Source organism: Christiangramia forsetii KT0803 (assembly GCF_000060345.1).
In the GTDB taxonomy this organism is placed as follows: domain Bacteria; phylum Bacteroidota; class Bacteroidia; order Flavobacteriales; family Flavobacteriaceae; genus Christiangramia; species Christiangramia forsetii.
This window is the reverse complement of sequence record NC_008571.1, coordinates 576,716-634,386: the sequence shown is the minus strand read 5'-3', so window position 1 is coordinate 634,386 and position 57,671 is coordinate 576,716. Positions and strand designations below refer to the sequence as shown.

59 protein-coding genes (2 of these 59 running past the window's edge) are annotated in these 57,671 nt (G+C 35.0%); 14 read left to right on the top strand and 45 right to left on the bottom strand.

Annotation, left to right across the window (positions count from 1 at the left end; all coding sequences use genetic code 11):
- The 4 genes in view from GFO_RS02695 to GFO_RS02680 are tightly spaced (at most 8 nt apart) and all read right to left on the bottom strand, a layout consistent with a single transcriptional unit that may run on beyond the window.
- Positions 1 to 149: the 5' portion of a hypothetical protein gene (locus GFO_RS02695; protein WP_011708488.1), read on the bottom strand. The gene continues 727 nt to the left of window position 1, outside the view; the window shows 149 of its 876 coding nt (coding positions 1-149); the start codon lies at positions 147 to 149; its stop codon lies beyond the left edge, outside the window.
- An 8-nt stretch (positions 150 to 157) separates the two neighbouring features.
- Positions 158 to 1,237 carry a glycosyltransferase family 2 protein gene (locus GFO_RS02690; RefSeq protein ID WP_011708487.1) on the bottom strand — a complete coding sequence of 360 codons (1,080 nt, stop codon included), beginning with the start codon at positions 1,235 to 1,237 and terminating at the stop codon, positions 158 to 160.
- Between the two features lie 2 nt (positions 1,238 to 1,239).
- The gene (locus tag GFO_RS02685; RefSeq protein WP_011708486.1) at positions 1,240 to 2,406 is read right to left on the bottom strand and encodes a hypothetical protein; all 1,167 of its coding nucleotides are present in this window, start codon (positions 2,404 to 2,406) and stop codon (positions 1,240 to 1,242) included.
- Position 2,407: 1 nt separating this feature from the next.
- Positions 2,408 to 3,559, bottom strand: coding sequence for a glycosyltransferase (locus GFO_RS02680; protein WP_011708485.1), 1,152 nt, complete (start codon positions 3,557 to 3,559; stop codon positions 2,408 to 2,410).
- A 395-nt stretch (positions 3,560 to 3,954) separates the two neighbouring features.
- Here GFO_RS02680 and GFO_RS02675 point away from each other — a divergent pair, with 395 nt between their 5' ends.
- On the top strand, positions 3,955 to 4,650 hold the full coding sequence (locus GFO_RS02675; protein WP_158308613.1) for a glycosyltransferase family 10 domain-containing protein: 696 nt from the start codon (positions 3,955 to 3,957) through the stop codon (positions 4,648 to 4,650).
- A 23-nt stretch (positions 4,651 to 4,673) separates the two neighbouring features.
- Here GFO_RS02675 and GFO_RS02670 read toward each other — a convergent pair whose 3' ends face one another.
- The 5 genes from GFO_RS02670 to GFO_RS02650 all read right to left on the bottom strand — a co-directional run bounded on the left by GFO_RS02670 (position 4,674) and on the right by GFO_RS02650 (position 9,703).
- Positions 4,674 to 5,885 carry a glycosyltransferase family protein gene (locus GFO_RS02670; RefSeq protein ID WP_011708483.1) on the bottom strand — a complete coding sequence of 404 codons (1,212 nt, stop codon included), beginning with the start codon at positions 5,883 to 5,885 and terminating at the stop codon, positions 4,674 to 4,676.
- Between the two features lie 36 nt (positions 5,886 to 5,921).
- Complete coding sequence (locus GFO_RS02665; RefSeq protein ID WP_011708482.1) at positions 5,922 to 6,818, bottom strand: glycosyltransferase family 2 protein; 897 nt, start codon at positions 6,816 to 6,818, stop codon at positions 5,922 to 5,924.
- Between the two features lie 9 nt (positions 6,819 to 6,827).
- A complete protein-coding gene (locus tag GFO_RS02660; protein ID WP_011708481.1) occupies positions 6,828 to 7,688 on the bottom strand; it encodes a glycosyltransferase family 2 protein in 861 nt (286 codons plus the stop codon).
- A gap of 44 nt (positions 7,689 to 7,732) precedes the next feature.
- A complete protein-coding gene (locus GFO_RS02655) occupies positions 7,733 to 8,572 on the bottom strand; it encodes a glycosyltransferase family 2 protein (protein WP_011708480.1) in 840 nt (279 codons plus the stop codon).
- 228 nt (positions 8,573 to 8,800) lie between these two features.
- Positions 8,801 to 9,703 carry an alpha-1,2-fucosyltransferase gene (locus tag GFO_RS02650; protein ID WP_011708479.1) on the bottom strand — a complete coding sequence of 301 codons (903 nt, stop codon included), beginning with the start codon at positions 9,701 to 9,703 and terminating at the stop codon, positions 8,801 to 8,803.
- Between the two features lie 32 nt (positions 9,704 to 9,735).
- On the opposite strand from GFO_RS02650, the gene GFO_RS18100 reads away from it, so the two are divergent.
- Entirely contained in the window at positions 9,736 to 9,861 is a 126-nt protein-coding gene (locus tag GFO_RS18100) for a hypothetical protein (protein ID WP_148264644.1), read from the top strand.
- A gap of 115 nt (positions 9,862 to 9,976) precedes the next feature.
- Here GFO_RS18100 and GFO_RS02645 read toward each other — a convergent pair whose 3' ends face one another.
- From GFO_RS02645 to GFO_RS02550, 20 genes are all read right to left on the bottom strand, one after another.
- The gene (locus GFO_RS02645; RefSeq protein WP_011708478.1) at positions 9,977 to 11,098 is read right to left on the bottom strand and encodes a glycosyltransferase; all 1,122 of its coding nucleotides are present in this window, start codon (positions 11,096 to 11,098) and stop codon (positions 9,977 to 9,979) included.
- A gap of 102 nt (positions 11,099 to 11,200) precedes the next feature.
- Positions 11,201 to 11,989, bottom strand: a complete 789-nt coding sequence (locus GFO_RS02640; protein ID WP_011708477.1) for a glycosyltransferase family 2 protein — start codon at positions 11,987 to 11,989, stop codon at positions 11,201 to 11,203.
- Entirely contained in the window at positions 11,990 to 12,928 is a 939-nt protein-coding gene (locus tag GFO_RS02635; protein ID WP_011708476.1) for a GDP-L-fucose synthase family protein, read from the bottom strand. It abuts the gene before it with no gap.
- 55 nt (positions 12,929 to 12,983) lie between these two features.
- Positions 12,984 to 13,307, bottom strand: a complete 324-nt coding sequence (locus tag GFO_RS02630; protein ID WP_011708475.1) for a type II toxin-antitoxin system RelE/ParE family toxin — start codon at positions 13,305 to 13,307, stop codon at positions 12,984 to 12,986.
- Entirely contained in the window at positions 13,304 to 13,504 is a 201-nt protein-coding gene (locus tag GFO_RS02625) for a hypothetical protein (RefSeq protein WP_011708474.1), read from the bottom strand. Before GFO_RS02625 ends, GFO_RS02630 begins: the two co-directional genes overlap by 4 nt.
- Positions 13,505 to 13,894: 390 nt before the next feature.
- Positions 13,895 to 15,025: a GDP-mannose 4,6-dehydratase gene (gmd, locus tag GFO_RS02620; protein ID WP_011708473.1), complete on the bottom strand. Its 1,131-nt coding sequence runs from the start codon at positions 15,023 to 15,025 to the stop codon at positions 13,895 to 13,897.
- 2 nt (positions 15,026 to 15,027) lie between these two features.
- The gene (locus GFO_RS02615) at positions 15,028 to 16,212 is read right to left on the bottom strand and encodes a glycosyltransferase family 4 protein (RefSeq protein WP_011708472.1); all 1,185 of its coding nucleotides are present in this window, start codon (positions 16,210 to 16,212) and stop codon (positions 15,028 to 15,030) included.
- Positions 16,213 to 16,300: 88 nt separating this feature from the next.
- Positions 16,301 to 17,032 carry a formyltransferase family protein gene (locus GFO_RS02610; RefSeq protein ID WP_041250218.1) on the bottom strand — a complete coding sequence of 244 codons (732 nt, stop codon included), beginning with the start codon at positions 17,030 to 17,032 and terminating at the stop codon, positions 16,301 to 16,303.
- A gap of 1 nt (position 17,033) precedes the next feature.
- Positions 17,034 to 18,128: a DegT/DnrJ/EryC1/StrS family aminotransferase gene (locus GFO_RS02605; RefSeq protein WP_011708470.1), complete on the bottom strand. Its 1,095-nt coding sequence runs from the start codon at positions 18,126 to 18,128 to the stop codon at positions 17,034 to 17,036.
- Positions 18,128 to 19,060 (bottom strand): hypothetical protein, encoded by a 933-nt coding sequence (locus GFO_RS02600; protein WP_011708469.1) that lies wholly within the window; start codon positions 19,058 to 19,060, stop codon positions 18,128 to 18,130. The genes GFO_RS02605 and GFO_RS02600 overlap by 1 nt, the downstream gene beginning before the upstream one ends.
- Positions 19,061 to 19,082: 22 nt before the next feature.
- Positions 19,083 to 20,024 carry a hypothetical protein gene (locus tag GFO_RS02595; RefSeq protein WP_011708468.1) on the bottom strand — a complete coding sequence of 314 codons (942 nt, stop codon included), beginning with the start codon at positions 20,022 to 20,024 and terminating at the stop codon, positions 19,083 to 19,085.
- Positions 20,017 to 20,853, bottom strand: a complete 837-nt coding sequence (locus tag GFO_RS02590) for an FkbM family methyltransferase (RefSeq protein WP_011708467.1) — start codon at positions 20,851 to 20,853, stop codon at positions 20,017 to 20,019. The genes GFO_RS02595 and GFO_RS02590 overlap by 8 nt, the downstream gene beginning before the upstream one ends.
- Before the next feature lie 4 nt (positions 20,854 to 20,857).
- Positions 20,858 to 22,144 (bottom strand): ABC transporter ATP-binding protein, encoded by a 1,287-nt coding sequence (locus tag GFO_RS02585; protein ID WP_011708466.1) that lies wholly within the window; start codon positions 22,142 to 22,144, stop codon positions 20,858 to 20,860.
- Between the two features lie 179 nt (positions 22,145 to 22,323).
- Positions 22,324 to 23,115, bottom strand: coding sequence for an FkbM family methyltransferase (locus tag GFO_RS02580; protein WP_011708465.1), 792 nt, complete (start codon positions 23,113 to 23,115; stop codon positions 22,324 to 22,326).
- 32 nt (positions 23,116 to 23,147) lie between these two features.
- Positions 23,148 to 24,035 (bottom strand): class I SAM-dependent methyltransferase, encoded by an 888-nt coding sequence (locus tag GFO_RS02575; RefSeq protein ID WP_011708464.1) that lies wholly within the window; start codon positions 24,033 to 24,035, stop codon positions 23,148 to 23,150.
- Entirely contained in the window at positions 24,005 to 24,838 is an 834-nt protein-coding gene (locus GFO_RS02570; protein WP_041249982.1) for a polysaccharide pyruvyl transferase family protein, read from the bottom strand. The genes GFO_RS02575 and GFO_RS02570 overlap by 31 nt, the downstream gene beginning before the upstream one ends.
- A gap of 147 nt (positions 24,839 to 24,985) precedes the next feature.
- A complete protein-coding gene (locus GFO_RS02565) occupies positions 24,986 to 25,849 on the bottom strand; it encodes an ABC transporter permease (RefSeq protein ID WP_011708462.1) in 864 nt (287 codons plus the stop codon).
- Between the two features lie 58 nt (positions 25,850 to 25,907).
- Positions 25,908 to 26,255: a four helix bundle protein gene (locus GFO_RS02560; protein ID WP_011708461.1), complete on the bottom strand. Its 348-nt coding sequence runs from the start codon at positions 26,253 to 26,255 to the stop codon at positions 25,908 to 25,910.
- Between the two features lie 87 nt (positions 26,256 to 26,342).
- Positions 26,343 to 28,811 carry a polysaccharide biosynthesis tyrosine autokinase gene (locus tag GFO_RS02555; protein ID WP_011708460.1) on the bottom strand — a complete coding sequence of 823 codons (2,469 nt, stop codon included), beginning with the start codon at positions 28,809 to 28,811 and terminating at the stop codon, positions 26,343 to 26,345.
- Entirely contained in the window at positions 28,811 to 29,599 is a 789-nt protein-coding gene (locus tag GFO_RS02550) for a polysaccharide biosynthesis/export family protein (protein WP_011708459.1), read from the bottom strand. The genes GFO_RS02555 and GFO_RS02550 overlap by 1 nt, the downstream gene beginning before the upstream one ends.
- 592 nt (positions 29,600 to 30,191) lie before the next feature.
- Here GFO_RS02550 and GFO_RS02545 point away from each other — a divergent pair.
- The 3 genes from GFO_RS02545 (at position 30,192) to GFO_RS02535 (ending at position 34,278) form a co-directional block, all read left to right on the top strand.
- Positions 30,192 to 32,066 carry an ABC-F family ATP-binding cassette domain-containing protein gene (locus tag GFO_RS02545; RefSeq protein ID WP_011708458.1) on the top strand — a complete coding sequence of 625 codons (1,875 nt, stop codon included), beginning with the start codon at positions 30,192 to 30,194 and terminating at the stop codon, positions 32,064 to 32,066.
- A gap of 311 nt (positions 32,067 to 32,377) precedes the next feature.
- On the top strand, positions 32,378 to 33,220 hold the full coding sequence (locus GFO_RS02540; protein WP_011708457.1) for an O-methyltransferase: 843 nt from the start codon (positions 32,378 to 32,380) through the stop codon (positions 33,218 to 33,220).
- A 356-nt stretch (positions 33,221 to 33,576) separates the two neighbouring features.
- Positions 33,577 to 34,278, top strand: a complete 702-nt coding sequence (locus GFO_RS02535; RefSeq protein WP_011708456.1) for an ABC transporter ATP-binding protein — start codon at positions 33,577 to 33,579, stop codon at positions 34,276 to 34,278.
- 1,131 nt (positions 34,279 to 35,409) lie between these two features.
- On the opposite strand, the gene GFO_RS02530 is transcribed toward GFO_RS02535, so the two are convergent.
- Positions 35,410 to 35,655 carry a hypothetical protein gene (locus tag GFO_RS02530; protein ID WP_041249981.1) on the bottom strand — a complete coding sequence of 82 codons (246 nt, stop codon included), beginning with the start codon at positions 35,653 to 35,655 and terminating at the stop codon, positions 35,410 to 35,412.
- Between GFO_RS02530 and GFO_RS02525 the strand changes: the two genes are divergently transcribed.
- From GFO_RS02525 to secA, 3 genes are all read left to right on the top strand, one after another.
- Positions 35,654 to 36,226 (top strand): cob(I)yrinic acid a,c-diamide adenosyltransferase, encoded by a 573-nt coding sequence (locus tag GFO_RS02525; RefSeq protein WP_011708453.1) that lies wholly within the window; start codon positions 35,654 to 35,656, stop codon positions 36,224 to 36,226. The genes GFO_RS02530 and GFO_RS02525 overlap by 2 nt on opposite strands.
- A gap of 152 nt (positions 36,227 to 36,378) precedes the next feature.
- Positions 36,379 to 36,600, top strand: a complete 222-nt coding sequence (locus GFO_RS02520; protein WP_008272287.1) for a DUF2795 domain-containing protein — start codon at positions 36,379 to 36,381, stop codon at positions 36,598 to 36,600.
- A gap of 223 nt (positions 36,601 to 36,823) precedes the next feature.
- Positions 36,824 to 40,183, top strand: a complete 3,360-nt coding sequence (secA, locus tag GFO_RS02515; RefSeq protein ID WP_011708451.1) for a preprotein translocase subunit SecA — start codon at positions 36,824 to 36,826, stop codon at positions 40,181 to 40,183.
- 654 nt (positions 40,184 to 40,837) lie between these two features.
- Here secA and GFO_RS02510 read toward each other — a convergent pair.
- Together GFO_RS02510 and GFO_RS02505 are read right to left on the bottom strand one after the other, a co-directional pair.
- Complete coding sequence (locus tag GFO_RS02510) at positions 40,838 to 41,218, bottom strand: hypothetical protein (RefSeq protein WP_011708450.1); 381 nt, start codon at positions 41,216 to 41,218, stop codon at positions 40,838 to 40,840.
- Entirely contained in the window at positions 41,202 to 41,789 is a 588-nt protein-coding gene (locus GFO_RS02505) for an RNA polymerase sigma factor (RefSeq protein ID WP_011708449.1), read from the bottom strand. Before GFO_RS02505 ends, GFO_RS02510 begins: the two co-directional genes overlap by 17 nt.
- Before the next feature lie 138 nt (positions 41,790 to 41,927).
- Here GFO_RS02505 and GFO_RS02500 point away from each other — a divergent pair, with 138 nt between their 5' ends.
- From GFO_RS02500 to GFO_RS02490, 3 genes are all read left to right on the top strand, one after another.
- Entirely contained in the window at positions 41,928 to 42,278 is a 351-nt protein-coding gene (locus tag GFO_RS02500; RefSeq protein WP_011708447.1) for a DUF6249 domain-containing protein, read from the top strand.
- A gap of 119 nt (positions 42,279 to 42,397) precedes the next feature.
- Complete coding sequence (locus GFO_RS02495; RefSeq protein WP_011708446.1) at positions 42,398 to 42,874, top strand: DUF4199 domain-containing protein; 477 nt, start codon at positions 42,398 to 42,400, stop codon at positions 42,872 to 42,874.
- A 76-nt stretch (positions 42,875 to 42,950) separates the two neighbouring features.
- On the top strand, positions 42,951 to 43,307 hold the full coding sequence (locus tag GFO_RS02490) for a GIY-YIG nuclease family protein (protein ID WP_011708445.1): 357 nt from the start codon (positions 42,951 to 42,953) through the stop codon (positions 43,305 to 43,307).
- A gap of 243 nt (positions 43,308 to 43,550) precedes the next feature.
- On the opposite strand, the gene GFO_RS02485 is transcribed toward GFO_RS02490, so the two are convergent.
- The 4 genes from GFO_RS02485 to GFO_RS02470 are packed head-to-tail and all read right to left on the bottom strand — an operon-like array spanning position 43,551 to position 46,792.
- Entirely contained in the window at positions 43,551 to 44,228 is a 678-nt protein-coding gene (locus GFO_RS02485) for a peptidoglycan DD-metalloendopeptidase family protein (protein ID WP_011708444.1), read from the bottom strand.
- Between the two features lie 39 nt (positions 44,229 to 44,267).
- Positions 44,268 to 45,671 (bottom strand): hypothetical protein, encoded by a 1,404-nt coding sequence (locus GFO_RS02480; protein ID WP_011708443.1) that lies wholly within the window; start codon positions 45,669 to 45,671, stop codon positions 44,268 to 44,270.
- Complete coding sequence (locus GFO_RS02475) at positions 45,652 to 46,263, bottom strand: hypothetical protein (protein ID WP_011708442.1); 612 nt, start codon at positions 46,261 to 46,263, stop codon at positions 45,652 to 45,654. The genes GFO_RS02480 and GFO_RS02475 overlap by 20 nt, the downstream gene beginning before the upstream one ends.
- A complete protein-coding gene (locus GFO_RS02470; RefSeq protein ID WP_011708441.1) occupies positions 46,247 to 46,792 on the bottom strand; it encodes an RNA polymerase sigma factor in 546 nt (181 codons plus the stop codon). The genes GFO_RS02475 and GFO_RS02470 overlap by 17 nt, the downstream gene beginning before the upstream one ends.
- Positions 46,793 to 46,963: 171 nt before the next feature.
- On the opposite strand from GFO_RS02470, the gene GFO_RS02465 reads away from it, so the two are divergent.
- Positions 46,964 to 47,551 carry a DUF2911 domain-containing protein gene (locus GFO_RS02465; RefSeq protein WP_011708440.1) on the top strand — a complete coding sequence of 196 codons (588 nt, stop codon included), beginning with the start codon at positions 46,964 to 46,966 and terminating at the stop codon, positions 47,549 to 47,551.
- Positions 47,552 to 47,563: 12 nt separating this feature from the next.
- Here GFO_RS02465 and GFO_RS02460 read toward each other — a convergent pair whose 3' ends face one another.
- Positions 47,564 to 47,989: an organic hydroperoxide resistance protein gene (locus GFO_RS02460; RefSeq protein WP_041249979.1), complete on the bottom strand. Its 426-nt coding sequence runs from the start codon at positions 47,987 to 47,989 to the stop codon at positions 47,564 to 47,566.
- Between the two features lie 103 nt (positions 47,990 to 48,092).
- Between GFO_RS02460 and meaB the strand changes: the two genes are divergently transcribed.
- Positions 48,093 to 49,169: a methylmalonyl Co-A mutase-associated GTPase MeaB gene (meaB, locus tag GFO_RS02455; protein WP_011708438.1), complete on the top strand. Its 1,077-nt coding sequence runs from the start codon at positions 48,093 to 48,095 to the stop codon at positions 49,167 to 49,169.
- Positions 49,170 to 49,562: 393 nt separating this feature from the next.
- Here meaB and GFO_RS02450 read toward each other — a convergent pair whose 3' ends face one another.
- The 5 genes from GFO_RS02450 to GFO_RS02430 all read right to left on the bottom strand — a co-directional run bounded on the left by GFO_RS02450 (position 49,563) and on the right by GFO_RS02430 (position 54,180).
- Positions 49,563 to 50,129 carry a phosphatase PAP2 family protein gene (locus tag GFO_RS02450; protein ID WP_011708437.1) on the bottom strand — a complete coding sequence of 189 codons (567 nt, stop codon included), beginning with the start codon at positions 50,127 to 50,129 and terminating at the stop codon, positions 49,563 to 49,565.
- Complete coding sequence (locus tag GFO_RS02445) at positions 50,130 to 50,360, bottom strand: hypothetical protein (RefSeq protein ID WP_011708436.1); 231 nt, start codon at positions 50,358 to 50,360, stop codon at positions 50,130 to 50,132.
- Positions 50,361 to 50,370: 10 nt separating this feature from the next.
- Entirely contained in the window at positions 50,371 to 51,732 is a 1,362-nt protein-coding gene (locus tag GFO_RS02440) for an MATE family efflux transporter (protein WP_011708435.1), read from the bottom strand.
- 84 nt (positions 51,733 to 51,816) lie between these two features.
- The gene (locus GFO_RS02435) at positions 51,817 to 53,238 is read right to left on the bottom strand and encodes a M20/M25/M40 family metallo-hydrolase (RefSeq protein ID WP_011708434.1); all 1,422 of its coding nucleotides are present in this window, start codon (positions 53,236 to 53,238) and stop codon (positions 51,817 to 51,819) included.
- Positions 53,239 to 53,295: 57 nt separating this feature from the next.
- The gene (locus GFO_RS02430) at positions 53,296 to 54,180 is read right to left on the bottom strand and encodes a PPK2 family polyphosphate kinase (protein ID WP_011708433.1); all 885 of its coding nucleotides are present in this window, start codon (positions 54,178 to 54,180) and stop codon (positions 53,296 to 53,298) included.
- Between the two features lie 80 nt (positions 54,181 to 54,260).
- Here GFO_RS02430 and GFO_RS02425 point away from each other — a divergent pair, with 80 nt between their 5' ends.
- Entirely contained in the window at positions 54,261 to 54,866 is a 606-nt protein-coding gene (locus GFO_RS02425) for a hypothetical protein (RefSeq protein ID WP_011708432.1), read from the top strand.
- On the opposite strand, the gene GFO_RS02420 is transcribed toward GFO_RS02425, so the two are convergent.
- The 3 genes in view from GFO_RS02420 to GFO_RS02410 are tightly spaced (each overlapping or abutting the next) and all read right to left on the bottom strand, a layout consistent with a single transcriptional unit that may run on beyond the window.
- Positions 54,863 to 56,029 (bottom strand): sigma-54-dependent transcriptional regulator, encoded by a 1,167-nt coding sequence (locus tag GFO_RS02420; protein WP_011708431.1) that lies wholly within the window; start codon positions 56,027 to 56,029, stop codon positions 54,863 to 54,865. The two genes, GFO_RS02425 and GFO_RS02420, sit on opposite strands and share 4 nt — an antisense overlap.
- Positions 56,029 to 56,922, bottom strand: a complete 894-nt coding sequence (locus GFO_RS02415; RefSeq protein ID WP_041249978.1) for a DUF6268 family outer membrane beta-barrel protein — start codon at positions 56,920 to 56,922, stop codon at positions 56,029 to 56,031. The genes GFO_RS02420 and GFO_RS02415 overlap by 1 nt, the downstream gene beginning before the upstream one ends.
- Positions 56,915 to 57,671 carry the 3' portion of a mechanosensitive ion channel family protein gene (locus GFO_RS02410; protein WP_011708429.1) on the bottom strand. The gene runs 170 nt beyond the window's last position, so only the last 757 of its 927 coding nucleotides appear in the window; its start codon lies off the right edge, out of view; its stop codon occupies positions 56,915 to 56,917. Before GFO_RS02410 ends, GFO_RS02415 begins: the two co-directional genes overlap by 8 nt.

Genomic DNA, 57,671 nt, shown 5'->3' with positions numbered 1-57,671 from the left:
AACGTATTATGGGCAGACCTAATTTTAAAACCCAGATCCTCATTACTGAGTAACCTCTGTACCCGGTGATAGACCTGATCTCCCTGTTTTTTAGGCAGCACCTCTAAAAACCGAAAAAGAAAACTCTTAAATTTTAGTTTTAGGGACATATTTTTGACTAAGAAAATTTTAAAGCGATCTCTATTTGGAAATCTTCTTTATTAATCTTTATAGAATAAGGTATAGTTCGATAAAATGAAATAAGATGCAATAATACCTTATCGTTCACCTCCTTTAATGTATAGTAATCGGGTACTTTTTTACCTAAAAGTCTTTTCATCTTAAACTTTAAAGTATTTTCATAAGGATCTATAATAAACCTTATTTTAATGATTCCCTGCTTAAAACAGGGTAATTGTCCGAATAAAACATCTTCTACCTGTCTCTTTTCATTCGAGACCTTCATAAATAATTCAGCCTCTTCCAGTTGATCAAAATCTTCTTTGTTTAGTATCCAACCCCAATTCTCGTTATTGACCTTCGTTACTCGATTATCCAGAGCATATTTGAGATGTTGATGATTTATTGGAAGTATTCCTGTTATCTGAAGTTCAGAAGTTAACCTCACCTGCTCCCTACTTTGATACGAAGAGTGCCATTGATGTAATAATAGCAGTTCGTCCTCAAAAAATTTAACCACATACCCCGCATTTTTTAATCTTACATGCATATCGGTATCTTCAGCTCCCCAAAAATGGTAGAATTCATCAAAACCTTGAAGCTGCTGTAAGAGTTTAACTGGAAACATACTTAAACCTGTCGCTTCATCATTGCTTAAACGATACTGTTTGAATTCTTGAAACTGCAAATCTTTCTTACTTTCTTTAGGATTCAAATAGCCTACCTGAAAATAAATTGTTCTTTGAGTTTTCATAAGACTTGATGCAGTTTCAACAAACCGGGAATGAAAAATAACATCCACATCTGCAACAAAACAAAAGTCGGTTTTTAAACTTTTGATCACTGAATTTAGAGCTCTACTCTTATTCCAGGGCTGGAATTGAGTATGGTAGTATCGGTAGGTGATAAAAGAATAATTAAGGCATAAAGTTTTTATCTCTGCCGCCAGATTGGGAGTTGAACCATAATCTATAAAGTAAACTTCAAAGTGTTTATTTGTCTGGTTTAAAAGAGAATCGAATGATCGTTCTAACCTTTTTGAATCTCTGTTACGATATGGGAATAATATTGAAAGCATTATCAGTTAAAAATCTTTTTTAATTTTAATTTTTGACGATATAACATATTCTTAATCATATAAAAATAGATTTCTGAATCTATTTGTTTCATTTCTTTTATAACTCTAATTAACTCTCGGTCCAGCGTCAACTTTTTCTTTTTTGACAATAGCCATCCAATATATTCCTTCTTGTTTTTTCTAAATTTATCAAGATCGAAAACTTTTGCATAACATTCCAATTTCCCTAGTATTTCTAATGTCAGCATTGTTCTTTGACATTTATAGCACTCAGAACAGTTTATTTCATCTCTCCCTTCTATATAAGGATGAGTGCATACATCAAGATGTTCGTAAGTTTGAGTGAATTCTGAAATTAGTTTGGTTCTGTCTATTCTCGAGTATTTAAGTGCGCTTACGAAAAAAGTGGTTGATTCTGTAGATAGGTTCGGAATTATTAGCATATCTAAATCTGCTATTTCCTTGTTATTAAAAGCAAAATGATCGAAACGAGTACCAGAGGAATAATAATAATTCTTAAATAATTTCTGCAAAAGAAGTGCACAGGAAATTGTTCTAAGATTATAGGTTTCCTGAAATTTCATCTGTAAAATCTCACTAAGATTAGAATCTACTGTAATAACTTCCCGGTTAACCTTCTCGGCAAACTGAGATACATTAATAAATCTTTCGCTGAAAATTTTCCTTGCTTTATCTCCTCCCTTGTCACCGTGGGAGCCAACATTAAAAAAGGTGAAATATTCAATCAGGTATGGACTTACTTCATCATTATGATCAAAATAGGTGGCAAAAGAATCGATTCCGCAGGACAAGCCGGTGCCTGCCGTATTAGCTACATTAAAATCTGAAGTACTTAAGGAAGAAGGGATAACTTTTATCCTTTTATAATTAGGATTAACTAAACAGAACGCATCGATCAAATAATGGTTCAAACTATAAAAAAGCCTGGCTGATATAGGACCTTCTAATTTGAGATCATGACCTGTTTTGAGACCTAAAAATAATAATCCAACAACAAAGGCATCAACTTGTTCAACGACTAGATATTCTTTATAATTACTTGAAAAAGAATACCATAATTTTTTCTTACCACCTTCAATTTCAAAGTCAACTGATAATATGACCTTATCATCTTTTTCTTCCAATTTGGGTTTACTAATGATTATCATTTTATCTTATCAGCTGTTTTTCTATGGATCTATACTGCTTTAGCACCTGATTCTTGATATAATCCCTATCTAAGAAGGGTTTAATTCGCTCGGTATTATGTCTTATAGCCTTTTTCATGAACGCTGGATCATTAATTGCTCTTGATATTAAATCTCCAATTTCCTTATAATCTTCAGGATCATCAATTAAAAATCCATTTTTCTCATGAGCTATTAATTCGGAGGTGGCCCCACCCGGATCTGATTGAATAGGAAACGAATTCATGATGATCGCCTCAAGTAGAGTATTAGGCAGACCATCTGAAATACTATTTCCAACTGAGATTCTTGAATTGCCCATCAATTTTAAAACCGCCGTCTGAGTAAGGTTATACTTAACTTCAAAATTATCCCACTCCAGCAATCCACTTTTTTTGGCAAATTCAAAAACTTCTTTATTTGCACCATATACTGTGATTCTGTATTCCTTTAATTCAGATTTAATACTCATTAAGCCTTCGAGCACCCTATTACATCGACCCAATTTACCTTGATATCCTTTTATTATTATTCCCTTGCGCTCTTCAAAAGTAGAAATGAAATTTTCATATTCCTCTAATTTATAGCCACCGCCCGTAGGATTAGTTCCTAAATACCTACCCTTAAATCCAAAATCCTTGGCTAATAAATAATCTCGAGAACAGTCAGCAAACATATAATCAATTTCAGGTAGGGTTTCTTTTATATTCTTCAAATCTTCATCGAAATTTTGCCTGTAGAACAAATCATTTCCCCATGCAGAATATACCCATTTAATCTCTGGGAAATTTCGCATTACTGGCAAAATAGAGAAAGTAGCAGACTGTAGAACAAAAGAATGAACAATTTCTGGCTTAATTTCCTTAATTTTTTCTTCCAGAATAGATTTCAGATCCCTTTGGTTAAACTTATTCAGAAATTTATTTAGACCAGGAGCCTTAGATTTCAATAAATACCTTCCGGGGTAATTCCATCTATTACGCCACCCAACCGTCTGTTCTATAAAATCTATACTTTTCACATAGGTATTCGAATCAAATACATCTATCCAATATACTTCATGATTGGTATCCCTCAATTGTTCTGCCCATCTGAAAAAATGAATTGAAAACATAGATACCATTAGTATTTTCATAAAGTAAATTCAAAATTAGGTTATCACTAGGTCTTTTACATCCAAAAAAACCATAGTTAAAGTATTAAAAGCTAAAATAAATTAAAATGTTAGCTTTGGTTAAAATAAGAAAATAAATGATCAACATATTTAAAATCGGCCATTTACCCTATACGCCCTTTGATCAAAATTTTTCTAAGGACGACCTTTTTTATTTGAATAAAAAAAGAATAAAAATAACTAGGAATAAGGATAATGCAGATATTTTTATTGCTGGAAATCACAAAAGTCTTAAAAGGTTTATTTTAAAAAATCCCAGTCGAAAAAATTATCTTATCTGGGCTCAGGAACCCAGGTTTTCAACCACCAGTTCCTCTACTTATTACCCTTTTTTTATTTTTCCTAAAGTACATGTAATGAATATCTATACCGGCGATGTTTTTGTAAACAATGTGACTTATCAGGAAAAGAGGTTTAAAAATAATTCTAAACTTGATCTGCTAAATAGGGACTTTGAAATTTCAAATAAAAAAGTAGCAGCTTTAATGTCTTATTATAATGGGGGGAAAACAAGTAAAGTAATTGTGGACGGAAATAATATTGATCTTATTAGAAAAAGGTCAGATATAGCTCAATACCTCTTATCTGAAAATATGATAGATATTTATGGTCAGGGCTGGCCTAAAAGTATATCTATTGAAGATTCAAGGTTTACTGATAGGCATAGTAGAAAGAAAGATATTTTAAAGAACTTTAACTTTAATCTTTGCTTTGAAAACACGGTTTATCCTAAATATATAACCGAAAAAATTTGGGAAAGCATTGAAAATTATTGTCTCCCCATCTATTACGGCGGGTCAAAAAGCTCGATCTATGAGGTTTTTCCTAAAAGAAGTTTTATAGATTATTCAGAAATTGAAAGTCCTAGAAAGCTTATGGAACTTATTAAAAACATATCAAAGGAAGAATTCATTGAACGATTGAATATTTGTCTGTTAGTCTACAATTCATTCTGTGAAAAACCGGATGAATATTGGCAGTGTACTAGGGAAACTAAGCTTGACAATATAGTTAAAAGGTGTAATTTAATGACTAACACTCAATTTAAATGAAAGCCTTTTAGTGATAATCAAGACTAGTAGTGTTCCAATATTCTATTTAATCTTATACGAAAATTTTCTTCCGAAAAATAACTGTTAAATGGTAAATATTTTTGTCCTTTATTCATCAATCCTTCATCGATCAAACATTTTAATTTGACCTTGATTTCATCTTTACTGGTGCAACTTGCTATATACTTATCATCATCAATTATGAAACGTAATTCACTTCTAGGAGGAGATAATATTATCACTGCTTTCTCTAATGAAGCTAAAAACGGAGCTTTTCCAACTAAAATATTACTATGAGGACTACAGTTTTCCAGAATAACCTGAATATCTGATTCCATCTTTTGCTCATATGAAGACTCATTAAAATATATAGTTTCTAGAAAAACTATATTCTTACATTCAGCATATTTTAGTTTTAGCCTCTTAGAGTGTTTTCCTTTTATTCTAAGTATAAATTCAGTATCCTTTAAAAAAGAAGAGTGTTCTGTAATCAGCTGAGAATATGCATCTAGTAGTATATCTAAATTTCTTCCTAATTGAACGACGCCATGATAACTAATAACAAGGTTTTTTTTCCTTTTTCTAGCAGCCTGACTTTTTATTTCTTCGAAAACCTCATTGTCAAACTGATGAGGCAATGTGAAAAATTTTTTATTTGAACCATATAAATGTTCCATATCTTCTGACAGAAGTTTTGCCGGACTTATACATATTCTAGCATCTTGTACAATTTTCCACATTTGTTTAAGCCTGTATAATTCTAAGTTTGATAAAGTCTTATCAGATCCAGTATCCCAAAAAATAGGATATGGGTCATGAAAATTGACAATGGCTTTTTTGAGAATAGGCAAATCATAACAAGCTAAAACTGTTTCGTAGCCTTGTCCTGAACTCCGAATAAAAACATAATCGTATTTTTCATGCTTTATTTTTTTTATATATTTCCTATACTTGTTAACTAAGCTTTTTTCAACTAATGAGATTTTAAAAACTCTCCAAAAAATCCAGTTAATCCATATTATAAGTGGATTTATTCTTCTATTAATTATATATTCATTAATAGAATCTACAGGTAATAATTGTAACAAATCATTACTTTCATAATTCTTAAAATACTCTAGGTCAATTTTTGCGTTTGGGTAGGCCTTTTTTAAGTAAGAAATAAATGATCTAGAGACTATACCTTCACTGGTACCTGAAATCCTAAGATCCTGAACAACTATTAAAAAATTCATACTTTATTTGGAATTAAAAATTCAATTGCCTTTTATTTATCTAAAGAATTTTTTAAAAAAAATTATATATCCCATAAACCTATGATGGATACAATTCACTTTGGTAAACTCCCAAAAAAAGAACAGCCTTTTTTTATCATTTAAATAAGTCTTTTCCAGTTTTTGAAATAATATCCTCCGTTCTTTAATATTGAAATTATCTGCTCTAACTTTGAGTAAATATAGATAGAATCTAAAGGAAGCTTCATTTTTATCAATTAAATTCGAATTCAAACTGGTAATATTAGAACCACTGTTTCTAAAGTACACTACTGCATCATTTATAGAATATATACTTCCAAATTTTGAGCATTCTAAAATAGCAAGATCATCTGCATGCCACCCCAAAGGAAAATTTTTAAATTGAACTGCCTCAATAGTATTTCTTTTAAATATATATTCACTCAAAGAGCTTCTGGTATCTCCCCTAAACTTTCTAAAGAGAAATTCAATACTATTTTCAATACGATGATGTGTAAAAATATGCGAAGTGGCATTACCATTTCTATCTATTTTTTGAGAAGCAAACCTCATAACATCAAAAACCTCATATTCTAATTCTTTGAAAGAATTATAGAAAGAGTCAACACAACCAGATGAGATTTTATCATCATCCCCAAGGATCATAATCCAGGTTTCCTGATTTATAAGCTCAATACATCGTCTCCACTGATTTACTAATGAGATTTTCCCGAGATTATTTTCAAATTTTTTATAAGTTATGTTCAACTTACCTTCAAACTCATCAATAAGAGCATGAGGATCCTCAGGACTATTATCGTTTCCTATGTATAAATTAAAATTCTGGTTGGTTTGATTGTATAAGGACTTAAGACATTCTTCAAAAAATTGAATTTTAAAATAAGGTATTACTATTGCCAGTTTTTTATTCATTTAGCTTTCTTAAAACCCCATCTTAATCCAAACTTTCCGGAAGAAATTCTCAATTTTATATGATTTTGAATTCTTCATTGCTCGAATTTGATTTTGGGAATAAAGACTTTTTTTATAATATCTCTGAACGAACTTTTTTAATAATTTCTCATATTCTTCTACACTAAGATTATTTTTAAGAATTTCAAGTGCGCTCATATGATCCTCAAACATATTCAGCGAATGCGTCATACTCCCATTATGTACTCTATAAATAACAAGGGGCTTATCCACAAAAAATACCTGTGGCTCTTTTTTAAATAAATTAACCCACATTACCCAATCTTCCTTTGACCTTAATTTTTCTGAAAATCGAAAATCATTGAAAAGATTACGTTCAAATAATCCACAATGAATTGGAATAGAGAAATTTTCATCCCATTTATAAAGAATCTGGTCAAATTTAAAATCAATTGTTTTAAAATCAACGTAAGCCGGTAGAAACCTTTGCTTTTTATCATTGAAAATCATGAAATCAGAGATTATAATACAACTCTCCTGATCCATATTACCAAGCTTTCTAAGAGAATAATCAATTTTTTCAGGTTTCAAAATATCGTCACTATCCAGAAACTGGATAAATTTCCCACTAGCTTTATCCAAACCCCTATTTCTAGCAGCACTAAGACCACAATTATTCTGTGTTATTAATATATCAATATTGGTTATTAGACTATTAATAATAGTTTTTGTTTCCTGGTCTGAACCATCATCCACTACTATTATTTCAATATTCTGATAAGTTTGATTTACTGCAGAATTTATAGCCTCAATTATATACTGAGTATTATTATAACATGGTATAATGATAGAGACTAAAGGATTGGTCATTCAACTAAAATATTCTTGAGTAATTAAGGTTACTTTCTATATATCTAATTTCTTAAAAGAATTGCGATACTTTTTAAAGGATATAATAAAAAATTACCTAGTCTATAAGTTCTTGTATTCTTAATTTTTAATTTTTCTTTTTCACATTTTTCCATTCTTGAAACTAACTGAACTATCATATTTTCATAATTGTCCTTAAAAACATCCCCATGCTTTAAATAGATATATTTTAATAATTCATATCTATAAATATCATCTGCCCGATTATTTCTTGAATTGGGTTTTAATCTATAATTGAATAGAAATTCCTCAATAATTGTTACTTCCCATCCTGCTTTAGTTACCGAAATATTAAAATCCCAATCCTCATAACCTTTCAACAAATTTTCATCGTAACCTGAAACTTCTTCCCAACATTCTTTCCTATACATTGAACTAGCCAAGGCATTATTTTCCTGCAAGAAATCTCCTGATTTTCCGCCAGCTGGTTTAATTTCTCCCTCAATACCATTTTCAGAAAAATAATAAGCATATGAGCTTACCAAACCTACTTTAGGCGATTTCCTGAGAACTTCTATAGACTTCCTAATAAATGTAGGTTGAAAAAAATCATCTGCATCTAAAGTGAGAATAAAATCTCCGTTTGCAATCGAGATACCCCTATTTCTAGCTGCACTGGGTCCTGAATTTTCCTGTGTTACAATCGCTAAATTATCATTTTTGAGCTCTTTCAGAACATTCTTTGTTTTATTATTTGAACCATCGTCAATGATAATTATCTCTATATTTTCATATGTCTGTTTAAATATCGAATCAACTGCCTCTTGAATATACAGATAATCATTATAACAAGGAATAACTACTGAAACTAACGGATCTTCCATTTATTCACAATTAATTATTTAATAAAAAGTTACTTCTCGGTTTCCCTTCTTCCAACAGATTATTTTCTAGATCATGATTTGAACCTTCATCCACAATTATTACCTCTTTGATCTCTATATGATTGAGAAAAGCTGAATCTATACTTTTCTAAATTTACAGTTGATCATTATAACAGGGGTATACCAATAAAAAATCTTTCTTCTATCAAAGGTTTTTCTATTCATTAATTACATACGTATCCATGACGGAGGTAATAAATCTAATGATTTTTGTTCCTGATCTATATCGGCAAACCATTTTTTTGGGGCTATAACATTCTTTTCCGAGTTGTTATTAAGCCAGGCTGCCCACCAACTAAATGAACTATTCGCAATAATATTGTGATCACATAAGCTCATTAAATACATATCTTTCCAACTATTTTCATGCAAATTACCCGTCACAAAAACTTTCTCATTAGGCAAATCTTTGAATTCATCTCGAACCCACGAAATATCATCTGAGAAGAATACTATATTGAATTCTTTTACTATGTCCAAAAAGTAAGTAATTGCATTTTTGTAGTACTCAAGAGAGCAATTACCGTGAAATTCTTTGGTTTTTTTATTTTCTACATAATCCCCTCTCCTGATATGTACAGAAACAGATGTTTTCTCAAGAATTTTACTTTTAATTTCTTCATTCCCCACACCAAGATTTTCGTAAGGAAATTCGAACCATTGTCTTATTTTACTTTCTACTCCAATAAAATATTTATAACTCTGAAAATATCCTTTTAAGTATATTGGTGTTTTTTTGTTAAATAAATCCGCATCAAACCTATAGGACTTCTCTTTAAAAATTTTAGGATAATTCAGTCCCAATTTTCTACTTACTCTGTTTTTGAAAGAAAGATTTTTGAAATTTACCATTCCATTTTCAGTTCCCATTTTATATGAAATATCAAAAATTCCAAGAGAAAAATATCTTGGAAAATCCTTTAAGTTTTGAGAAATTTCTTTATAAAAATTAGTGTCAACTAACAGTACTGAGCTATTTTTTTCAGCTAATAATTTTGCAACTGCAAATTGAAACATTTGATTTCCTAAACCTCCCATAATTTCGACTATTACAGGGTTTTTATTACTCATATACTTACTATTCTTTTTAGTCCTTAAAATTCCTGTTTATAGATTTTCAAATTAACCTGAATGGTTTAAAATATCTCTCCCAATACCTTTGGCTAATGATTTTCTATTTTAGTTTTTTCCAATTATTATTTATGAAATTCCTCTTAATCGATATTTAAAACAAGAAAGAAAAGCTGTCTAATAAATGAAAAATAGAATTTAAATTAGCAGCTATGCTATCCTAACAAATGGGAGTACTTCATTATTATAGGCACTAATCCTTTCATATTATAATCATTTAAAAAATAGCTTCCCAAGAGACTTTATTTTGGGCAAATTTGAACACTTGGAAATATAAGTCTGCCTTACTGAGTCAGAAAGTTCAAGATAATCCTCCTCATTTAATCGGACTAGATTTTTCGCCTCTTCCACCATTTCATCAAACTCGTTCACTATTAAATCTGTATGATCTCCTAATCGTTCTTTCATAGCACCCACATCAAAGGATAGGACCGGAACTCCAGCTGCCATTGCTTCGAGTCCTGTTAAAGGTCCTGTCTCAAATTTTGATGTAATTAGAAAAAAGGAAATATTCTTATAAAATAAATGAGTATTTGATGGAGAAATATTTCTTTTTAATAATGTTATATTATTCCCTAAGCCATAATCTTCTATTAATTTTTCTAATTCTAGAACGTAGTTATTATCCCCATCTCCCTGAATAATTAGATTAGGATTAAAACCACCTAAAGTTAAATTATATATAAGTGTAATTGCAAGTTCGATCCTTTTCTCCCTAGAAAACCTGGATAATAAACCAAATGTAAAGGACCTGTTTGACTTAGATTGCAATAGTCGTTTTTCATTGGCTATTATTATATCCTGTACCATTATATTATTACTATCAAGCATAGTTGTAAAAAGATCCTTATGCCTATTGCTCATTACAATATTCCATTTGATAGCACTCAGATACTCTCTCTTCATCACTTCAAAATCCTGTTCCTCTATCATTGTATATTTCACCAAGCATTTTGCATGATCAAAATTTCTAAATATTGGGAAATAATATTTTTGAGAAGGTGATGTAAGAACATAGATATAATCAAATCGCTTTAAACGCTGAAGCTTCCAATATACATCCTCTATAAATGAATACTTTAATTTAAAAACTCGTCTTAAAAATGTATTAATTTTTTTTACGCCTGGTTTTTTAAAGAATTCAGGATAGGTTGTAAAGTTTATATTTTGATCTACAATGAGATCTTGAAAATTTTGTAACTCCGGTTTGTATGGAGAGAATATTTCAATTTTTTCAAACTTACCTGAGTCTGCAAGTTCTTGTGCAGTGGTAAGTGTTTCAATTTCCGTTCCTCCAACGCTTATTAAAAATGGAGTAGTTATTAATAATTTCATTATATAATTTCAATCCCTAATCTAAATTTCGGAATATTTCTTTCGATAAGCAAAATGTGATGATCCTACAAATTTAAACCTTAAGAAATCTTTTAACCCAATTTAAAATTTCTTTAATAATCCAAGCCTTACTAATAAATTTATTTTTCGGGATTTTTTTAGATTTTCCACTACAAATTTGAGATTATTTAACTCTTCAACCTCTTTTAGAAAAGCCTTAAAATGATTTTGAAGTACCTTTTCTCTTTCTTTAAGAATTAATGATTCATTTTCTGCTAATGCACTTATCCCTTCTGAATTGACAATGCTTAATTGATGATCAACTTTTTTATAAGTACAGTTTTCTTTGAATAAGGATAGGATAAAAAATTTCCAATCAGATACAATTTTTAAACTTTCATCATAACGACCTACCTGCTGAAATAGTTCTTTTCGAATAAAAACCGATTGATGACATAGAGTTCCATATAATAAATCTGAAAATCGTAATTCGTCTGGATACTCTATTAGATTAAGATGATCATTTTCATCTACAAACACATTAAAATAAATAATCGCTTCACCGGTTAAGTGCTCAAAACTATTTTCAAGTACATTATTAGCACTAAAAACATCACCACTATTTAAAAATAATAAGTATTGGCCAGTAGAGATTTCAATCCCCTTATTCATGGCATTATATATACCTTTATCAGGCTCACTCACCCAGTAATCTATCTTGTCATCATGACTTTCAATTAATTCTTTGCTGCCATCTTTAGAACCTCCATCAATAACTATGAATTCAAATGTCTTCCAGGTTTGTTCAAAGACACTTTTCAAAGTCTTCTCCATACCCTTAACATCATTAAGGTTTACCGTAATAATAGATATTAATGGTGTTTTAGACATTCAACTTAGAAATTTTTTGCGATACACTTTGCTAATTCCCTCTTGCAGCTTTATACTATATTTCCAACCCAAATTTTCTATTAAAGAAACATCGAGTAGTTTTCTTGGTGTACCATCAGGTTTATCTGTGTTCCAAACAAGCTTCCCTTCAAAATTGGTTATCTCCTTAATAAGTTCAGCAAGTTCTTTGATGGAAATATCCTTCCCAGTGCCAACATTCACACTAATATTACCTTCGAAAGTCAACATTAAATGATAGCAGGCTTCCGCCAGATCGTCTACATGTAAAAACTCTCTTCTGGGTTTTCCACTACCCCACAATTCGACAGGCTCACTGTGGCCGGTTCTTTCTAAATTAATTTTTGCCTCGTGAAATTTACGCAATAAGGCAGGAAGCACATGAGATTCTTTAAGATCGTAGTTATCATTAGGGCCATATAAATTGGTAGGCATTACCGAAATAAAGTTGCAGCCATACTGCCGGTTATAGTTTTCACACATTTTCACCCCGGCTATCTTAGCAATCGCATAAGGCTCGTTGGTAGGTTCCAGCTTTCCACTAAGCAGGTACTCCTCCTTTATTGGCTGTGGAGCTAATTTTGGATAGATACAGGAGGAAGCCAGAAATAAAAGTTTTTTTACTCTATGAACGTAACTCTGATGAATCACGTTATTTTGTATCATTAGGTTTTCATAAAGAAATTGCGCCCTGTAGGTATTATTAGCTTCAATCCCTCCTACTTTCGCGGCGGCTAAGAAAACATATTCCGGTTTTTCGTTTTGGAAAAAATCTTCCACGCCTTGCTGATCAGTAAGGTTCAGCTCTTTTGAAGTCCTTAAAACCAGATTGGTAAAACCTTCTGCTTCCAGCTTGCGCACCAAGGCCGAGCCCACCATTCCGCGGTGCCCTGCTACGTATATTTTAGAATCCTTCTCCATTAAATTAGAATCCTTTTGTGCCAATAAAAAAAACTGCCATGGTCGGACTTCATGTCTATTTATTTTTTTTTGGATTTTGCCGGGTATCAAAAATTCTTACGACATAAATTTTTGTTTTCCCTTTTCGATAGGTGATTTTACAATGAGGGATTGTTAGTCTTCTATACGGATATTTTAAATGAGCAAAATCCTTATCTACTTCTCCCAATTCAGTAAAATCGTATTCGGAATATTCCAATGTTTCCAAAAGTTCAAAAATTTCCTCAATGATTTCCTGTGCTTTGCCAGGCCCGTATAAATTTGAATTGAAAGATTTTACTTTTTCTAAATCTTTTATTGCGCGTGAAGTTATTTCTACCGGTTTTATTAACCTGCTCAAGAGCCAAGCATTTTTTTCGCTTCCCTTATACTATAAGTTCTTCCGGCGATAATATCTTCCTCCCCTTCTAAAATCATTTTATCTTTTTCCAATTGCTCCATATAAGCTTTGGCCATTTCATAAAACATTTTCACGAATTTGGCATCCCCACTATCTACAATTTTATGAAGCTCCTGTTTTATTTCCGTTGTGCTCATAACTGTATTTTATAAGTCTTGTAAAGATACAAATTTGTTCCGATAGCGTTTGAACTGTAAGCCTCCTCTTTTCTTTCTACTCTAACCTCTTTCCTCTTTCTAATCTGTTAGCCCTATATACAACTTCATAAATTCTGAACCAAATGTTCACTAATAACCTCCTGCTACAGTCGCTAACTTGCACATTTCGACTGCGCTCAATGTGACGAAACTCTTTGCTCCCCACTCATCGTTTTAATTTCTTACGCAGTTTTTATAGAATTAATACTTCTTATTCTTTTTTATTCCCTCTCCCGTCTCTTTACTATCCACTTTCCTCTTTTCACTCATTTCACTCTTCACTCCTCACTCCTCACTCCTCACTCTTCACTCTTCACTCCTAACTCCTCACTATTCATTATAATCAAGCGTATCATGTCCACCTTCCCTTAGATATTTCTCTTTCTGAAAGAGTTTAAGATCGGCTAGCACCATTTCTTTTACGAGGTCTGCAAGACTGTATTTTGGAGACCAGCCTAGTTTTTCCCTGCACTTAGATGCATCCCCTATTAGCAGGTCTACTTCGGTTGGCCGGTGATAATCAGGATCTATTTTTAGCACACACTTTCCTTCCTCAAGCTGAAATTCAGGATTGGAACAGGAGGCTATAATTGCGATTTCCTCGATTCCCAGGCCTTCAAACCTAAGTCTAATTCCAAATTCAGAAAATGCCATTTTCACGAAATCTCTCACCGAAGTAGTAATTCCTGTGGCGATCACGTAATCATCAGGCTTTTCCTGTTGTAACATTAACCACATAGCCTTTATATAATCTTTAGCGTGGCCCCAATCCCGGCGGGCATCAAGATTTCCTAAGTAAAGGGTATTCTGCATCCCTAAAGCTATTCGAGCTGCTGCACGCGTGATCTTTCTGGTTACAAAGGTTTCCCCTCTTAAAGGAGATTCATGATTAAATAGAATGCCGTTACAGGCAAACATATTATAAGCTTCCCGGTAATTTACTGTGATCCAGTAGCCATATAATTTTGCAACACCATAAGGACTGCGTGGATAAAAAGGAGTTTTTTCATTCTGCGGCACTTCCTGAACTTTCCCATATAACTCTGAGGTGGAGGCCTGATAGATTTTTGTTTTTTCAGTAAGTCCAAGCAAACGCACCGCTTCAAGAATTCTCAGCGTTCCTAATCCATCAACATTCCCGGTATATTCCGGGGTTTCAAAACTCACTTTTACATGAGACATCGCACCCAGGTTATAGATCTCATCAGGTTGTACTTCCTGAATTATGCGTGTAAGATTCATAGAATCGCTTAAGTCGCCATAATGCAGTTTAAACTTAATATGTTTTTCATGAGGGTCCTGGTAGAGATGGTCAACCCTATCTGTATTAAACGAGGAACTCCTTCTTTTAATACCATGAACTTCGTAGCCTTTATCCAGAAGAAATTCTGCCAGGTAAGCTCCATCCTGACCTGTAATTCCGGTAATCAGTGCTTTTTTAATTTTACTAAAATCATTCATACTTAAGTGTTTAATAAAGTTTCATAGACTTTATTAATTTTTAACCCTGCATTATTAAATCTTAATTTCTCTGCCTGAATTTTTATTCTAGCTAAATTAAGATCTCTATAATGATCATCACCCCAAATTTTATTTATTTTTCGAGCCATATCCTTTACATCCAGAGGGTCAAATGTGAACTTATCATCTTTGATAGTTTCTGGTAACGAAGTTACGTTAGAACAAATCACTGGTACGTTCAATAATATGCTTTCCATAAGCGGGAAGCTTCCGGCTTCATATAAAGTTGGAACTATAACAGCACGACAAGTCTTATATAATTTCAACAATTCTTCATCTGAAACAATACCCAAAAATCTTACCTGATTTGAAAGATGATTTTCTTTAATCATAGGCAAAATGTTAATATTAAAATTTTCTATCAAATTACCCGTGCAAATTAATTGGATTTCAGGATCATTAAGATACTTTATAGCTTCTAGCAATTTTAAATGATTTTTATGTTTCCAAGTTGAAGCAGGGTATAATATAAACTTTGAAGGAAGCTTGTACTTCTCTTGAAGTTTAACAAAATCTATATTCTCAATTTTTTCAAACCATAATTTTTGCATATCCAGTAATATTGTATGCACCTTGTCTTCTTGTTTATTAAAATATTTAAGAATGTCCTTTTTTACATGATTATAACTTACAATTACAGCATCTGCTTCGTCAATTGCTTTTTTGTAATTAACAGCACGCTGGGCTCTTTGTGCAGAAGTAAAGAATTCAGGAAAGTGTAATTCCTGTACATCGTGTAATGTGGTAATACTTTTTACACTATCTTTCTTTACATTAATCTGGAAGGGACTATGTATGATGTCAATATCGAAAGTTTTTACCAACCAATCATATATATCTTCCTTATAAAATTTCCTTTTGATTTTAAACCGTCGAAAAAGTTTATTTAAAAATATTTGGAAAAATGTTTCTCCACGTAAGTATAATAAATTTGGAGGTTTGGGATGATGGAAATTAGGATATTTATTAATTATTTCAATAATGATTGGATCAGGATTATGACAAAAAATAAAAAACTCATGGGACAAATTACTTTCCGCTAGAATTTTTATCAAGGCTATAGAATATTGATAAACACCGCCATATGCCTTATCTATTTGTGGAATGTTTATTAATATGTTACTCATTTTATCATTATACTAAAAGATTAATTTTTTATCGGAAATTTTTAATATAAATATTAATACGATTGAAAAATGAGACGTATAATTTCCACTATCTATCTCTTTTTAAATTTTCGATAATCAATTTGTAGTCATTAATTGATTTTATGATATAACCTTTAAATGTTGCATAAGGTAAAGGAGGGTAATTCATGGCTCTAATAAATCTTTCAATTTTATCCTCTGACCATTCGGGATTAATTTCTCCGTCAAAAGGACATCCTCTTTTATAATATTCCAACGAATTATTTTGAGAAATACCTTTATCGCCGTCTAAAACTGCATTAATTACTTCTTTAAAATATTCTGCAGCTCTGAACATTATTCTGTGATAAAGTGTGATTTGAGTATCCCATTCTTCAATTAGTATTTCTTTTTGAAGAATAATATTTCCACTATCAATACCACTATCTATATAATGAAAAGTAAAACCAACTTTTTTTTCATTATTAATCATCGCCCAGGTAATACTACTACAACCTCTATATTTTGGGAGTAGTGATGGATGTAAGTTAAAAATTTTTCCATCTACAGCCGCAATTACATTTTCTTCAATGATATATCTATAATAAATGCTGCAAATTAAATTAGGTTTAAACGGTAAATTGGTAAGTGCTATTTTTTCTGTAGTACAATTTATATTTAATTTTTCGCATAATTGAAGAAGACTATTAATGTGTGGGGGATTCTCATGAGTATATACAAAAACCTCATAATTTAAGTTCAGTAGCTCTTTTAATACTTTACACCCAATCCAATTATATCCACATAATACTACCCTCATATCATTTAAAAATCTTAAGAAGATCAATAATTTCCTTTACATTTTCTTTACTCAAACCAGGGTAACTTGGTAAATTAATTCCTCTTCTTGCTAAATTTTCAGCAATCTGGTGTTTTTCATATTTTTGAGAATAAATTGGCATGGTATGTACCGGATAAAACATTGGACGTGTCTCAACTCCATGATTAATTAAAAATTCCTTTAACGCTTCTCGGTCCAATCCGTGGGGTATTAAGATAGTACACATCCAAAAAGAATTCTCGCATTCCTCAGCTTTTTCCTGTAGAATAAACCCAGAATCCTCAAAACCGTATTTATACCAGCCAGCAATTTGTTTCTTTTTTTTCAGGATATTATCAATTTGTTCCAATTGCGCCAAACCGATAGCAGCACAAATATTCGTCATCCGATAATTATAACCAATGGCATCATGCCAGTATTCCCTATATTTAGCAAGACCCTGACCTTTTAAATGAACAAGTCTATCGTATAAAGTTTTGTCATTGGTAACCACCATTCCCCCTTCGCCTGTTGTAATAGTTTTATTTCCATAAAAGCTAAATGTTGCAACATCTCCAAAAACCCCAACATGCTTACCTTTATATTTCGAGCCTATAGCTTCTGCACAATCTTCAATTAGGAACAAGCTGTACTCATTACATACCTTTACAAGTCTCTCCATCTCACAGGGGTGACCATATAAGTGAACGCATAAAACAGCTTTGGTTTTAGAGGTGATTTTAGCTATAACATCTTCAGGATCAATTTGCCAGGTTGTTTCTAAAGAATCAACAAAAACAGGTTTTGCACCGGTGTAGGTTATAGCATTTACTGAGGCGACATAAGTAAGCGTAGGCACAATTACTTCATCCCCTTCTCCTATGCCCAGTGCTTCAAGAGCAAGATGCAAGGCTACTGTGCCATTGCAAACTCCGGTTGCATGATTAGAACCTATGTATTTTGCAAAATCCTTTTCAAATTTGTCAATAAACTTACCTTTACCCGAGATCCAGGTAGAATCTAAACATTCATTCACATATTTTTTCTCATTACCATTTAAACTGGGCTGGTAAACCGGGTATTTTAATTCTCCCATTATATTTTTTCTATCTGGTTAGTTTCTGTATTATAAATGGGCAAATCCCTTATTACCTCAATTCTGTCTCCTGCTCTTTTATAATTTAAATTCCCGTTTGCATCTCTAGACTCTCGAAATCTAGATTCTATATATCCAGTTTCAGAATTCAAAATTTTTAAATCCTTACAAAATCCTTTTTTTACAAAATATGCATTGTTACCGGCACTATTACTACCAATAAAATCATATCCTTTCATTTGTCCTAGATCGCATAAAGCTTTTAAAGAAGCACCTGCATATAAACCACTATAATGTGCTTTAAATCTATAAAAATCATCTGAATAAGGAACAGTAATAGCTCTCTCACTACCAAATACACTGTTATATTCAACAATCATTATAATAGGATCTACAACCTCTAAAGCTTTCCAGATCCAGTAATCATTCCCATCAATATCAATATGCAATAACCCAATTTCACCTTGGATACCTTCCTCTTTGATTAATTCATTGATATTCTCAGCGGTTATAAAGCCAGCTTTGATCCTCAAATCATGTTTCCAAAATATTTCATCCTGCCTGATTTTAGAAATATTTTGTTGGCTACCGTCCATAACTAAACCAGACCAATTATCATTAATTAATAAAAACCTTGTATTAGCTTCCTGATAATCCTCAACCCCAAACTCTACAAATGTTTTATTTTCAATTGAAAGATAGTTAATAAGATATTGAATGATTCCATCGTCTCCCCACTGAGAAAAAACCTTAAACTCAGCATCGCTCAAGGTTTTTATATTTTTTTCTTTTAATAATGATGACCAAATTTTACCGTTTTGGATTAAACTATTAGAAAGCAAAATTTTAGTTTGGCTACAATTAGAATCAACTATCTGTATATTACTAAAAACAAGGTTCTGAAAAGCTTTTTTAAATTTTTTAAGCATCATGATACATATAAATTTGAAAAAATTATCTCGTAATTTTTAATAATTTTGCTATCAACTTTTTAATGATATCTGGTATAAATCTTCTAATAAGAATATTGTTTTGTTCTATAATTCCGTATACTTTTTCTGTAAGATATTTATCAGCTTTTTTATTTACCTCAATGTTTTTAGGATGCCTTATTAATCCAACATTCTTTGTGGGAACTTTTGAAAGAGGAGTATAATCAATAGTGTGGGTCGCTTCTTCACCGAATCCAATATTGGAAACTAGATTCACATTTGGCAAAGCTACCATTCCCTTATTATACCAGATTGCAAATAACCATTGATAATCCCAAGTATCAATTTTATTTTGATAAACTTCATCAAAAATTTGATACCAATAAGATTGAAAATTTCTTCTCTTATCTATCCTCTTGATTAATTTTTGCTTTTTAAATTTATCTAAATCCTTCAATTTATAGTCATATCTATTCCAAGCTCTTCGCCAGGTAGCCCAACCCCATATAAATCCATAATTTGAAAAGTAATAAGACGCCTCTCCTCTTTGAATACCATCTTGAAAATTATTACCACTAATGGCATAGACTTGATCTTCATGCTTATACCTCTCCAATAATATTTTACAAAAACCAAAAAAACTATGATTTGGTAAGCAATCATCTTCCAAGATGATACCCATCTCGACATTCTCAAAAAACCAGTCTATTGCTCCAGAAACAGCTTTACCGCATCCTAAATTCTTGTTCCTGAATAAAGTTTTTATCTCACAATCCCAATCTACACTATTCAAAACTATCTCTCTCACTTTTCTGCATTTATCAATATCATCTTCAAAACCTACTCGTGGCCCATCAGCTGCAATAAACAAAAATTTTGGTTTTTGTTTTTTAATCTCTTTGAAAACTCTAACTGTAACATCAGGACGATTAAAAACAATAAATAAAATTGGAGTTTCAAACATTTTTATGAATTGCTAACAGATTTTGAAATTTAAAAATTTCATTTACAGAATTGTAATTAATTATTGGATCAATATGATTTTCCATTAATCTATAAATTTTATATTCGCTAAGTAAATTATAAAAATCTTTAAGAAATACTCGGGAAATAATATTCATCTCATTAAATTCAAATTGGATAATTTTAATTTTACCTTCTTTAATCATATTTTGCCCCCCTTTTAGTACTTCAATCTCATTGCCTTCAGTGTCTATTTTCAAAAAATCAATAAAATTTATGTTATGATCCCGACAAAAGTCATCCAAACAAATCAGTTCTATTAGAATAGATTTGAGTTTATTAGTTGTATGAATATCTTTGAAAACATCTTTATAAATACTTGCATGCTCACTATCCAATTCATCTGAATAAGTATAGAGTGTCTTAGTTACTTTTTCATTACCAAAACCAATTTGAAAACATTTAATCTGTCTATAATTAGCAATGTTATGTTTTAATTTTTTATAAGAATTTTTGTTTGGCTCGAAAGAATAAATAGTAGAATTCGGAAATGCTTGAGCTAAATTTTGGCTGTAACTCCCTGAATTTGCACCAACGTCAAATAGAATATTAGTCTCTTTTTTAGAAAAATATTCAGGCAGTATATTATGAATTAAGTTCCTTTCTCCACTAATAATATCGTTTTGATAGTTTAAAATACCAATATTATTATACGCAAAAGTCAAAGGATCTCTATCAAGACTTCGAAATAAAAATCTCAAAAATTTATCTTTCCGTTTATTATTTGTAAATAGCCGACATGTAATTTTTTTTACCAATGTTTCCAACATTAAATTATATTGTATTAATAGATGAAGAATAATTGATTAGAACAGTTTTACCATGCCAGCCTCTAGGATAATTTATTCCATTGGCGTAAAAAGAATCATCTTCAACAATAATTTCAGAACCCTCTTCTATCCAATCTTGTATTTCTCCGTCAGTCTCAAGATATAAATCCAATTTGTAATTAGATTTCGTTAAAGGAAATTTATTAATTTTAAAATTGATATAACCATCTCCAATTATTTTAAAATATTGATTAGTTCCCACTTCAGTTGAAAGTAGGATAAAGGTTTTGCCATCTTTTACAATTGCTAAACTTAATCTGCACTTTTGAAAAGAAAGTTTCTGAGGATTTTCAAAAAAGATTCTGAATGTAACTTGCTGTCCTGTTCTTAGTATACTTATCTTATTATCTTTTTTATCAAGAAAATGAATATCTACTATTTTCACCTCTCCCTTTCCTTTTCTTCTATCAGTTTCTCTTAATGATATTTCTTTATTAGGATTATAGGCATTTAGGTAATTATTGATTCCCTCGTAAGGATCCCCATTATAAGATATTTCTCCTTTATTCAACACAAGTAATCTATTACACAAGCTACTGATACTAGCCATATTATGGCTTACAAACAACACCGTCCTGCCTTCACCTGTAGAAAGGTCCTGCATCTTGCCAATTGCTTTTTTCTGGAATTCGGCATCTCCTACCGCCAGCACCTCATCTACCACTAAAATTTCCGGTTCTAAATGGGCTGCTACGGCAAAACCCAGTCTTACGGTCATCCCGCTACTATAACGTTTCACCGGGGTATCTATATATTTTTCGCAACCGGAGAAAGCGATGATCTCTTCCAGTTTATTTTTGATCTCCATCCTACTCATTCCCAACACTGCTCCATTCATAAATATATTCTCTCTACCGGTAAGTTCTGGATGAAAACCTGTTCCTATCTCTAAAAGAGAAGCAATACGGCCTTTCGTTCTTATACTTCCTGTAGTGGGTGAGGTCACCCTGGAAAGGAGTTTAAGCAAGGTAGATTTTCCAGCGCCGTTTTTACCAATGATCCCCAGTACTTCTCCCTGATTTACTTCAAAATTAATGTCCCGGAGTGCCCAGACATAATCTTCAGATGCCATGCTGCTGCGCTCATTAATCGCCCCAACCTTTAAAAAAGGATCTTCTTTACCCCTCACACCATACCACCATCTCTTAAGATCGTCTCCCAGGGTTCCGGTACCTACAGTACCAAGGCGATATTGCTTGGAAATATTTTCAGCCTTTAAAATTATATTCATAATATCAATAGTGTAATAATCTTCTATATTGTGGTGGAACCTTATTTCTCAAGACATTTATATTTTTGAAATAATTTCAATATATCGATAAAAATAGGGTTTAGGTGTTAAAAATAATGAATCTATTTAAAAGCATTTTGCCGGTAACAAGCTAAAGGACAATTAGCTTTTAAAAAGATTCATTTGTACCAGAATTCAGGCAGATTAATACTTTTAAAAGCCTTAACATTATCTCTGTCTAATGGGTGAGGCAACGAGGTTACTGCTCCTTCATTATTTATTCTATCCTTTCGCAAAAAGGTAAATTCAGCCGCTCCGGGCACCTCTACCCCTTCAATATTTCTAAACTCGCAACAATTATTGGGATGGATGTGAACACATTTATGATCTTTAAGTAACTTATCAAAAGCACTTTTTATATAATGGAAATGATATGGATACTCTATAGAGGTTAATCTATGAAACTCAATGACAATAATTCTAAATCGCCCCAAAATCTCAGCATTGATATTTTTCAAAATTTCATATTCATAGCCTTCCACATCCATCTGAAGTAGAAGGTCAGATTCTTCAGGAATATCAGTGGAGCGTAGCCAGTTTTCTAGTGTTATAAAATTTCGTCTATTTTTTGCTCCTATAAATTTTTTCAAAAAGTTGAAACGATCATCATCTATTACTGGAGAATTAACAGAGGCGTCTGCCATATAAATTTCCATACCCAGATTGGCACAAGCCAACTCAAAGTTGCTAGTTCTACCTACGCCGGGTGAAAAACATGCTTTAATATTAGAAACATCGTCTGGAATAAGATAACCGCCATCCCTGACCCCTCCTAACCTCATTAGAGGCTTATCTGTCTCTACCGGTCTTAAAGACCTAACAAAAGCTTCGATCTGTTCTTTAGAGGGTTTTGGGCAGATACGGGTTAAAAGAAAGTTTTTAGACTTTTTAATGAATTTCTTATAGTTCATTCAGTTTATTTATTTCGAAACTTTCAAAAGTTTTACCGAATCGGTTTTTTATAAACGATCAACTGACTTCTGGTTAAATATTCATTTAAAAAGAATGGAAGTTTTTTTTCGGCCTTTAAAGCCCATTTCCGAAATTTTATGTTACGATTTCCCCGGGGTATTAACCGATTAAATCTTTCAAGTGTCCCTACAGGAATTATATTTATTTGTTCAAAAAAAACTGCTCCTGCCTTTCTAAAATGCGAGGAACTAAAACTTCTATCTGGATGTGGATCATTTTCTTTCCATTCCGCAAATTCCTTTCCGTGAAATTTTGAAGGCCTACCCTTAACCGGAATATGCCATCTAATTTCATCAAGTATCCTGGAATTTACGGCAGGTTCGAAAAATCTCGCCTCTCCATTTTCCTTTAAAAGCCGGGTAGTTTCTCTCAAAAAATCCTTTTCTTCTGGGAGAGTTAAATGGTGTAGAAAAGCTTTTCCTATCACAAAATCAAAATTTTCGGACTCAAGCTCATTATTAAGAAAATCTCCGGCTATAAATTTTATTGGATATTTAAAGTTCCAGGAATTGTTCAGTTTTTGGATAATCTCTCCACTTGCCTCCGCAATATCATTGGCATATACCTTTGCCCCAAGTCCTGCCATAATAGCCGCATTTACACAATCACCACATCCCATTTCCATTACCATCTTACCCTCAAGTCTATCTTTGAAACCATCTTGATAAAGAGCATGCCAGCTGGTTTCTGTGGAAGATGCTCCTTTCAGAAATCCATCCAGGTCTTTTAACCAGATCAAAATATTCCGAATAGAATAATCGGCATAGAGTTTATTATAATGCTGCCGGTTCTTTTCTTTATTTTTTTCTGAGATCTCGTCCATAGGTTCTACACTAATTCGCCTTTCTTGAATGGACAATGCTCCAAAAGTCCCTTTTGCAATTCTTTTATTCGATTGTTAGCCGGTAAAGTTCTATTTTTTATAAAAAAGCCTAACATTTTTTCTATACTTATCCCGTCGTGATCATATGGTATATCATAATCTTCTATACCTACAGACCTAAAATAGTCTTTATATTTAATATTATCACCAAAAACAGCATCAGAGAACTGCATCCATAAAGCAGGAATTCCAAAAGCATGAGGCACAATGACTCCATGTAGTGAAGATGAAATGATCTTACTACAGGTCAGAATTTCATCGGTTGTATTTTCAACATCCAGCGTCATCATATTAATTACTCTAACTCCTTCCACATTTTGATATTTTGCTGAGATTTTTTCAAAATCCACATAATGTGGGATGATACCTAATTTATACTCTTTTTCAATCCTGGGAGAGTAAAGATCTGGCAACAAAATTGCGGGATCTCCATATACCTCCGGGCAGTCCAACCCCTGTTCTATTAAATATTTTCTGGTTTCCGGTCCTCTGACCGCATAAAACCTTGAATTTGCAATTTTATGCTTTCGATCCACAATACCACTACCCCACACTATACTATCGCTGGTCGCCTGGGCCAGAATACTTCCTATGGCAAGATAATGGGATTTGTTGAGTTTGTACCAGGCTTGTTTTTTTGGATGAACCCAATTAGCCTCCCTTTCCGATATTTTTTCGACAATATATTTAGATAACAAATCTCCATAATTCTCCCTTTTTTTACCCATTAAACGGGTTTCACTCCACCAGAAAAGAGGTATTTTTTTTGTTCCGGGCATTTGTCTATTATCAGTTATTCGTGGTTTACAGTATGTTGTTAGTGGTCTAAATAATAAATTCAATTTCTCAAGAATTCCGACTCTTCACCCTTCACTCCTCACTCTTTCACTCCTCACTCCTCACTCCTCACTCTTCACTCTTCACTCTTAAACCGTGTCTATAAAATTCTTTTCAGTCCTATTAAATATCACCAGACCAAAAAGAAATAAAACAATTGATAAGGTGAGCGTATAAAAGAAACCCGACCAGGTAAATATCCCGGTATCCAGGATCATATATCGAAAGCCTTCAATGATCTGGGTTAAAGGATTATATTTTACCACCCAGTCCCATTCTGGCATTTTCTCGGAAACTTCACTTAATGGGTAAGGCACCGCAGAAAAATACACCAGTAAAGAAGTGGCAAATCCTACTAAAACAGATAAATCCCGGTATTTAGTAGTAAGGGCAGAAATAGTCATCCCTAGTCCCAATCCTAATAAAGCCATCATTAGTACATATACCGGAAACAAGAACAGATTTGAGTTAGGGCTTATATCTGTCCCACTCCAGATCACATATAAATAGACTACAATTAATACCCCCATCTGAATTCCGAACTTAAAAAGGTTGGTGATCACGTTAGATAACGGCATAATAACTCTCGGGAAATAGACTTTTCCAAAAATACCTGCATTTGCCCTAAAAGTATCGGAGGTACCCGTAAAGCACTGGCTAAAATAATTCCACGCAGTAATTCCTGCCAGGTTAAAAAGAAATGGAGGGACATCCCCCGTTGGAATATTTGCAATATTATTAAAAACCAGCGTAAATGTTATTGCCGTAAACATGGGTTGTATAAAATACCATAAAGGTCCAAGAATGGTCTGCTTATAAACGGTAACTATATTACGCTTTACAAAAAGAATTAGCAAATCACGATATCGCCAGATCTCTTTAAAATTGAGCTCTATCAGCTTGCGCTTAGGAGTTATCTCATATAGCCAGTCAGATTCTTTCGCTTCGCTCATTACAATATATAGTGAAGAGTGAGGAGTGAAGGGTGAAGTGAGCTAAAAATCATATGCATTACTTCTTATTTAAATAATTTCTGAAACCAAGTAATAACTTACGAACTTCTATAACTGATTCAAAGATGTCATTTTCTTCATTAATATATTTTAACCTTATTGAAATTAATAATTGAGTTTCAATTTCGGCAATGGAGCCGATTGCCACATTTACAAAATAAAGCAGTTCTTTATCACCTTTTCGGGAAGCTCCCTCGGCTATATTTGAAGGAATAGACACTGATGCTCTCCTAAGCTGGTTTGTCAAACCATATATTTCTGAGGAAGGAAAATTGGAAGTGATTTTATAAATCTCTTCCACCAAATCCATACTTCTTTTCCAAACATCCAGATCTTTATGATTCATTTATTCTATTTCCATTTTTTCTTCACCCTTAACACTTCACCCTTAACTCCTCACCCCTCACTCTTCACTCTTCACTCTCCACTAGAATCATTCAAAATTCCTCATAAACTTTTTCCAGGAAGCTCTAATTTGAGATATTCTACTAGGTGCCGCTCCATAATATCCTTTTGCGTATTTATTGTATCCATAACCATAACCGTAGCCATAGCCATAACCATAACCATAACCATATTTAGCACTGTGTACAAAGTGGTTTAATACAAAGCTGATATTTTTAATTTCACCTTTGGCATATTTCTGATTGATAGTCTCTAACATTCCTCTTTTCGTGTAATCCTGTCTAATCATATATAGTGTTGCATCGGCATGTTTTACAAGGTTTAAAGCATCTGCGACCATCCCGATGGGCGGGGTATCTAAAATTATATAATCATATTCTTTTTTTAAGTCCAGGATCAAATCATCCATCTTCTTTGTAAGTAACAATTCAGATGGATTGGGAGGAACCGGGCCTGAAGTAATCACATCTAAATAAGGGATTTTGCTCTGTTGAATTATTTCTTCGGGTGTAGCCTGATCTATCAGATAATTTACTATCCCTAAATCATTGTTTAACTCAAAATCGTCAAAAATTTTCGGTTTTCTAAGATCTACTCCTACCAGCACAGTTTTCTTTTCACTAAGCGCGAAAACCGTGGCCAGGTTCATGGCACAAAAAGTTTTACCCTCACCTGATACAGAAGAAGTGATCATAACTGTTTTGGAGCCTGTAACCCCCTGCCTTTTGTACATAAATTGCAGGCTGGAGCGTAATCCTCGAAAACTTTCAGCAATAGACGACTTTGGAGAAGTAAAAACAGCCAGATTACCATCCGTTTTGTTTTTTCCAATAAGTCCTAAAATAGGAATTGGCGATAATCGTGTTATTTCCTGGGCATTATGCACATTGGTATTGAGAAATACTAAAAGAAAAACAAAAGTAAGTGGTATCAAGCCTCCCACCATCACCGCCATAACATAATTAAGTTGAGTATCAGGCCCAATTCTTCCGCCTCCGGTATCCTTAGCTTTATCAATCACTAAAACATCGCTTACATTCGCTGCTTTTATCAGGCCAGCTTCGCTGCGTTTTTCAAGAAACATATTATAGGTGCGCTCATTAATGGCGTATTTTCTTTGAATTTTGAGCAAATCCTGTTCTTCTTGGGGTAGTTTTCGTACCTCTTCTTCAAATCTGGAGATCTGGGAATTCACATCTCGTAATTCTGACCTTATAAGACCTTTAGAAGAACTAATATTCTCTAAAAGGATAGATTTTATCGAATTAATTTGACGATCTATATCATCGAATACCGGAGAGTTTTCTTTTAGGGTATATTGATAATTACTGCGCTCTTCTGCAAGTTGAATGATTTTAGATACACCAGAGGCTATGCTTCCTTCTGAAATTCCAGCTACTGAAGGAGCTGGAACATTGGAATAATCTTCTCTTGTTTGAAGATATTCTTCTAAATTATCATAATAAGCCAATTGCCTTCTAATAGTTTCCTTACGGGCATCGAGGTTGGACAATTTCCCTGTCAACTCTGAACTTTCCGCAGATATATCTAATATCGTATTGCTATTTCGAAAATTATTAAGCTCATCCTGAACCTCTTTCAATTGCTCCGCCTGCACCGCCAGACTACTATCTATAAAGCGAATTGTTTTGGTAGCAAATAGATTCTTACGCTCCAGCATATTTTTACTCAATACGGCGACTGAACCATTTAGGTAATCTACCAACCTGGACTTGTTTAGCCCAACCTGACTCAAATTTAATACTGAAGATCCATTAGACTGAGGCTGGATATTAACCCCGCGATACCTCCCTACTGCTCCATCAAAATTTAAAAAACTTATATAATACACTTTTCCGGGCTGTAATGAATTAGCAGTCCTTTCTAAATATCCGGTAAAAAATGGCAGACTTAAATATTCCCCTATTTTAAAGTTTCTGTCAAACTCCCTGGCCTCTACAGTTCTGTTGTCAGTTTCCTGGGTTAGGTAATTTGTTCTTGATAAATTAGCAGGAATTTGAGTTTTCAAATTAAATCTGAGCTCATCTATCATTTTTATTTGCAGGGTCACATTATTCGCCTGAAAAGAAGCACTGTCAGCAATAATCCTAAAAGGCGTTTTACCATAAGCATCTACCCGCTGATATTCCCCATCTTCTAAATAGTTTATATAGAATTGTAATTCTTGGACCACAGCTTCATTATGCGATCTCGACCTCAAAATGGTCATCGCGGTATTCACTTTATCTGAAGTCCCCCCCCAGTTAAAGGTTAAGCTGGTATTAGAAGTGAAAAATGGATTCTGATCATCTTTAATGGAGATGGTATTACCTAGTTGATAAACAGGGAGTTTACGTACATTATTATAATACGCTACCGCTAAACTGATTCCAACAGAAAGCAGAATTAGCTTCCAATAACTTATAACTTTCAGTATAAAACCCTTAAAATCAAAGGTGGAACCTACATCTGATATGTGATCATCTTCATGTGCCATTATCTCGTAGCTAAAAGAATTACAGAAGTGATTACTGAGATTACTGAAAAAACGGTAGTGAAGACACCCAAACCGGTGGTGCCTACTCCTAGAGCTTTTTGCGGTAAAGGATTTACCACGATCATATCATTGGGCTGAATATAATAATAAGGACTGCTTAAAGCATTGATATTGGTAACATCAATAGTATGCACTTCTTCTCCTTGTGGATATTGTCTGATTATTTGCACCTGTTCTCGATCTCCATATTCCGTAATTCCTCCGGCATTTGCGATGGCTTCCATAATCGTCACCTGTTCTTTATAAATGACCTGGCTACCCTGACCTATTTCTCCTAGAGTCGTATAACGTATTCCGGCAAGTTTTACAGTCACAAATATATTGGCCTCTTCCCTGAAATATTCTTCGAGTAATTTTTCTTCTATTTTTTCACGCACCTCTTTTTCGGTAAAGCCTAATACATTAATCTCTCCCATAGTAGGCACACGAATATTTCCATGATCATCTACGGTAAATCCATCAAAATAAACCGCTTCCTCTGTTGTGGCATTAGGGTTTGTTTCTCCCACCGGATTAAACATACCTACTAACTCTTGATCGAGAGCTTTAACTCTTATGCTTAAAAGATCACCTGTTTGTATACGGTAGGGTTTGCGCAAACGCTGAACCTGGATGATGCTATCTACCTCTTCTTCATATTCCTGAAGATAGGACATCTGCTTTGTAGATACACATGAGGTTAAGGCTAATATTGCAGCGAATAAAAACAAAAAGGATTTAAATCGCATAGAGGGCTTCACATTGTTTTAACAAATATAGTTTTTACGGGCAAATATCAAAACTTTAGGATGGAATTAAGTTTGGAGGGGTCGGGTTGGGATTGAAGGTGGGTAGTATTTTGTGGGTTGTTGGTTGTTGTCTGTTGTCTGTTGTCTGTTGTCTGTTGTCTGTTGTCTGTTGTCTGTTGTCTGTAAAGTTTATGAAAATTTCGTAAATTCTATTTTGTAATTCAATTTTGTTATTGTCATTTCGAAAGAGCATAGCGAAGTGAGAAATCTCTAATAATACCCGAACCGGCTCAAACAGAAAACATAAAATCAAAATGAACCTAACCCCTTAAGAGACTCTTCGTTTTACTCAGAGTTACAACTAACATTCATACATAGACTCCACAGAGAGAATCAGAACTCATAACAAACAACTGAGAACACATTACCTACAACTGTTAATTGATCATTGTCTATTGCTCATACTTCGACAGGCTCAGTATGGCAAAAAAGAAACAACGATTTTCAATTATCTATTTTCAATTATCAATTGGTAATTTCAAGTTCGTACTTTTGAACCCAGAACGGAAAATATACAACCGAGACCACAAACATGAATTACCTTTCAGTAGAAAATATAGCCAAATCTTACGGCGAACGCGGACTTTTTGAAAATATAAGCTTCGGAATCAATAAAGATCAAAAAGTTGGATTCGTAGCCAAGAACGGTACCGGGAAAACCAGCCTCTTAAATATTCTCGCCGGCACCGATTCTCCCGATGAAGGTCAGGTGATCTATCGTAACGATATTCGAGTTGCTTTTCTGTCGCAGGAGCCAGATCTGGATCCTGAACTAACTATAGAGCAAAGCATTTTTACCAGTGAGAACCCTACTCTTAAGGTAGTTGAGCAATATGAGAAAGCGCTTTTGAATCCTGAAGATGGCGATGCCCTTCAAAAAGCTATGGATGCGATGGAAGTTAATAATGCCTGGGATTTCGAAACAGAATTCAAACAAATTCTCTTTAAACTGAATCTGGAAGATTTGCAGGCCGTAGTAAAGAACCTTTCCGGAGGTCAGAAAAAACGTCTTGCCTTAGCCAGAATGTTATTAAAGAAACCAGATTTTATTATTCTGGATGAGCCTACCAACCATCTTGACCTGGATATGATAGAATGGCTGGAAGACTATTTCAAAAAACAGGATTTCACCATTTTTATGGTTACTCACGACCGGTATTTCCTGGAACGCGTTTGTAATGAGATTATAGAACTGGAAGATGGAAAACTTTATACTTATAAGGGTAACTATTCCTACTACCTCGATAAAAAAGAAGAAAGACATCAGCTCGAAGCGACCAATACCGATAAAGCTCAGCAGTTATATAAGAAAGAACTGGATTGGATGCGCCGTCAGCCCAAGGCTCGTACCACAAAATCCAAATCCCGAATCGAGGATTTTCATGAGATAAAACACAGGGCGAGTCAGAGACGACAGGATCATAAAGTTCAGCTGGAACTTAATATGGAGCGGCTGGGAAGTAAAATCGTAGAAGTTCATAATATTTCAAAAGAATTAGGTGGAAAGGAGTTGATAAATCATTTCAGCTATACTTTTCAGAAGGGCGAACGGCTGGGGATCATCGGAAAGAACGGAACCGGAAAGTCTACCTTTCTGAATATGCTTACCGGGAATATGAAATCGGATACCGGGAAAATAGTAATAGGCGAAACTGTCAAATTTGGCTACTATACTCAAAAAGGTATAAAAATAAAGCCTGGACAAAAAGTAGTGGAAGTCATTAAAGAATTTGGTGATTATATTCCGCTTAAAAAAGGACGGCAAATTTCGGCTGAACAACTCCTGGAACGATTTCTTTTCAGCAGAAAAAAACAATATGACTTTGTGGAAAAACTGAGCGGTGGTGAGAAAAAACGACTTTACCTCTGTACTGTTCTTATTCAGAATCCCAATTTTCTAATTCTGGATGAACCCACAAACGATCTTGATGTATTAACGCTTAATGTTCTGGAAAACTTTCTGATGGATTTTCCAGGCTGTATCATTGTGGTTTCTCACGACCGTTATTTTATGGATAAGATCACCGATCACCTATTTATTTTTGAAGGAAAAGGAGAAATCACCGATTTTCCAGGAAATTATACCGATTACAGGGAATACGAAGCTTCTAAGCCAAAAGCAGAAAAAACTGCTTTAAACGATTCCAATTCCAAGAAAGAAAAAAAGGAATACAAAGCTGATAGTTCCGGTCCTTCTTTAAGTTATAACGAAAAAAAGGAATTTAGTAAACTGGAAAAGGAAATCGCTAAGCTGGAAAAAAAGAAAGAAGAAGTGCAGCAGAAATTTTTAAAAGAATTAGAAGCTGATGAAATTGCTGAAAATTCCATGAAACTTAAGGAAATTGAAAACAATATCGAAACTAAAACGGAAAGATGGTTTGAGCTTCTTGAAAAGTTAGAGTCGTAGTTGTGAGTGAAAAGTGAAAAGTGAAAAGTGAAGAGTGAAGAGTGAAGAGTGAAGAGTGAAGAGTGAAGAGTGAAGAGTGAAGAGTGAAATAAGTTTGAAAAAATTATTCGCATACTACTCAAGATCAAAAAAATATTGGGACTATCTGTCAGACTGAGCCTGTCGAAGGCTGATAAATTAAAACTAGTATCAATCTAAGCGCAGACAAAGTATGAATTCTTCAGAAATACAAACCAATAATTCAAATCACAGCCTATTTTCTTAAGATTTCGTAATGCTGAACTAGTTTCAGCATCTTATTTTAGAATAAAATGTACTTTCAAATAACCTCCTATTTAAAATTCTTACTCAAAAGTCAAAACGAACATGGGCTCCACTCCCCTTTCGTGTATGACTTGGTGACTAACTGCTTTTATGATAAGAAAGATCACAAAGAATATCAGCTCATCAAAAACTTTCGCAGTGACCTTTTAAGGAATAAAAATATAATTGAAGTAACCGATTTTGGTGCTGGAAGCCGGGTATTCAAATCGAACCAGAGACCGGTATTTTCGGTGGCCAAAAATGCGGGGATTACGTTACATCGGGCAAAACTACTTTATCGTATCACTAATTATTTAGGCATAAGCAGTGCGTTAGAATTAGGTACTTCCCTGGGAATCGCCTCTTCCGCAATAGCTGCGAACAAAAAAACAAAGCTGATTAGCATCGAAGGTTGTAAGGAAACTGCAAAGGTCGCTAAAGAACAATTTGCAAAATATCAGCTAAATAATATACAGCTGATAAATGCTCAATTTGAAAACGCCCTTTCCCAGCTAAACTCCGATCTCAACAACAGACAACAGAAAACAGAAAACAGACAACTTCTAGCTCCGAACTCCGAATTCCAAACTGCCAGAAAATTCGATCTTATTTATTTTGACGGAAATCATCAAAAAGCAGCTACTCTAGATTATTTCGAAAATTTACTTCCAACCACTCACAATAATTCAGTCTTTATTTTTGATGATATCCACTGGTCCCAGGAAATGGAAGAAGCCTGGGAAGAAATTAAAGCTCATCCAGAAGTGACCGTAAGTATAGACACCTTTCAATGGGGATTGGTGTTTTTCAGGAAGCAACAGGTAAAGCAGGATTTTGCAATCAGAGTATAAAAGAACTGATAATAGAGTTTATTATTTCAAGTATTAAACTTTGAATTCCATTTAATGCCGATAATTGGTGGCATTCGAAAATTTAGCATAGAATTTGAAGTGAATGCTCCGTAAAATTTCAGGCTGTTTGAGCAAAGCGAGTTCCTGAAATTTAAGTGCTAAACGATAAATTTAGATAAAATATAGCCTGCCCTGAGCGCAGTCGAAGGGTAAGCCTAGATTTTGATTACGTCCGACGACCGAAGGGAGAGGAATGTAATTTCCATCAATGGAAAAAATGAACTGAACCACTCAATTACCAAATTTTTGTAACAAAAATCCTAATTTCACGTCTTACCATTGAAAAATAAGTCTGAATGAGCAAAGTAATAGAAATTCGTACGATCACGAGGGATTTCCCTCTGGGACAGGAAGTAGTTAAAGTTTTAAAAGGGATAGACCTGGACATAGATCGCGGAGAATATGTGGCCATTATGGGACCTTCAGGATCTGGAAAGTCTACTTTGATGAATCTTTTAGGTTGTTTAGACACTCCAACTTCCGGTTCCTATATATTGAACGGAAAAGATGCCAGCCAGATGAGTGACGATGAACTTGCCGAAATTAGAAATAAAGAGATCGGCTTTGTTTTTCAAACTTTTAACCTGCTTCCCAGAACTACTGCTCTGGATAATGTAGCCTTACCTATGATCTATGCCGGAGCTTCAAAATCTGAACGAGTTGAAAGGGCTGAAGATGTATTAAGAAGTGTAGGCCTTGGAGATAGAATGGATCACAAACCTAATCAGCTTTCTGGTGGTCAAAGACAGCGTGTAGCTGTTGGAAGGGCTTTGGTTAATAAACCCTCTATCATTCTTGCAGATGAGCCAACCGGAAACCTTGATTCTAAAACTTCTGTGGAGATCATGAAGCTTTTTGATCAAATTCATGCAGACGGAAATACGGTGATCCTGGTAACCCACGAAGAGGAGATTGCGGAACATGCGCACAGGATCATACGGCTTAAAGATGGAATGGTGGAAAGTGACGAAAGAAAAACAGTACTCAGTACTCAGTGAGCAGTGAGCAGTGAGCAGTGAGCAGTGAGCAGTGAGCAAAATTGAAATAACATTCGGGTTTCCATATTTAATTTGGAATATTTATTAATATACCTATAAATACTGTCAGACTGAGCGCAGTCGAAGGCCAGTCAATAAAAACTTTATAATAATCCTTATTTATTCCTCTTTGTGAGCAAAGTGGAACAAAGCGCAGCAACCTCAAGATTAGAACTTCGAGAAACTATCATACTCCACTACCCTGCGAACGCAGTAACGATAAGTTTGAAATTTCACTTTAAATATCTAATTCCCGACTATTAACTGCCAATCCCCAAACTTCTTTTGAACTTCAAAAAAATCTTTCTTACCTTGTATTTATTAAGACATTCACAATGATTGATTTAGACCAGGAAACCTGGATTTATCTTAGTATTATAGCCGTTTTTTTAGCTTACTTTCTTTGGAATTCACGCCGTAGTAAAAAGATTAAAAAAGAGCGAAAAAATAGAAACTTTAGGAGAAGGTATTTAGAAAGAAAGCAGGAGAGCGATAGCCAATAACCTGCCCCGCTGAACCCTGAGCCTGACGAAGGATCGAAGCGCCTTAAATCTTCTAAATTTGAAGATCCTCTTTAGTTTCAAGTCATTTCGACACGCAGCACAGCGAAATGAAAAACCTCATCATTATTTCCAAACATACTCCTACAATCCAGGACACAAAATCCCCCTTTTACCTGTCATTTCGATACGTAGCGTAGCGAAGTGAGAAATCTCACTATTTTTACTTACTTGAAATAGATTTCTCCCTTTGGTCGAAATGACTCAAGTACGAAAAGTAAAGACCCTGAAATAAATTAAAAATGGTAATTATAAAGGCGAAATATTTAAATTCAATAGTCCCTTTTTATGGCCTATCGAAAGTTTACTGTAAAATTTGAAGTGATAGCAACGTGAAATTTAAGACTGTTTGAGCTAATCAAATTCTTCTGCAAAATTGAATCCACAATGGCGAGTTTCTTAAATTTAGGTGCTGAACGATAAATTTAGATAAAGTTTCGTAAGCCTAGATTTTTTTGGTTCGTTTTTTCATCAATGGAAAAAATGAACAAGTATCTAGAAAAAACGTCAATTCCTACGTTAGATAAAACTTTTAATCATAGGTTTCAGGGTCACGTTCATTATTAATCGTCATGCTGTCCCGATGGCTATCGGGATATTTCAGCATCTCAAAAGGTAAACCACAACGAACACCTCTCACTGTCATTTCAATGCGTAATACAGCAAAAGGAGAAATCTCATCATTATTTTCAAACAATCCACCAATGGCTATTTGCTGAATCTTCGTTACATTTGGTAACATCCATATTATAGGAATCTGAAAAGGAAACACACACATGAAAATATACACGAAAACAGGTGACAAAGGAACAACTTCGTTATTCGGAGGTACACGCGTCCCTAAACATCATATAAGAATAGAAAGCTACGGAACCGTAGATGAGCTAAATTCACATATTGGTCTTCTAAGAGATCAGGATACAGATAAACAAACTAAAGAATTTCTTACTGAAATTCAGGATAGACTATTCACCATTGGTGCTATTCTAGCTACCGATCCTGAAAAAGCTACCTTGAAAAATGGAAAAGAACGTTTGAATATCCCTAAAGTTTCAGACGAGGATATTGAAAAACTGGAAAAAGGGATTGATAAAATGAATGAAGAACTACCGGAAATGACGCACTTCATTCTCCCTGGTGGTCACCAAAGCGTGTCATTCTGTCACATAGCACGCTGTGTGTGCCGTCGTGCTGAAAGACTTTCCAGTGCTTTATATGACATTGAAACCTTTGACGAAAAAGTTCTTATCTACTTAAACCGACTTTCAGACTACCTTTTTGTGCTGGCACGGAAGTTGTCTAAACAATTGCAAGCTGAAGAAATTCAATGGATTCCTAAGAAATCCTAATTACTTCTAATTTCACAAAAATCCTTTGCGAATATTGCAAATATTAGTGGAAATCATTATGTTCTTATCATTATTGTATAAATAATAGATTTTTTTCTTGGCTATTAAGGCAAAAAAATTATTTTTGCCAAAATTTAAAACCCGATTAATCAATGTATTGGACTTTAGAATTAGCATCCTATTTAAGTGATGCCCCATGGCCGGCAACAAAAGATGAGTTAATAGACTACGCAATTAGAACCGGAGCTCCATTAGAGGTAGTTGAAAATTTGCAGGCTATTGAGGATGAGGGAGACTCTTATGATTCTATTGAGGAGATCTGGCCGGATTATCCAACCGATGAAGATTACCTTTGGAATGAGGATGAATATTAAATTGACAACACGCAAAAATTAGGGAAAAGTCTCATTCATGAGGCTTTTTTTTTGCTTAAATTTGAACCCCTTAATAAATATGATTTGGAACTTTAATTATAATATTTAAGTTTTAAAAGATATCTGACATCCTGAGCCTGTCGAAGGGTGGATTTGGTTAAAAACAACAAATATATCTGCATATCATTATTAAGACTATAATTGAAAAAATAAAAAAACCAATATGAGTTTTTTAGATTCTGTATTAAAAGCGTTCGTAGGCGATAAGTCGAAAAAAGACGTAAAAGAAATACAACCCATAGTTAACAAAATAAAGGCTCTTGAGTCTGAATTTGAGGCTCTCAGCCTTGATGAACTCAGAGCTAAGACTTCCGAATTCAAAGCGAAGATCGCTGAAGCGACTAAAGAAGTTGAAGATAAGATTGTTGCCTTAAATAAGGAAGCAGATGAAATTGACGATATCACCCGAAAGGAAGATATCTATGCTGAAGTTGATGCACTAAAAGAGAAGTCTTATGAAATTTCTGAGGCTGTTCTTAACGATATCTTGCCAGAAGCTTTCGCGACCGTAAAGGAAACCGCGAAACGTTTTGTAAATAACACTCAACTAAAAGTAAAAGCTTCTTCCTTTGATAGAGAGATCTCTGCAGAGAAAGACTATGTTACTTTAGAAGACGACCATGCCATTTGGAGCAACTCCTGGGATGCTGCCGGTAAACCGGTAACCTGGGATATGGTACATTATGATGTCCAGCTTATTGGTGGTGTGGCCATGCACCAGGGTAAGATCGCTGAGATGCAAACCGGTGAAGGTAAAACCCTTGTGGCAACCCTTCCAATGTATTTAAATGCGCTTACTGGAAATGGTGTTCACCTGGTAACGGTTAATGATTACCTGGCTAAACGAGATAGTGCATGGATGGCTCCTATTTTCCAGTTTCATGGAATGAGTGTAGATTGTGTGGATTATCACCGTCCCAATTCCGCAGCACGTAGAAAAGCCTATAATGCTGATATCACCTACGGAACCAATAATGAATTTGGTTTTGACTATTTGAGGGATAATATGTCTCACGCTCCGGATGATCTTGTGCAAAGACCCCATAATTATGCAATCGTGGATGAGGTGGATTCGGTATTAGTAGATGATGCCCGTACTCCATTGATTATTTCCGGACCTGTTCCAAAAGGAGATACCCACGAATTTATGGAGCTGAAACCTGCAATTGCCAATATTGTAGAAGTTCAGCGTAAACATTTGGTAAAGGTACTTTCCGAAGCCAAAAAACTTATAAAAGAAGGTGATACCAAAGAAGGTGGATTTCAATTACTGAGAGTCTACCGTGGTTTGCCTAAAAATAAAGCATTAATTAAGTTCCTTAGTGAAGAAGGTATTAAACAGTTACTGCAGAAGACTGAGAATCATTACATGCAGGATAACAACCGTGAAATGCCTAAGGTTGATGCTGAATTATACTTTACTATTGAAGAAAAAAGCAACCAGATAGATCTTACCGATAAGGGAATTGAGTTTCTTTCCGGTAAAGATGAACCGGATTTCTTCGTGATGCCGGAAATTGGTATGGAGATCGCCAAGATCGAAAAAGAAGGTTTTCCTGCAGAAGAAGAAGCAGAGAAAAAAGAAGAGCTTTTCAGGGATTATAGTGTTAAGAGTGAGCGTATTCATACGCTTCGCCAGTTATTAAAATCTTATACCCTCTTCGAAAAGGATACGGAATATGTAGTGATCGATAATAAAGTAAAAATTGTTGATGAGCAGACAGGTCGTATCATGGAAGGTCGTCGTTACAGTGACGGTTTACACCAGGCAATCGAGGCGAAGGAAAATGTAAAGATCGAGGATGCTACCCAAACCTTCGCAACCGTAACCCTTCAGAATTACTTTAGAATGTACGGCAAACTGTCTGGTATGACGGGTACAGCGGTAACTGAAGCAGGTGAATTATGGGAGATCTATAAGCTGGATGTGGTTGAAATTCCTACCAATAGGCCAATCGCAAGAAATGACAAAGAAGATTTGGTTTATAAGACCAAAAGAGAAAAGTATAACGCTGTAATAGATCATGTGACCGATCTTTCCAATGCAGGAAGACCGGTGCTTATTGGTACAACTTCTGTTGAGATTTCTGAGCTTTTAAGCCGGATGCTGAAGCTTAGAAATGTCCCTCACAATGTTTTGAACGCGAAACGTCACAAACAGGAGGCAGATATTGTTGCTGAAGCGGGTAACTCAGGAATTGTAACCATTGCTACCAACATGGCAGGTCGTGGTACCGATATTAAGTTAAGTAAAGAAGTGAAGGAAGCTGGTGGTTTGGCCATTGTAGGTACCGAGCGTCATGATTCCAGACGTGTAGACCGTCAGTTAAGAGGTCGTGCCGGTCGGCAGGGTGATCCGGGAAGCTCGCAGTTCTATGTTTCCCTGGAAGATAACCTGATGCGTTTATTCGGCTCTGAAAGGATCGCCAAGCTTATGGACCGTATGGGTCTTGAAGAAGGTGAAGTGATTCAGCATTCTATGATTTCAAAATCAATCGAGAGAGCCCAGAAAAAAGTAGAGGAAAATAACTTTGGGGTTCGTAAAAGATTGCTGGAGTATGATGATGTAATGAATGCGCAAAGGGAAGTGATTTACAAGCGTCGTTACCATGCCTTATTCGGAGAAAGACTTAGAGTGGATCTTGCGAATATGATCTTTGATATTTCAGAATCTATTACTGAAACTAATAAAGCGGCGGAAGATTTCAAGAATTTTGAATTTGAACTGATCAGGAATTTCTCTATGAGTTCTCCGGTTTCAGAAGAAGAGTTCAAGAAAATGAATGCTCAGAAGCTAGCCGGTGAAGTATATAAGTCGGCTTACAAGCACTATGATGAAAAGATGTCTCATAATGCTGAACGTGCTTTCCCTGTAATCAAGCAGGTTCATGAGGATGAAAGAAATAATTTCGAAAGAATTTCAGTGCCATTTACAGATGGAACCAAAACGCTTAGTGTAGTTACCAATCTTGAAAAAGCTTATGAAACTGAAGGTAAACAACTAATCAAAGATTTCGAAAAGAATATTACCCTGGCCATTATTGATGACGCCTGGAAAACTCACCTGAGAAAAATGGATGAGTTAAAGCAAAGTGTTCAGCTGGCGGTGCATGAGCAAAAAGATCCATTATTGATCTATAAATTTGAGGCTTTTGAACTTTTTAAAGTAATGCTTGAAAATGTGAATAGAGATGTGATGTCTTTCCTTTTCAAAGGAGAAATTCCATCGACTGGCGCTCCAAGCATACATGAAGCACGCCAGACGAAGTCAAAAGAAAAGGTAGAAACCAGGAAGGAAGAAATTCCGAATATGGATGAAAGAGCTGCACAAAGCAGGGCTGCTGGAAATACTCAGCGTCAACAACCTGAAGTTACCGAAACTATCGTTAGAGATCGACCAAAAATCGGAAGAAATGATAAAGTCACTGTGAAAAATGTGATGAGTGGTGAGAGTAAAACAATGAAATTCAAACAGGCAATTCCGCTTCTGGACAAAGGAGATTGGGTGCTAGTTGAGGAATAGACATTCGACGGTAGACGGTAAACGGTAGTCGGTAGTCGGTAGTCGGTAGTCGGTAGTCGGTAGTCGGTAGTCGGTAGTCGGTAGTCGGTAGATAAAATTAAAAATCCTGAAGTGAATCGCTTCAGGATCTTTTTTATTTAGTCAATTTATTTCTCTAGTAACCTGTCATGCTGAACTCGTTTCAGCATCTTTACCGGAGACCCTGAAATAAATTACCATTCTCATATTTTTTAAATTTGGTAATTATGAAGCGAAATATTTAATTTCAACAGTCTCTTTTTATGACCTATCGAAAATTTATCGTAGAATTTGAAGTGAAAAGCACTGTGAAATTTTAGGCTGTTTGAGCGAAATAAATTCTTCAGTAAAGATGAATCTTTATAGCGAGTTCCTAAAATTTAGGTGCTAAACAATAAATTTAGATAAACTTTCGTAAGCCTAGATTTTTTTGGTTCGTTTTTTCATCAATGGAAAAAATGAACAAGCATCTTAAAAAATACGTCAATTCTCTACGCTAGATAATTTTTTAACACAGATCTCAGGGTGACGACGGTCGCCAAAAAAATTCCCCTTTGTCATGTTGAACTTGTTTCAGCATCTCTTGAAAGCAGACCCTGAAACAAGTTCAGGGTGACGCTATTTTAAAATCTACAACTAATACTCCTTATCCAAAAACCTTTTCAGAAAAGGAACCTGCAAGAAGAACAGCGCTACAAACGCAATGGCATACTGCATACTTCTTGAAAGATTGATTTCAGGCATATTTACTAAGTGAGGAAACTCAAAGCTGAGATCATTAAAAAGTGATATGTCAGCGTACAAATAAGATAGCCCGATCATAGAAAGGAGAAATATAGCCGTAATACTCGTCCATCCTGTTTTTGAAATTAGTGGCTCGTAAGGTTTGATCTCAGCATTCCTTGCCTCCACCGTTTTCATAATTCTACTCTTAAAACCTGCTGAAGGCTTATCAGTTACTGCTTCGTTCAGCAACTTCTTCATCAGCTCGTCTTCTCTGTCAAATTGCTTTTCCATTTCTATTAGATATTTCTGGTTTAATGTATCCTTCTAACAATGAAAATAATTTTTTCCGGCTACGATACAATTTAATTTTAATATTGTCTTCTGTAAGATCTGTCACTTTAACGATCTCTTTTACCGATTGTTCTTCTAAATAATATAAACTTATAATCGCCGCTTCGGTTTCTGGTAATTGAGAAATACAGTTTTTAATAATCTGGGTTCTTTCGGCACTTAACATGAATTCCAGTCCGTTTTCAATATGATTTAGAGTATCCTCAGTAACCTCTTCGTTAATTTCATAAGTCCTATGTCTTTTATTCATCTTAATTCTATCCAGGCTCTTGTGATAAACGATCCTGTATAACCAGGTGGAGAATTTCGAATCTCCACGAAAACTGGATAACGAATCATAAGCTTTAATAAAACTATCCTGGGCAACTTCTTCCGCTTCTTCAGTAACCTTTAAAATTCTAATCGCAATCGTAAAGACAAAATTTTGATAACGATCTACCAACTCCCCAAAGGCATTGGTATCGCCATTAAGGACCTTTTCAATTAAATACTGGTCGGTGTTTTTGATCATTATTACTTAAGACGACCACTTTTAGGGATCGGTTACAAAAAGTTTCTGAAATAAATTTACATTTTTTTGTAACCGGTTTGGATTTCCCAGCGTCATAATAGCAAACGAACATTATTTTCACATTAAAAATCAAAAATCATGGGATCAGAAGTCATTGTTTTACCTGTTATCTTCGGAACAGTTTTCGGTATATTTTATTTATACATTTCCGCCAGAAACCGGGAACGCCTAGCTCTTATTGATAAAGGCGCAGATGCAAGCATTTTTTATAGCAAAAAGAAACATGTTACGCCCGTATGGAAAGTGATTGTTTTGAATCTTGCCCTACTGCTTGCAGGAATTGGAATCGGTATTTTTATCGCGAACATGCTAACTATTAACATGGGAATTGATGAAGATGTCGCCTACCCCGGAACTATTTTCTTATTAGCAGGAATTGGATTATTTGCTGGCTTCTTTGCTACTAAAAAACTGAATAAAAACGCTTAGGTTTTATCACATTTCATCACAAGGCTGTCTAAAAGTTAATTTAGACAGCTTTTTTTGTTTGAAGAAATTAATAAAGGAATTTCACTAATTTTAATATTGCTAACCAATCAATCAAAACAATGAAAAAATTCTCAATCGAAATTAAGTGGGGAATTCTCTTTACAATAATTTCCTTAGTTTGGATGTTCCTGGAAAAAGGCCTGGGATGGCATGATGAAAATATCGCGCAACATGCGATCTATACCAACCTCTTTGCTATTGTAGCCATCGCTCTGTATGTAGTTGCCTTACTTGATAAACGAAAAAATTTCTATCAGGGTAAAATGACGTGGAGCCAGGGATTTATTTCAGGAATAGTAATAAGCATCGTTGTAGCAATATTCTCTCCATTAGCCCAGTACATCACACATGAGTTTATTACTCCGGATTATTTTGATAACATCATTGCATATTCAGTAGAAAGCGGTGCCATGACCAAAGCTGCTGCCGAAGAATATTTCAACCTTACTTCTTATATTATTCAGTCGTTCTTCTTTGCACTGGTGGTTGGGGTAGTTACTTCTGCTATTGTGGCGTTTTTTGTGAAGATGAAGTAGATTCTCATAGTGAGTTCTAGAAAATCTTTATAAGTTTCCGGAAGAGATTTCTCACTTCGCTACGCTACGTATCGAAATGACGCACAAATTAAATTCAGAATTAAAAGGTCATTTCGACCATAGGGAGAAATCTGTAATGAAAGAGTATTTTGTTTATATAACTACAAATCACAAGAAGACCGTTCTCTATGTTGGAGTAACCAATGATCTTGGAATAAGATTAAACCAGCATTACCAGGATAGTAAAATGAAGAAAGAATCATTCGCTGGCAAATACAATTGTTATCATTTGGTCTATTTCGAAAAGTATAATGATCCGAATGACGCGATACTTCGAGAAAAAGTTATTAAAAAGTGGAGAAGGGAGAAAAAGAACAAACTAATTCAAGAATTCAACTCCAATTGGCAGTTTTTAGAGAATGATATTTTATGAAAGAGATTTCTCACTTCGCTACGCTGCGTATCGAAATGACGCACAAATAAAATTGAGAATCAAAAAGGTCATTTCGATCATAGGGAGAAATCTAATTCCAAAAGTTTAAATTCGAAAACCTTCGACTAAATACCATACTGTTGAGATTTCTCACTTCGCTACGCTGCGTATCGAAATGACGCACAAATTAAATTCAGAATTAAAAGGTCATTTCGACCAAAGGGAGAAATCTCATAGAAGCTCCTATATTTTCAACAACAAACTAGGGTCCGGGCAGTTTTTTAGAAACATGTCCAGATCCTCTTTTTTAACTACCCCCGGGTAATCACCAATTTTGTCCTGCATATTTTCCATTATCTGAAAATGTAAATGTGGTGCATAATCCCCATTTTCATCAAAATCACCTAATTCAGCGATCTTGTCTCCGGCCTTTATCTCTGCCCCTACTTGTAGATTATCCAGTGATTTTCGGGAAAGATGACCGTAAAGTGTATAGAATTTTCTTTGATCTATCACATGCTCCAGAATAATAGTCGGGCCATAATCTCCAAAATTATCATTGTCTTTAAAACTATGGATTTTCCCATCTAACGGACTCACAATATCAGAAAAAGCTGGGACCCAGACGTCAAGACCAATATGGATATTGCGGTTGGCTTCGGTATTATTGAAAAGCTGACTTCGGTTATATAAAGTTCTTAGTTCATTATAACCGCCATAAGCGGCTTTCTTATCCCGGTTCTTAAGGAATTCAGAAATAAAAATGGAAAATGCTTCCGAAGAAGCCACCTCTAATTTTAGAAGATCCCGATTATTTTCAGAAAGATCTATATATGCGAAATCCTCTTGTTTATACTCCCCTCCTATAACCGGAGTAAAACCAGAGGTCAATTCATTTAAAAAATCAGAAAAACTTTGCATATCATTCGGCTTTGGGAAGCCAAATGTAATGGCTAGGTTTTAATTTATCAATACATCGCTAAAATTTGCTTTAATCGTAATGTTGGAATTCCCATCTCTTGATTTATTAAAACCGTTTAAGATCTCATTATCATAAGATTTTGTTGATTTCAACTTTAAGCCTGAAGGATGTTTAATAGAACTTTGCATCCCGTTGAAAGAAAAATTAAAGGCTGCATCTGGAATATTCAATTCAAGATCGCTATTTTCCAGGCTGATATTTAAGGTTTCAAATTCAGAACCCAGCTTATTAATATCCAATTTCCCAAAAGAACCGGTTAAAACCCCGGTTTTCTGAAGTTCATTGATCACCACATCACTGGAATTGGAATTTAACTTGATGCTCACGGCCTTGTCTATGCTGCAATTCTTTACAAATTCGGTAGAAAGTACCCCGTAGTCCCAGTAGGCGACCTTTACCGGGGTGTACGATGCTTTCACATTGGTATTCTTTCCTGAAATTCGATTAGCTGAAAGCCGACTGTGTGACAGATCGGCCTTCAGGTTTTTTATAGTACTTCCAAGTTTCAGTTCTCCGTGACGAACGTTAAGTTCCAGTTTCGCATCCTTTGGAATTTTAAGTTTAATGGTCCTTTTGGATTTCACTCCTTTTCCATCTTCCATGATAAAGACCCGATTTCCTCCATTTTCCATCTGGGCTTCAAATTGTTTCCCGAATTGTTCTCCCCAGGCTTCCATCTTCTTTCCGAAGTCTTCACCCCAGGCTTCCATATCTTTTTCAAAATCCTTGCCCCAGGCTTCCATTTTAACTTCATACTCCTTTTCCCATTTTTCAGAATTCTTTTCCACCTCTTTAGCCCACTTTTCCATTTTGACTTCATATTCCTTCCCGAATTTCTTCTCGAAATCTGCTTCCCATTTCTCCAGGTATTTATCACCATCCTTTTTGTAAGCGTCATAATCGAATTTCATTCCTTTCATATCTTCAGCAAATCCGGGGGGAAGCGGATTTTCAGCAATATTAGTCAGGATAGGACCCACCAGATTTTCCATTAAAGGACCAAGCATATCCGGTAATTCTTCTAATGCGGGTTGTAAATGAGACATCGCTAAATCTATCTCTCCCATATCCATAGTCCAATTGGAACCGCCGCCAGATTTGATCTTCACTCTTCCATTAGAGTCAGAAGTTTCCAGTTTCCAGGAATTCAGCAATTTTTCAGTCATTTCCCTGTCACCGGTATCTCCTTCAAGATAGGCTTCAATTTGCACCTCGTTCCTGTCCCAGTTTTCGATGATGATATTGGTGTGACGGGAGTCAAGTTCTACATTAACATCTTGAGAAGTCTTATAGTTTTTGCTCAGTTTTTTTGTTTGAGCAAAACTTCCCACAGTGATAAAAAGCAGTGACAGTATCACGTATTTAAGCTTGATAGTTCTCATATCTGTTGTCTTTTGATTGTTTGATTTCGTTCAACTTTGTTTTTAATTTTTTAAGGAGATCCAGTCTTAGCTGTAAGTTCGCGATCATCGCCTCAACGGTTTCCTCATTTAAACCGGTTTCCTGAATTTCAGCATTTAATGCTATATATTCTTCACTCAGGGTTTCCAGCTTCTTCATAAATGCATCTATAAGTTCTTTGTTATCCGGAGTCATATCCAGTTTGGCCAGCTGAATATGTACACTCGCCATATAATAATCTTCTATCTTTTTAAATTCAGGAGAAACATCACTTAACCTGTAGTTGGTGTTTTCAACTTTTTCATCATTTACAGGCTCTTCAGCCGGAGTTTCGACAATCTGATTATCATTCTGTATAGGATCCTTTCCATTATTGAAAAAGAAAAAAGCACCTATCCCTAAAGCTACCACCAACATGGCTGCAATCTGAAAGAAATGTCTGTAACTATTCTTTTTCTTAACCGGAAGCTCTTTTTCAAGCCTGGCCTCAAACCTGTTTTGATGGCCTTTTCTAAGCTTTTCATTCTCCAACTGCTCCTCGTTTCGAAACATCTCTCTAATATCCTGTCCCATTGCTCAATGTTTTAAGTTCGTCCTGTAATTTCTTTTTTCCTCTATGCACCAGTGTTCTGGAAGCTACCTGGGTGATATTCAAAATTTCACTAATTTCTTCATGATCATAACCTTCTACCAGATATAGCATTAAAGGATATTTATATTTTTCAGGGAGATTTTCTATTTTCTTCTTTACCTCCTCTACGCTCACTCCATCTTCAATCTGCCAGTTTTCTTCATCTTCAACTGTTCCCAACATTTGCTCGTTAATGGCGACGAGTTCCAGCTTTTTTGCCTTCAGCTTGTCCAGACATTTATTAATAACGATTCGTTTAAGCCAGGCTCCAAAAGTGACCTCTCCGTTAAACTGATGTAATTTTTCAAAAGCTTTTATAAAAGCTTCCTGCATGGCATCTTCAGCCTCCATCGTATCTCTCATAAATCGTAATGCCACATAATACATCCCGTCACAATACTTGTTGTACAGCTGCAACTGAGCCCTGCGGCTATTCTGCTTACACGCATCTATTAACTTATGCTGTATCAATTTAATTGGTTTTTAATAGGTTAGTTCATTTTAAAGACGAGACTAAAAGTCACGTGTTGCAAAAATTCCGAAAAAAATTTCAAATTCATTTGATATTCATACATTTAATAGCAATAATTAGCATACTAACTAGTTATTGATAAACTTTTGAAAAGCTTATTTTAAAAACCCATGAGTAGAAATACTGGCCTTATACTAAAGATTGGCGGTGCGATAGTTTTTCTTTCGTTGATAATATTTTTTATTATTCGATATACTACAAAAGCACACAGTCCTGAAGATACAGTGACCTATGAACAGGATGGGCTCAAGTTAGAAGTATTTTATAACAGACCTTATAAAAAGGATAGAGCGATCTTCGGAAAACTTGTTCCCTATAATAAAGTCTGGAGAACAGGAGCAAATGAAGCTACCACTTTTGAAACAAATAAGGATATTCTAGTAGACGGAAGTATTCTGAATGCAGGAAAATATTCTTTATGGACTATCCCTATGGAAAACTCATGGAAAGTCATTTTCAATTCTAAAATGTATCCATGGGGAATAAACCTGGATAAAGAGGCATATAGAGATCCTAAATTTGATACTCTGGTTCTAGAAAGGCCAGTAGAAGAAATTGATACCAGGTTGGAACAATTTACTATTCTTTTTGAACAGAATGGTGAATTTGTGAATCTGGTTTTAGCCTGGGATAATACCAGCGTAAGTACTCCTTTAAAACAAAAAGAGGCACCCGCGGGCACCTCTTATATTCAATAATTTCAAACTTTTTTATTCGTCTAGAAGCAGGTTAAGAGTCACATCTATATTATCCCTAGTTGCTCTTGAATAAGGGCAAATCTCGTGTGCTTCGTTTACCAGCTTTTCACCGGTTTCAACATCAACTCCCGGAATATAAGAATCCAGAGTTGCTGAAAGCTGAAGGTTTCCCGAATCGGTTTTTCCAAGTTTAACAGTAGCGGTTACACTATAATCGCCAAGATCTACTTTGTGTTTTTCAGCGACCACTTCTAAAGCACTTCCATAACATGCCGAATATCCAGCAGCAAATAATTGCTCGGGGTTAGAATAATCTCCACCCGGACCTCCAAGACCTTCTGGTTTTTTGAGTTCCATATCTAGAATACCGTCTTCACTACGCGTGTGACCGTTACGGCCTCCATGTGTAGTTACTTTAGTTTTATATAAATTCTTCATTGCGTAAAATAATTTAAGTAATTTAGTTTGCTTCAATATACCAAGCATTTGATGATGCCTGAAACACGAATTCATAAATTTGTCATAAAAATTCAGCCCTATTTTGAGTAAAGAACAGCAAAAATCAGCCTTAAGCGAGTCTGGAAGTAAACCTGCTTCTGGCAATGTTAGCGCCGAATCTGCTAAAAAGATTAGAAATTTTAGAAAGAATAAATTTTCTGAAGAAGATCTCCTTCAAGATTTGCTAAAAGGAAATAAAACGGCCTTGGGAAGAGGGATCACTCTTATCGAGAGTAATCAGAAAACCCATCAAAAACAAGCTGAATTTCTTATTGAAGGTGCATTGCCACATGCTCAAAAATCAATTAGAATAGGAATTACAGGCGTACCCGGTGTAGGGAAAAGCACCTTTATTGAAAGTTTTGGTTCTTATCTTATAGACCAGGGAAAGAAAGTTGCAGTTCTTGCTGTAGATCCTAGCAGTTCTGTATCTCACGGAAGTATTCTTGGAGACAAAACCAGGATGGAGAATCTTGTAACCAAAGAAGAAGCTTTTATAAGACCTTCTCCCAGCGGCGATTCGCTTGGAGGTGTGGCCCGAAAAACCAGGGAAAGTATTATTCTCTGCGAAGCTGCCGGATTTGATGTAATCCTAATTGAAACCGTTGGTGTTGGGCAAAGTGAAACCACCGTACATAGCATGACAGATTTCTTTCTCTTATTAAAACTTGCCGGAGCCGGTGATGAATTGCAGGGAATAAAACGCGGAATTGTGGAGATGGCAGATGCTATTGTGATCAATAAAGCCGATGGGGAAAATCAAAACCCAGCCCGGGAAGCCAAGCTTGAATTTAACAGGGCGCTTCAGCTTTATCCAGCCAAAGAAAGCGAGTGGAAACCGGAAGTGAAATTATGTAGTGCGCTTTATAACGAAGGAGTATCAGACATCTGGAAAATGATCAACGATTTTAAATCTAAGGTTGATGAAAATGGTCATTTTCAGCATAATAGACTGGAACAAAATAAATTCTGGTTATACCAAACTATCAATGATTACCTCAAAAGCAGGTTTTATGATGCTCCTGAAATAAAGACAGCCTTAAAAGAACAATTACAGCTTATTGAAAATAATAAAACCACTGCCTTTGCCGCAGCAAAGCATTTATTAAGCCTGGCTTAGATCTTTTTGTTTCTCTACACTACACCGTTTCCAATAAAACAATAAAACGCCTTTTTATGTATTTGGTATAAGGCAAAAACCGTGAACAAGGGCTTAAAAAGGTTATACTTTCTGGTTAATTAGTACTTTTTAAAGCTTGCCTATATTTGCTAAAAATTAAATAATTGAGGTTTGTTTAAAACGGCCTACCGAAAATTTATTGTGAAATTTGAAGTGAAACAACCGTCAAATTTTAGGTTGTGTGAGCAAAACGAATTTATCTACATACAGAATCAAATGTAGCGAGTTCCTAAAATTTAGGTGGTAAACGATAAATTTAAATAAAGTTTCGTAAGCCTAGATTTTTTTGGTTACTTTTTTCATCAATGGAAAAAAGTAATAAAGAATATTTGTTTAGGAAAGTTTTAATCTTTCAGTAAGAAATTTTCTTAGAAAATGGAATAAAACTCCAAATATGGCACCTATCAGCATTCCTGTTATCACATCTCCCGGGTAATGCACTCCAAGATAAATTCGACTATAAGAAACAACTACTGCCCAAATAAGCAGAAATACAAATAGTTTAGGATAATGTTTTTTAAACAACAAACTCAGGAAAACTGCCACTCCGGTAGAATTCGCAGCATGGGCAGAGAAGTAACCAAATCTGCCGCATCTTTCAGCAACATAACGGGCATATTCCATAACTCCTTCCTGCCTGCAAGGTCTTGGTCTTTCAAATCCATGTTTGAAAAGATTGGCTAGCTGATCTGTTGTGGTTATCAGTAAAGTAACCACCACCATGGTGATTAAAGTGGGTTTCCAACCAAATTTTCGAAAAATCAGATATAGTAAAATTGCATAAAGCGGGATCGCCATCCATTTATCACTAATCGCGATCCACATCCAGTCCCATTGTTCTGAACCAAGATTATTCAGAAATAAAAAAAGTTCTCTGTCTAATTCGGCTAATTTCTCCATTTAATTGTCTTCGTATCGATTTACCTCACGGTCGTAAAATTCATTTGCCTGGGTGATCAGAGATTCTGCCTCACTGGAAAGTTCTTTTTCATCATCTTTATCAAAATCTTCTAACCACTCTACCTCATCATCTTTCAGATCAATAATAAAGCGAGGGAATTCTGTATGAATCACAAAAATTGATTCTGGCAAATCAGTATTATCACCTAATATAAATTTTGGAAGCTCCATATCTATCTTTTTATGCTATTAAAGTTTCTTTAGTTCTAATTAATTTTCGGCTTAAATAATTAAAGCGGAAATATAACAATATTGCAGAGGATGTCAAGCCTGCAAGTAATCCAAGCCAGATTCCCATACTCCCCAGTTGATCTGCCTGACCAAAATAGAAACTTACCGGAAAACCGATGATCCAATAAGAGATAAAGCAGATTACGGTAGGTATTTTCACATCCTGAAGTCCTCGCAACGCTCCAAGAATCACAACCTGTATGCCATCACTTAGCTGAAAAAGAGCAGCGATCACCAGCAACTGTGCGGCTAGTGAGATCACTTCCATATTATCTATATAGAAAACAGGTAAAATATCTTTCAACAGAATAAAAAGGATCGCAAACACAGCTTCAATTAAAAAGACCAGCAAAAAGATGGAATACCCAATCCTTCTTAATTCTTTATATTTCCTTAATCCAACCTGATTCCCGACACGTATTGTTGCGGTTACCCCGAGCCCTACTGCAATCATAAAGGTCATCGAAGCCAGGTTCAGTGCTATCTGATTTGCTGCCTGCGGATTAGTTCCCAGATTTCCGGCCAGGAAAATAGTTCCGGTAAAAATAGCAACTTCAAAAAGCATCTGTAGCGCGGTAGGAAAACCAAGTGAGAGTATTCTTTTGAAAATTGACCACTTGATCATTTCTCTTTTAGACCATTTGAAATACTCGATAAATTTAGATTTCCGGCGTAATATTTCCCAGACGAACCAGAGCATAAAGAACCGTGAAATCAATGTTCCCCAGGCAGCTCCTTCCAGCTCCAGTCTTGGAAAGAACCAGATCCCGTAAATCAATAAATAGTTAAAGACTACGTTTACCACATTAGCAAGAATCGTGGCATACATAGCGTATCTCGTTTGGGAAAGTCCGTCTGCGAACTGTTTAAAAGCCTGGAAAGCCATCAACGGTACCATTGAAAAAGCTACGATATTAAGATATGGAATTGCCAGATCTACCACTTCTTGTGGCTGATCTAAATAATATAGAATCGGCTTTGCAATTAACAGCAGTATAAAAAGTAGTAAACCATTAATGCTACTAAGAATAAGCCCATGATGAAAATAACTTCTTCCACCCTCAAGATCATCAGCTCCATCAGCTTCAGCAATTAAGGGAGTAATAGCAAACGAAAAGCCAATTCCCATAGACATTGCTATAAAAACCAGTGCATTTCCAAGAGAAACTGCCGCTAATGGAGCAGCCCCTAATTGTCCAATCATTAAATTATCTACCAAACCTACCATTACGTGACCCAACTGGCCAAGCATAACGGGATATGCGATATGAAGGTTCTTACTGAATTCTTTTGTGTAAGCTGAAAGCTGCAAAACTAAATTTTAAGTCTGCAAAGGTAGATGCTTTAAGTTTCTTTTAAAGCGATAATTAAATAAATTCTTTACTTCTGAAAGTTGTTAATCTGCTATTTCTACGGTCTCCTTATTAATATTATTAAAACCATAAGTATCTACAAGATACACTAATGAAGCCATCGTAGCTGCTCCTAATTCCAGTTCCCTTTTATTTACTTTATCAAAAGTATCGCTAGCGGCATGGTGATAATCGAAATAACGTTGAGAATCCGGTCTAAGTCCGGCAAGTACAGTGTTACCTCCTTCCAGCGGACCTATATCTGCACCACTCCCTCCTTGTTCAAAATAATGGATCAAATAAGGTTTGAACAGTTTCTTCCAGGAAAGCACTTTATTGAATTGAGCATCGTTTGCGGCAAAAGAAAATCCTCTGGGAGTAAATCCTCCGGCATCACTCTCTAAAGCGAAAACGTGCTCTTCATTTTTAGATTTAGCAACTTCAGCATATTTGTTCCCTCCGCGAAGACCGTTTTCCTCGTTCATAAAAAGTACCACACGCAAGGTTTTCTTCGGCTTATAACCTGTTTCTTTAAACAATCTCAAGACCTCCATAGACTGTACCACCCCGGCACCATCATCATGAGAACCGTCTCCTAGATCCCAGGAATCTAAGTGTCCACCAACTACCATGATCTGTTCCGGGTTTTGTGTACCTGTAATTTCTCCAATTACATTATAAGATTGAACATCTTCATGCAGCTCACAATTCATCTTTAAATAAAATTCCAGATCTTTCTGAACTTTCAAAATTCCGCTTAAATATTGCGCATCATTGGTTGAAATTGCTGCTGCGGGGATTCGCTTATTATTAGGAGTATCACCGTAACTCATAGAACCTGTGTGAGGAAAATCGTCCATTCTTAGATTCATAGACCTTACAATAACGCCCACCGCACCATATTTTACAGCTTCTTCAGCTCCGGAATAACGTTGATCTACACAACCACCATAAGCTTCAAAAGTCTGAATATGATCTGCTCGCATGGGCCTGTTATAGAATACAATCTTACCTTCAATATTTTCCCGGCCATATTCCTTCAACTGCTCTATTCCCTGTACTTCAATCACGTTTGCTTTGGTTCCTCCCGCGGGAGTTGCAATTGAACCTCCAAGCGCCGTAATATTCACATTTCTTGTTTCTCCCGGCCCTGTTTGCACGTATGCGAATTCTCTTTCTCCCCTTGTCCATTTTGGTACCATAACCGGTTGCAACCAAACCTTATCAAGACCCAGTTTTTCAAGTTCTGCTTTAGTATATTCTACGGCCTGTTGCGCACTATAGGAACCAGATAATCGCCCTCCTATCTCGTTTGATAAATGATCTAACCAATCATAGCTTTTCCCGTTGAGAAGAGACATGTCATAGATCTTTCTCATTTCCAGAGAATCTTTTGTAAAATTAGTTTGTCCGGAGACTATAATTCCAGAGAAGATCAAAATTAAAGAGAGATAAAAAGACTTCATAAAAAGATTGTTTGTCGCAAAATAACGGCATTTTTTTTAGTTCTGCGAAGCTTAAGTTTAATTCTTTTCGCTCTTTAGCTGCTCTCTATATTCATCAATATTTTTTTTGATTTTGGGATCCAGTTCAGGTTCCTTTACATCTTTGTATTTAATAAGTTCTGAAAATAAAGTTTTAGCTACCAGATATCTGGCCGTATCCTTATCATCTGCAGGAATAATATACCAGGGTGCATCATGAGTCGAAGTTTTATTTATCGCTTCCTGATAATATTTTTGATATTCGTCCCATAATTTTCGTTCCTTAAGATCGCCGGGGGAGAACTTCCAGTTTTTATTGGGTTTATCTAATCTTCTTAAAAGACGCTGCCTTTGCTCTTCTTTAGAAAGATGCAGAAAAAACTTAAATATGATGGTCCCATTTTCGGCGATATGCTGCTCAAAATCGCGAATTTGCTCGAATCTTTTTTCCCAGAAATCCTCTGTAATATCTGAAGTAGTGTTAATACCTGGAATGTTTTCATTTAGAATATATTCCGGATGCACTCTGGTTACCAAAACATTTTCGTAATGCGTTCTATTGAAAACACCAAATTTTCCGCGTTCTGGTAAAGCTATATAATGTCGCCATAGATAATCATGTTTCAGTTCTTTTTCTGAAGGTGTTTTAAAACTATGAACTACCACTCCCCGACTATTAAAATCTTTGAACACTTCCCTGATAAGACTATCTTTTCCCGCAGTATCGGTTCCCTGCAAACATATAAGCACTGAATATTTACCATGGGCATATAAAGTATCCTGCCAGTCTCCGAGATCTTTTCTTATCTCTTTCATTTCATCCTTGATCTTATCTTCAGATGCATTCAGGTCAAATTTGGTTTTGATATTCTTTAGTTGAATCTTTTCAGAAACTTTAAATTCTGAATGGTCTATTTTCTTCATAAAGTCTATATATCTCTGACTAAATATACAATCTTTATGAGAGTTAATTTTTTTATCTTCGCAGCAAATAATTTTTCAGCTTGGATAAACTAGAGAGAAAAGATATCATTGAGAAGGTTACGACACTTCTAAAAGAAATTCCTTCTTCTATGGATGTAGTAAAAGAAGGAGGCAATCGTGACGCAAGGTTTAGATATCTTGCTACCCATATGGTAGATAAGGCCATTCAAAAAGACGCGCTTATTGTTTCTGAAAACAAGCAGGGAATCGCAATCCTTTTTAAAACCAGTAAAAAGGAAGAAAGCTTCTGGAAAGATCTCTGGCCTGAACTAAAACTCGTTGCTAATGTTACGGGAATTAAAAATGCGTTGAATATCTTAAAAACTCAAAAATATATTAAGAATCAGCGTCCGCAGGAAGGAGAGTACTTATATTGCTGGTTTTGGGGAATTCTTAAAGATTTTCGTGGTGCAGATACCCAGGTAGGGAAAGAAATGAAGGATGTTTTCTTTAGAACTGCTCATGATAACGAACTGGAACTATATGCAGAAACCCGAGGAAGAACGAATGCAATTGTTTATCAACGGGTTGGTTTTGAACTTTTCCATGAATGGGATCACCCTAGTGGAGACACCATGTATTTTTTGAAATATGATCCTAAAAATCCGAGAAATAAAAGACCTTAAAACCTGCTTCCAAAAAGTTTTACATCTTCATCTGTGATCTGCTTACCTCCAAGAATAATTAAGCGTTCCACAACATTTCGTAGTTCCCTTACATTTCCACGCCACTCACTGTCCTGTAGCAGTGCTATAGCATCTTTGGTAAATTCTTTTTTATTAGTACCCTGTTCGCTGGCGATCTTTTCGCTGAAATAATCTACAAGTAGAGGAATGTCATCTTTTCTGTCTTTTAACGCCGGTACCTCAATAAGAATTACTGCCAGTCTATGGTACAGATCCTCCCTGAAATTATTCTCTTCAATTTCTTTTTTTAGATCTTTATTGGTAGCAGCTACAACTCTAACATCCACTTTAATATCTTTATCGCTACCAACTCTTGAAATCCTATTCTCTTGTAGTGCTCTTAAAACCTTTGCCTGGGCTGAAAGACTCATATCACCAATTTCATCTAGAAATATGGTTCCCTTATTTGCAGCTTCAAATTTCCCGGCCCTGTCTTTATTAGCTGATGTAAAAGCACCTTTCACATGACCAAATAATTCGCTTTCAATAAGTTCTGATGGAATAGCAGCACAATTCACTTCTACCATCGGCCCTTTAGAACGGTCACTTTTTTGATGTAGCCAGTGCGCCACCAGTTCTTTTCCGGTACCATTTGGTCCGGTAATAAGAACACGGGCATCGGTATGTGCAACTTTTTCAATCATATCCTTGATGGTATGAATCTCTTGAGATTCCCCTATCATTTGATAATTCTTGCTTACTTTTTTCTTTAATCTTGTATTTTCAACTACAAGCTCTTTTCGATCTAGAGCATTTCTTACTGTATTTAAAAGACGGTTTAGATCCGGCGGTTTTGAAATATAATCAAATGCTCCTATTTTCATAGTGTTTACAGCTGTATCAAGATCACCATGACCCGATATCATTACCACGGGAATTTCAGGTTTTATCTTTTTAACTGCCTCCAATACCTCAACACCATCCATCTTTGGCATTTTTATATCACAAAGGATAAGGTCAAAATCTTCATTTTTTACCAATTCCATTCCTTGGAGTCCATCTTCGGCATCTGTAACTTCATAGTTCTTGCTTTCTTCTGTAAGAATTTTGTTAAGTACCCTTCTAATGGATGCTTCGTCTTCTATTAATAAAATTTTTGCCATTATAGTATTGTAAATTTTAGTCCGCTTCTAGCGTAGAATGTATTTGTATCGTTTATAGTATAAACATCATTTTTATCTGCATCTCTAAACCTAATATCATTTATGATGGTGTGTCCTCCATATAAATAAAATTTCAAATGATCTGTAAGCTTGAATTCATATCCCAAACCACTTAAAAGAATAGTCATAGACATGCTTTCAGCTACCGGATTATTTTGAACTTCAGGAGTCGCATCAAAGTTCTTCTGAATATTGGAGAAAAATCCATCTAAAGTAGCAAACAACTGTACTTCATGTTTGTCATTAAAATAATACTTTAAATTGGATTTAGGAATACCCGCCATAAAAGACCAGTTCTCATCCCATCTTTTATAATAGTTCACAATAGGCAGAGGAAACGGGAAACCGGTAGTGGTAGAATACTGGAGTCCAAGAATTAGCCTCCAGGGCTCGTAATACCTATCGTCTTCTTTTATCTTAATAAAGTATAAGGCTCCTGTATAAATAAGGTCATCACTAAATATATCATTTTGGGAAAAATTAGAGGCGATCTTAAGACCTCCCTGAGCACCGAATCTCCATATATCATTCATTTTAAAGGTGTAACCTAGAGATGCTGTAAAACTTTGAAATCTATCCAGGTCGCTGGTAGCGAAAGGTACGGGATCATCATATTTAAATTGCACATTTCTATATTCTAGTCCCGGAATCAAATAGGAACCTTCTTTCTTCAGTGCTATTGGATATGCAACCTGTGCCCGTATTCTTCTAAAAGAGTTATCTGAATTTTTCTGCGGAAAATAGGTATACTCTAACCTGGCCAGATCTGTCGACTGGCAAAAAGCACTCAGACTAAAAAATAATAAAATTATTAAATACAGGCTTTTACGCATCTTCGTTAGATTCTTCGGGGTTCTGAATTTCTTTTGGATAGAACATATGTACATCCCTTTGTGGGAATGGAATGGTTATATTGTTCAATCTAAATCTATTATTGATCTTAAATCTCAACTCACTTTTTACTTTAGGATCTACAAAACTATCTGACACATAGAAATGCAGCCCGAAAAGCAATGCAGAATCCCCAAAATCCTCAAAAAGCACAAATGGCTCAGGTTTTTTTAAAATTCCTTTTTGTTCTCTCGCGCACTCTAAAAGGACTTCCCGCACCTTCTCTACATCACTCCCGTAAGCAACCCCAATTCTTACAACCTCCCGAGTTGTTTTATGGTTTTGAGTATAATTATAAACGGTGTCACTTATGAATTTATGATTTGGGATAATCATTACTTTATCATCCCTGGTCAAAGCCCGGGTTGTTCTTAGTTTGATCTCAAAAACCCTGGCCACACGTCCGTCCATCTCTATAACATCGCCTACCAGCAGAGATTTATCAAGAATAATAAAGATCCCTCCAATAACATCCTGAAATAATTCCTGTAAGGCAAGACCTAGTCCAACAAAAAGCGCTGCAGAAGCAGTTAAAAGAATAGTAACATCTACCCCGGTGGAACTCAAGGTTATTAATATCACCGTTAGGTAAACAAAGTATTTAATAAACTTAAATACACTTATAAACTTCATTTTATCCTCCTCCAGTAATTTGGAAGTGATAAACGATCTAATAAGTCTTAAAACAACA

What these genes read in the sequence shown, in the direction of transcription:
- GFO_RS02690 (WP_011708487.1), bottom strand. Translation starts at nt 1,237, where the DNA reads ATGCTTTCAATATTATTCCCATATCGTAACAGAGATTCAAAAAGGTTA.
- GFO_RS02685 (WP_011708486.1), bottom strand. Translation starts at nt 2,406, where the DNA reads ATGATAATCATTAGTAAACCCAAATTGGAAGAAAAAGATGATAAGGTC.
- GFO_RS02680 (WP_011708485.1), bottom strand. Translation starts at nt 3,559, where the DNA reads ATGAAAATACTAATGGTATCTATGTTTTCAATTCATTTTTTCAGATGG.
- GFO_RS02675 (WP_158308613.1), top strand. Translation starts at nt 3,955, where the DNA reads ATGAATATCTATACCGGCGATGTTTTTGTAAACAATGTGACTTATCAG.
- GFO_RS02670 (WP_011708483.1), bottom strand. Translation starts at nt 5,885, where the DNA reads ATGAATTTTTTAATAGTTGTTCAGGATCTTAGGATTTCAGGTACCAGT.
- GFO_RS02665 (WP_011708482.1), bottom strand. Translation starts at nt 6,818, where the DNA reads ATGAATAAAAAACTGGCAATAGTAATACCTTATTTTAAAATTCAATTT.
- GFO_RS02660 (WP_011708481.1), bottom strand. Translation starts at nt 7,688, where the DNA reads ATGACCAATCCTTTAGTCTCTATCATTATACCATGTTATAATAATACT.
- GFO_RS02655 (WP_011708480.1), bottom strand. Translation starts at nt 8,572, where the DNA reads ATGGAAGATCCGTTAGTTTCAGTAGTTATTCCTTGTTATAATGATTAT.
- GFO_RS02650 (WP_011708479.1), bottom strand. Translation starts at nt 9,703, where the DNA reads ATGAGTAATAAAAACCCTGTAATAGTCGAAATTATGGGAGGTTTAGGA.
- GFO_RS02645 (WP_011708478.1), bottom strand. Translation starts at nt 11,098, where the DNA reads ATGAAATTATTAATAACTACTCCATTTTTAATAAGCGTTGGAGGAACG.
- GFO_RS02640 (WP_011708477.1), bottom strand. Translation starts at nt 11,989, where the DNA reads ATGTCTAAAACACCATTAATATCTATTATTACGGTAAACCTTAATGAT.
- GFO_RS02635 (WP_011708476.1), bottom strand. Translation starts at nt 12,928, where the DNA reads ATGGAGAAGGATTCTAAAATATACGTAGCAGGGCACCGCGGAATGGTG.
- GFO_RS02625 (WP_011708474.1), bottom strand. Translation starts at nt 13,504, where the DNA reads ATGAGCACAACGGAAATAAAACAGGAGCTTCATAAAATTGTAGATAGT.
- gmd (WP_011708473.1), bottom strand. Translation starts at nt 15,025, where the DNA reads ATGAATGATTTTAGTAAAATTAAAAAAGCACTGATTACCGGAATTACA.
- GFO_RS02615 (WP_011708472.1), bottom strand. Translation starts at nt 16,212, where the DNA reads ATGAGTAACATATTAATAAACATTCCACAAATAGATAAGGCATATGGC.
- GFO_RS02610 (WP_041250218.1), bottom strand. Translation starts at nt 17,032, where the DNA reads ATGAGGGTAGTATTATGTGGATATAATTGGATTGGGTGTAAAGTATTA.
- GFO_RS02605 (WP_011708470.1), bottom strand. Translation starts at nt 18,128, where the DNA reads ATGGGAGAATTAAAATACCCGGTTTACCAGCCCAGTTTAAATGGTAAT.
- GFO_RS02600 (WP_011708469.1), bottom strand. Translation starts at nt 19,060, where the DNA reads ATGATGCTTAAAAAATTTAAAAAAGCTTTTCAGAACCTTGTTTTTAGT.
- GFO_RS02595 (WP_011708468.1), bottom strand. Translation starts at nt 20,024, where the DNA reads ATGTTTGAAACTCCAATTTTATTTATTGTTTTTAATCGTCCTGATGTT.
- GFO_RS02590 (WP_011708467.1), bottom strand. Translation starts at nt 20,853, where the DNA reads ATGTTGGAAACATTGGTAAAAAAAATTACATGTCGGCTATTTACAAAT.
- GFO_RS02585 (WP_011708466.1), bottom strand. Translation starts at nt 22,144, where the DNA reads ATGAATATAATTTTAAAGGCTGAAAATATTTCCAAGCAATATCGCCTT.
- GFO_RS02580 (WP_011708465.1), bottom strand. Translation starts at nt 23,115, where the DNA reads ATGAACTATAAGAAATTCATTAAAAAGTCTAAAAACTTTCTTTTAACC.
- GFO_RS02570 (WP_041249982.1), bottom strand. Translation starts at nt 24,838, where the DNA reads ATGCCCGGAACAAAAAAAATACCTCTTTTCTGGTGGAGTGAAACCCGT.
- GFO_RS02565 (WP_011708462.1), bottom strand. Translation starts at nt 25,849, where the DNA reads ATGAGCGAAGCGAAAGAATCTGACTGGCTATATGAGATAACTCCTAAG.
- GFO_RS02560 (WP_011708461.1), bottom strand. Translation starts at nt 26,255, where the DNA reads ATGAATCATAAAGATCTGGATGTTTGGAAAAGAAGTATGGATTTGGTG.
- GFO_RS02555 (WP_011708460.1), bottom strand. Translation starts at nt 28,811, where the DNA reads ATGGCACATGAAGATGATCACATATCAGATGTAGGTTCCACCTTTGAT.
- GFO_RS02550 (WP_011708459.1), bottom strand. Translation starts at nt 29,599, where the DNA reads ATGCGATTTAAATCCTTTTTGTTTTTATTCGCTGCAATATTAGCCTTA.
- GFO_RS02545 (WP_011708458.1), top strand. Translation starts at nt 30,192, where the DNA reads ATGAATTACCTTTCAGTAGAAAATATAGCCAAATCTTACGGCGAACGC.
- GFO_RS02540 (WP_011708457.1), top strand. Translation starts at nt 32,378, where the DNA reads ATGTACTTTCAAATAACCTCCTATTTAAAATTCTTACTCAAAAGTCAA.
- GFO_RS02535 (WP_011708456.1), top strand. Translation starts at nt 33,577, where the DNA reads ATGAGCAAAGTAATAGAAATTCGTACGATCACGAGGGATTTCCCTCTG.
- GFO_RS02525 (WP_011708453.1), top strand. Translation starts at nt 35,654, where the DNA reads ATGAAAATATACACGAAAACAGGTGACAAAGGAACAACTTCGTTATTC.
- GFO_RS02530 (WP_041249981.1), bottom strand. Translation starts at nt 35,655, where the DNA reads ATGTGTGTGTTTCCTTTTCAGATTCCTATAATATGGATGTTACCAAAT.
- GFO_RS02520 (WP_008272287.1), top strand. Translation starts at nt 36,379, where the DNA reads ATGTATTGGACTTTAGAATTAGCATCCTATTTAAGTGATGCCCCATGG.
- secA (WP_011708451.1), top strand. Translation starts at nt 36,824, where the DNA reads ATGAGTTTTTTAGATTCTGTATTAAAAGCGTTCGTAGGCGATAAGTCG.
- GFO_RS02510 (WP_011708450.1), bottom strand. Translation starts at nt 41,218, where the DNA reads ATGGAAAAGCAATTTGACAGAGAAGACGAGCTGATGAAGAAGTTGCTG.
- GFO_RS02505 (WP_011708449.1), bottom strand. Translation starts at nt 41,789, where the DNA reads ATGATCAAAAACACCGACCAGTATTTAATTGAAAAGGTCCTTAATGGC.
- GFO_RS02500 (WP_011708447.1), top strand. Translation starts at nt 41,928, where the DNA reads ATGGGATCAGAAGTCATTGTTTTACCTGTTATCTTCGGAACAGTTTTC.
- GFO_RS02495 (WP_011708446.1), top strand. Translation starts at nt 42,398, where the DNA reads ATGAAAAAATTCTCAATCGAAATTAAGTGGGGAATTCTCTTTACAATA.
- GFO_RS02490 (WP_011708445.1), top strand. Translation starts at nt 42,951, where the DNA reads ATGACGCACAAATTAAATTCAGAATTAAAAGGTCATTTCGACCATAGG.
- GFO_RS02485 (WP_011708444.1), bottom strand. Translation starts at nt 44,228, where the DNA reads ATGCAAAGTTTTTCTGATTTTTTAAATGAATTGACCTCTGGTTTTACT.
- GFO_RS02480 (WP_011708443.1), bottom strand. Translation starts at nt 45,671, where the DNA reads ATGAGAACTATCAAGCTTAAATACGTGATACTGTCACTGCTTTTTATC.
- GFO_RS02475 (WP_011708442.1), bottom strand. Translation starts at nt 46,263, where the DNA reads ATGGGACAGGATATTAGAGAGATGTTTCGAAACGAGGAGCAGTTGGAG.
- GFO_RS02465 (WP_011708440.1), top strand. Translation starts at nt 46,964, where the DNA reads ATGAGTAGAAATACTGGCCTTATACTAAAGATTGGCGGTGCGATAGTT.
- GFO_RS02460 (WP_041249979.1), bottom strand. Translation starts at nt 47,989, where the DNA reads ATGAAGAATTTATATAAAACTAAAGTAACTACACATGGAGGCCGTAAC.
- GFO_RS02450 (WP_011708437.1), bottom strand. Translation starts at nt 50,129, where the DNA reads ATGGAGAAATTAGCCGAATTAGACAGAGAACTTTTTTTATTTCTGAAT.
- GFO_RS02445 (WP_011708436.1), bottom strand. Translation starts at nt 50,360, where the DNA reads ATGGAGCTTCCAAAATTTATATTAGGTGATAATACTGATTTGCCAGAA.
- GFO_RS02435 (WP_011708434.1), bottom strand. Translation starts at nt 53,238, where the DNA reads ATGAAGTCTTTTTATCTCTCTTTAATTTTGATCTTCTCTGGAATTATA.
- GFO_RS02430 (WP_011708433.1), bottom strand. Translation starts at nt 54,180, where the DNA reads ATGAAGAAAATAGACCATTCAGAATTTAAAGTTTCTGAAAAGATTCAA.
- GFO_RS02420 (WP_011708431.1), bottom strand. Translation starts at nt 56,029, where the DNA reads ATGGCAAAAATTTTATTAATAGAAGACGAAGCATCCATTAGAAGGGTA.
- GFO_RS02415 (WP_041249978.1), bottom strand. Translation starts at nt 56,922, where the DNA reads ATGCGTAAAAGCCTGTATTTAATAATTTTATTATTTTTTAGTCTGAGT.